Annotated in this window: 54 protein-coding genes and 2 tRNA genes (1 of these 56 running past the window's edge); 22 read left to right on the forward strand and 34 right to left on the reverse strand. The window is 34.1% G+C overall.

Annotated elements, in window-relative coordinates; all coding sequences use genetic code 11:
* Positions 1-663: 663 nt before the first annotated feature.
* Complete coding sequence (locus C8P67_RS18395) at positions 664-1,914, forward strand: cation:dicarboxylate symporter family transporter (protein ID WP_115814653.1); 1,251 nt, start codon at positions 664-666, stop codon at positions 1,912-1,914.
* Between the two features lie 93 nt (positions 1,915-2,007).
* On the opposite strand, the gene C8P67_RS18400 is transcribed toward C8P67_RS18395, so the two are convergent.
* The 8 genes from C8P67_RS18400 to C8P67_RS18435 all read right to left on the reverse strand — a co-directional run bounded on the left by C8P67_RS18400 (position 2,008) and on the right by C8P67_RS18435 (position 7,311).
* Positions 2,008-2,081, reverse strand: a tRNA-Asp gene (locus C8P67_RS18400).
* 261 nt (positions 2,082-2,342) lie between these two features.
* Positions 2,343-2,416 (reverse strand) — tRNA-Asp (locus tag C8P67_RS18405).
* Positions 2,417-2,502: 86 nt separating this feature from the next.
* Positions 2,503-3,429, reverse strand: coding sequence for a DUF58 domain-containing protein (locus C8P67_RS18410; RefSeq protein ID WP_115814654.1), 927 nt, complete (start codon positions 3,427-3,429; stop codon positions 2,503-2,505).
* A 343-nt stretch (positions 3,430-3,772) separates the two neighbouring features.
* Positions 3,773-4,564, reverse strand: coding sequence for a hypothetical protein (locus C8P67_RS18415; protein ID WP_115814655.1), 792 nt, complete (start codon positions 4,562-4,564; stop codon positions 3,773-3,775).
* A gap of 9 nt (positions 4,565-4,573) precedes the next feature.
* The gene (locus C8P67_RS18420; protein ID WP_115814656.1) at positions 4,574-5,134 is read right to left on the reverse strand and encodes a hypothetical protein; all 561 of its coding nucleotides are present in this window, start codon (positions 5,132-5,134) and stop codon (positions 4,574-4,576) included.
* Between the two features lie 12 nt (positions 5,135-5,146).
* Positions 5,147-5,923, reverse strand: a complete 777-nt coding sequence (locus C8P67_RS18425; RefSeq protein WP_115814657.1) for a hypothetical protein — start codon at positions 5,921-5,923, stop codon at positions 5,147-5,149.
* Positions 5,924-5,941: 18 nt separating this feature from the next.
* Complete coding sequence (locus C8P67_RS18430; RefSeq protein WP_147298255.1) at positions 5,942-6,535, reverse strand: hypothetical protein; 594 nt, start codon at positions 6,533-6,535, stop codon at positions 5,942-5,944.
* Between the two features lie 35 nt (positions 6,536-6,570).
* Positions 6,571-7,311 carry an RHS repeat protein gene (locus tag C8P67_RS18435; RefSeq protein ID WP_147298256.1) on the reverse strand — a complete coding sequence of 247 codons (741 nt, stop codon included), beginning with the start codon at positions 7,309-7,311 and terminating at the stop codon, positions 6,571-6,573.
* A gap of 152 nt (positions 7,312-7,463) precedes the next feature.
* On the opposite strand from C8P67_RS18435, the gene C8P67_RS18440 reads away from it, so the two are divergent.
* On the forward strand, positions 7,464-8,168 hold the full coding sequence (locus C8P67_RS18440; RefSeq protein ID WP_115814660.1) for a LytR/AlgR family response regulator transcription factor: 705 nt from the start codon (positions 7,464-7,466) through the stop codon (positions 8,166-8,168).
* Positions 8,165-10,117, forward strand: a complete 1,953-nt coding sequence (locus C8P67_RS18445) for an ATP-binding protein (protein WP_115814661.1) — start codon at positions 8,165-8,167, stop codon at positions 10,115-10,117. Before C8P67_RS18440 ends, C8P67_RS18445 begins: the two co-directional genes overlap by 4 nt.
* Positions 10,118-10,171: 54 nt before the next feature.
* On the opposite strand, the gene trxA is transcribed toward C8P67_RS18445, so the two are convergent.
* The 6 genes from trxA to dnaE form a co-directional block, all read right to left on the reverse strand.
* Positions 10,172-10,489 (reverse strand): thioredoxin, encoded by a 318-nt coding sequence (gene trxA, locus C8P67_RS18450; RefSeq protein ID WP_007805142.1) that lies wholly within the window; start codon positions 10,487-10,489, stop codon positions 10,172-10,174.
* 297 nt (positions 10,490-10,786) lie between these two features.
* Complete coding sequence (locus tag C8P67_RS18460; RefSeq protein ID WP_115814663.1) at positions 10,787-11,752, reverse strand: outer membrane beta-barrel protein; 966 nt, start codon at positions 11,750-11,752, stop codon at positions 10,787-10,789.
* Between the two features lie 392 nt (positions 11,753-12,144).
* A complete protein-coding gene (locus tag C8P67_RS18465) occupies positions 12,145-13,077 on the reverse strand; it encodes a peptidylprolyl isomerase (protein ID WP_115814664.1) in 933 nt (310 codons plus the stop codon).
* A 59-nt stretch (positions 13,078-13,136) separates the two neighbouring features.
* Positions 13,137-14,303 (reverse strand): MFS transporter, encoded by a 1,167-nt coding sequence (locus C8P67_RS18470; RefSeq protein WP_115814665.1) that lies wholly within the window; start codon positions 14,301-14,303, stop codon positions 13,137-13,139.
* A gap of 39 nt (positions 14,304-14,342) precedes the next feature.
* Positions 14,343-14,690: a cupin domain-containing protein gene (locus C8P67_RS18475; RefSeq protein WP_115814666.1), complete on the reverse strand. Its 348-nt coding sequence runs from the start codon at positions 14,688-14,690 to the stop codon at positions 14,343-14,345.
* A 419-nt stretch (positions 14,691-15,109) separates the two neighbouring features.
* On the reverse strand, positions 15,110-19,633 hold the full coding sequence (gene dnaE / locus C8P67_RS18480) for a DNA polymerase III subunit alpha (protein ID WP_115814667.1): 4,524 nt from the start codon (positions 19,631-19,633) through the stop codon (positions 15,110-15,112).
* A gap of 269 nt (positions 19,634-19,902) precedes the next feature.
* Between dnaE and C8P67_RS18485 the strand changes: the two genes are divergently transcribed.
* The 8 genes from C8P67_RS18485 to leuB all read left to right on the forward strand — a co-directional run bounded on the left by C8P67_RS18485 (position 19,903) and on the right by leuB (position 29,241).
* A complete protein-coding gene (locus tag C8P67_RS18485) occupies positions 19,903-21,216 on the forward strand; it encodes a PKD domain-containing protein (RefSeq protein ID WP_147298257.1) in 1,314 nt (437 codons plus the stop codon).
* 568 nt (positions 21,217-21,784) lie between these two features.
* Positions 21,785-23,179, forward strand: coding sequence for a 3-isopropylmalate dehydratase large subunit (gene leuC, locus C8P67_RS18490; RefSeq protein ID WP_115814669.1), 1,395 nt, complete (start codon positions 21,785-21,787; stop codon positions 23,177-23,179).
* 176 nt (positions 23,180-23,355) lie between these two features.
* Positions 23,356-23,952: a 3-isopropylmalate dehydratase small subunit gene (leuD, locus tag C8P67_RS18495; protein ID WP_115814670.1), complete on the forward strand. Its 597-nt coding sequence runs from the start codon at positions 23,356-23,358 to the stop codon at positions 23,950-23,952.
* A 271-nt stretch (positions 23,953-24,223) separates the two neighbouring features.
* Positions 24,224-25,258 carry a hypothetical protein gene (locus tag C8P67_RS18500; protein WP_115814671.1) on the forward strand — a complete coding sequence of 345 codons (1,035 nt, stop codon included), beginning with the start codon at positions 24,224-24,226 and terminating at the stop codon, positions 25,256-25,258.
* 59 nt (positions 25,259-25,317) lie between these two features.
* Positions 25,318-25,626 (forward strand): antibiotic biosynthesis monooxygenase family protein, encoded by a 309-nt coding sequence (locus C8P67_RS18505; protein WP_115814672.1) that lies wholly within the window; start codon positions 25,318-25,320, stop codon positions 25,624-25,626.
* A 9-nt stretch (positions 25,627-25,635) separates the two neighbouring features.
* Positions 25,636-26,424 carry a methyltransferase domain-containing protein gene (locus C8P67_RS18510; protein WP_115814673.1) on the forward strand — a complete coding sequence of 263 codons (789 nt, stop codon included), beginning with the start codon at positions 25,636-25,638 and terminating at the stop codon, positions 26,422-26,424.
* A gap of 75 nt (positions 26,425-26,499) precedes the next feature.
* Complete coding sequence (locus C8P67_RS18515; protein ID WP_115814674.1) at positions 26,500-28,020, forward strand: alpha-isopropylmalate synthase regulatory domain-containing protein; 1,521 nt, start codon at positions 26,500-26,502, stop codon at positions 28,018-28,020.
* Between the two features lie 159 nt (positions 28,021-28,179).
* A complete protein-coding gene (leuB, locus tag C8P67_RS18520; RefSeq protein ID WP_115814675.1) occupies positions 28,180-29,241 on the forward strand; it encodes a 3-isopropylmalate dehydrogenase in 1,062 nt (353 codons plus the stop codon).
* A 121-nt stretch (positions 29,242-29,362) separates the two neighbouring features.
* On the opposite strand, the gene C8P67_RS18525 is transcribed toward leuB, so the two are convergent.
* Together C8P67_RS18525 and C8P67_RS18530 are read right to left on the reverse strand one after the other, a co-directional pair.
* Positions 29,363-29,716 (reverse strand): RNA recognition motif domain-containing protein, encoded by a 354-nt coding sequence (locus tag C8P67_RS18525; protein WP_115814676.1) that lies wholly within the window; start codon positions 29,714-29,716, stop codon positions 29,363-29,365.
* A gap of 283 nt (positions 29,717-29,999) precedes the next feature.
* Positions 30,000-30,476, reverse strand: a complete 477-nt coding sequence (locus tag C8P67_RS18530; protein WP_147298258.1) for a DUF6252 family protein — start codon at positions 30,474-30,476, stop codon at positions 30,000-30,002.
* A 195-nt stretch (positions 30,477-30,671) separates the two neighbouring features.
* Here C8P67_RS18530 and C8P67_RS18535 point away from each other — a divergent pair, with 195 nt between their 5' ends.
* The 4 genes from C8P67_RS18535 to C8P67_RS18550 all read left to right on the forward strand — a co-directional run bounded on the left by C8P67_RS18535 (position 30,672) and on the right by C8P67_RS18550 (position 34,214).
* Positions 30,672-31,229, forward strand: coding sequence for a 30S ribosomal protein S16 (locus tag C8P67_RS18535; protein WP_115814678.1), 558 nt, complete (start codon positions 30,672-30,674; stop codon positions 31,227-31,229).
* 15 nt (positions 31,230-31,244) lie between these two features.
* The gene (gene rimM, locus C8P67_RS18540) at positions 31,245-31,769 is read left to right on the forward strand and encodes a ribosome maturation factor RimM (RefSeq protein ID WP_115814679.1); all 525 of its coding nucleotides are present in this window, start codon (positions 31,245-31,247) and stop codon (positions 31,767-31,769) included.
* A 53-nt stretch (positions 31,770-31,822) separates the two neighbouring features.
* On the forward strand, positions 31,823-32,536 hold the full coding sequence (locus C8P67_RS18545) for a tRNA1(Val) (adenine(37)-N6)-methyltransferase (protein WP_115814680.1): 714 nt from the start codon (positions 31,823-31,825) through the stop codon (positions 32,534-32,536).
* A 271-nt stretch (positions 32,537-32,807) separates the two neighbouring features.
* The gene (locus tag C8P67_RS18550; RefSeq protein ID WP_211319934.1) at positions 32,808-34,214 is read left to right on the forward strand and encodes a carbohydrate porin; all 1,407 of its coding nucleotides are present in this window, start codon (positions 32,808-32,810) and stop codon (positions 34,212-34,214) included.
* 77 nt (positions 34,215-34,291) lie between these two features.
* On the opposite strand, the gene C8P67_RS18555 is transcribed toward C8P67_RS18550, so the two are convergent.
* A complete protein-coding gene (locus tag C8P67_RS18555) occupies positions 34,292-34,678 on the reverse strand; it encodes a hypothetical protein (RefSeq protein ID WP_115814682.1) in 387 nt (128 codons plus the stop codon).
* A gap of 255 nt (positions 34,679-34,933) precedes the next feature.
* On the opposite strand from C8P67_RS18555, the gene C8P67_RS18560 reads away from it, so the two are divergent.
* Positions 34,934-36,112: an acyl-CoA dehydrogenase family protein gene (locus C8P67_RS18560; RefSeq protein WP_115814683.1), complete on the forward strand. Its 1,179-nt coding sequence runs from the start codon at positions 34,934-34,936 to the stop codon at positions 36,110-36,112.
* 132 nt (positions 36,113-36,244) lie between these two features.
* Here C8P67_RS18560 and C8P67_RS18565 read toward each other — a convergent pair whose 3' ends face one another.
* The 4 genes from C8P67_RS18565 to C8P67_RS18580 form a co-directional block, all read right to left on the reverse strand.
* A complete protein-coding gene (locus C8P67_RS18565; protein WP_115814684.1) occupies positions 36,245-36,562 on the reverse strand; it encodes a 2Fe-2S iron-sulfur cluster-binding family protein in 318 nt (105 codons plus the stop codon).
* Positions 36,563-36,612: 50 nt separating this feature from the next.
* Positions 36,613-37,086 carry a hypothetical protein gene (locus tag C8P67_RS18570; protein WP_115814685.1) on the reverse strand — a complete coding sequence of 158 codons (474 nt, stop codon included), beginning with the start codon at positions 37,084-37,086 and terminating at the stop codon, positions 36,613-36,615.
* Between the two features lie 290 nt (positions 37,087-37,376).
* A complete protein-coding gene (locus C8P67_RS18575) occupies positions 37,377-37,616 on the reverse strand; it encodes a NifU family protein (RefSeq protein ID WP_115814686.1) in 240 nt (79 codons plus the stop codon).
* A gap of 106 nt (positions 37,617-37,722) precedes the next feature.
* Positions 37,723-38,850 (reverse strand): Mrp/NBP35 family ATP-binding protein, encoded by a 1,128-nt coding sequence (locus C8P67_RS18580; RefSeq protein ID WP_115814687.1) that lies wholly within the window; start codon positions 38,848-38,850, stop codon positions 37,723-37,725.
* 418 nt (positions 38,851-39,268) lie between these two features.
* On the opposite strand from C8P67_RS18580, the gene C8P67_RS18585 reads away from it, so the two are divergent.
* Positions 39,269-40,570 (forward strand): L,D-transpeptidase family protein, encoded by a 1,302-nt coding sequence (locus C8P67_RS18585; protein WP_115814688.1) that lies wholly within the window; start codon positions 39,269-39,271, stop codon positions 40,568-40,570.
* 36 nt (positions 40,571-40,606) lie between these two features.
* Here the strand turns inward: C8P67_RS18585 and C8P67_RS18590 are convergent, their stop codons facing one another.
* From C8P67_RS18590 to C8P67_RS18610, 5 genes are all read right to left on the reverse strand, one after another.
* A complete protein-coding gene (locus C8P67_RS18590; protein WP_115814689.1) occupies positions 40,607-40,927 on the reverse strand; it encodes an MGMT family protein in 321 nt (106 codons plus the stop codon).
* 15 nt (positions 40,928-40,942) lie between these two features.
* Positions 40,943-41,569: a LysE family transporter gene (locus C8P67_RS18595; protein WP_115814690.1), complete on the reverse strand. Its 627-nt coding sequence runs from the start codon at positions 41,567-41,569 to the stop codon at positions 40,943-40,945.
* Between the two features lie 103 nt (positions 41,570-41,672).
* Positions 41,673-42,347: a tRNA (guanosine(46)-N7)-methyltransferase TrmB gene (trmB, locus tag C8P67_RS18600; RefSeq protein ID WP_115814691.1), complete on the reverse strand. Its 675-nt coding sequence runs from the start codon at positions 42,345-42,347 to the stop codon at positions 41,673-41,675.
* A gap of 73 nt (positions 42,348-42,420) precedes the next feature.
* On the reverse strand, positions 42,421-42,945 hold the full coding sequence (locus C8P67_RS18605; protein ID WP_115814692.1) for a nuclear transport factor 2 family protein: 525 nt from the start codon (positions 42,943-42,945) through the stop codon (positions 42,421-42,423).
* On the reverse strand, positions 42,942-45,419 hold the full coding sequence (locus C8P67_RS18610; RefSeq protein ID WP_115814693.1) for an AsmA family protein: 2,478 nt from the start codon (positions 45,417-45,419) through the stop codon (positions 42,942-42,944). The genes C8P67_RS18605 and C8P67_RS18610 overlap by 4 nt, the downstream gene beginning before the upstream one ends.
* A gap of 301 nt (positions 45,420-45,720) precedes the next feature.
* Between C8P67_RS18610 and C8P67_RS18615 the strand changes: the two genes are divergently transcribed.
* The 4 genes from C8P67_RS18615 to C8P67_RS18630 all read left to right on the forward strand — a co-directional run bounded on the left by C8P67_RS18615 (position 45,721) and on the right by C8P67_RS18630 (position 49,672).
* On the forward strand, positions 45,721-46,254 hold the full coding sequence (locus C8P67_RS18615) for a porin family protein (RefSeq protein WP_115814694.1): 534 nt from the start codon (positions 45,721-45,723) through the stop codon (positions 46,252-46,254).
* Between the two features lie 727 nt (positions 46,255-46,981).
* Complete coding sequence (locus tag C8P67_RS18620) at positions 46,982-48,373, forward strand: RtcB family protein (RefSeq protein ID WP_115814780.1); 1,392 nt, start codon at positions 46,982-46,984, stop codon at positions 48,371-48,373.
* 11 nt (positions 48,374-48,384) lie between these two features.
* Complete coding sequence (gene prfH, locus C8P67_RS18625) at positions 48,385-49,074, forward strand: peptide chain release factor H (protein WP_115814695.1); 690 nt, start codon at positions 48,385-48,387, stop codon at positions 49,072-49,074.
* 31 nt (positions 49,075-49,105) lie between these two features.
* The gene (locus tag C8P67_RS18630) at positions 49,106-49,672 is read left to right on the forward strand and encodes a tetratricopeptide repeat protein (protein ID WP_115814696.1); all 567 of its coding nucleotides are present in this window, start codon (positions 49,106-49,108) and stop codon (positions 49,670-49,672) included.
* Between the two features lie 54 nt (positions 49,673-49,726).
* Here C8P67_RS18630 and C8P67_RS18635 read toward each other — a convergent pair whose 3' ends face one another.
* From C8P67_RS18635 to C8P67_RS18670, 8 genes are all read right to left on the reverse strand, one after another.
* Complete coding sequence (locus C8P67_RS18635) at positions 49,727-50,041, reverse strand: HPF/RaiA family ribosome-associated protein (protein WP_115814697.1); 315 nt, start codon at positions 50,039-50,041, stop codon at positions 49,727-49,729.
* Between the two features lie 104 nt (positions 50,042-50,145).
* Entirely contained in the window at positions 50,146-50,592 is a 447-nt protein-coding gene (locus C8P67_RS18640; RefSeq protein ID WP_115814698.1) for a very short patch repair endonuclease, read from the reverse strand.
* 65 nt (positions 50,593-50,657) lie between these two features.
* A complete protein-coding gene (locus tag C8P67_RS18645; protein WP_115814699.1) occupies positions 50,658-52,067 on the reverse strand; it encodes a hypothetical protein in 1,410 nt (469 codons plus the stop codon).
* A gap of 1 nt (position 52,068) precedes the next feature.
* Positions 52,069-54,243: an ATP-binding protein gene (locus C8P67_RS18650; protein WP_115814700.1), complete on the reverse strand. Its 2,175-nt coding sequence runs from the start codon at positions 54,241-54,243 to the stop codon at positions 52,069-52,071.
* Entirely contained in the window at positions 54,234-55,463 is a 1,230-nt protein-coding gene (locus tag C8P67_RS18655; protein ID WP_115814701.1) for a DNA cytosine methyltransferase, read from the reverse strand. The genes C8P67_RS18650 and C8P67_RS18655 overlap by 10 nt, the downstream gene beginning before the upstream one ends.
* Positions 55,453-55,674 (reverse strand): helix-turn-helix domain-containing protein, encoded by a 222-nt coding sequence (locus C8P67_RS18660; RefSeq protein ID WP_115814702.1) that lies wholly within the window; start codon positions 55,672-55,674, stop codon positions 55,453-55,455. The genes C8P67_RS18655 and C8P67_RS18660 overlap by 11 nt, the downstream gene beginning before the upstream one ends.
* A 169-nt stretch (positions 55,675-55,843) precedes the next feature.
* A complete protein-coding gene (locus C8P67_RS18665) occupies positions 55,844-56,365 on the reverse strand; it encodes a threonine/serine exporter family protein (protein WP_115814703.1) in 522 nt (173 codons plus the stop codon).
* Between the two features lies 1 nt (position 56,366).
* A complete protein-coding gene (locus C8P67_RS18670; RefSeq protein WP_115814704.1) occupies positions 56,367-57,137 on the reverse strand; it encodes a threonine/serine exporter family protein in 771 nt (256 codons plus the stop codon).
* 489 nt (positions 57,138-57,626) lie between these two features.
* On the opposite strand from C8P67_RS18670, the gene C8P67_RS18675 reads away from it, so the two are divergent.
* Positions 57,627-57,671, forward strand: the beginning of a protein-coding gene (locus tag C8P67_RS18675) for a hypothetical protein (protein ID WP_147298259.1). The gene runs 138 nt beyond the window's last position; only the first 45 of its 183 coding nucleotides appear in the window; its start codon is at positions 57,627-57,629; the stop codon falls past the right edge of the window.

A 57,671-nucleotide genomic window follows, 5' to 3' on the forward strand; every position in this document is an offset into this window, starting at 1 on the left:
ATTTATACTTTTTATATAAATTATTTATACGTTTTATATAAATTAATTGTATTTTTTATATAAATAAATTATACATTTTATATAAATTAATTATACGTTTTATATAAATTAATTGTATTTTTTATATAAAACAATTATACTTTTTATATAAATAATTTATACTTTTTATATAAATCATTTATACGTTTCATATAAATTAATCATAGAAATACCGACTTTAGATGGAGAATTTAAATTCTAAGACTGATGGAATAATGCTGAAGTCCGATAGGGAGTACTATATTATTATATCAAAACCTCACCCCCAACCCCTCTCCAAAGGAGAGAGGAGCTATGATTTAGACGTGTATTTGATATTATATAAAAGGACAATTCTTGTTATGAATCGCAAATGCCCTAGCCCTGTGCTTCGCCAGTTCGCTTCGCTCGTGTGCAGTGGAAATCCTCCCTGGCCGGGATTCGGCCGGGGAGATTGTAACGGATAGCAGGTTTTGGCTCTTAAAAATATAATTGCAAAAAAAGATCTATCAAAATCAGAACAACAAACAAGCACCTGACACTTCACTACTATATCTACTCCTTAATATGTCTGCAGCAGAACGAACCGCCTATCGATTTTGTTTTTAATATTTTATTCTATTTTTGTTAACTAATACACCTTTCATGGATAATTCTACTTTGAATACTTCTTTAAAAAATAAAAACATACTACAGCGTATTTTTTTAAATTTTACTTTTTGGGTACTTGCAGCGATAATCGCTGGTGTTTTATTGGGTCATTTTTTTCCTGAAAAAGGAATCGAAATGGAAATTTTCGGGAAAATATTCGTTGATATAATTAAACTTTTTATTACCCCAATTATTTTTCTAACTATTGTTTTAGGAATTTCCGGGATAGGGGATTTAAAAAAAGTTGGACGCATTGGCTTAAAAGCCTTATTCTATTTTGAAGTAGTTTCTACATTGGCATTAGTCATAGGAGTTACAGTAGCCTACATCTTGCAGCCTGGCATAATAGACAAATCTGGATTAGTACTGCAGGACGCCAGTAAATACACAAAAGGTGCTGCTGAAAATTTTTCGTGGCTGCAATTCTTTTTATCCAATCTTACTTTGCAGGTTTTAGCTGTGGCAATTATTGCTGGAATTGCCCTTAATCACTATAAGCACCGCGAGCGGGCTATTATTATCTTGGAACGGTTGTCTAAAATAGTTTTTACGGGTTTAAAATACGTGATGTATCTCGCTCCGCTGGGTGCTTTTGGAGGCATGGCTTATACTATTGGGAAATTTGGATTAGCCACACTTATTCCTCTAGGAAAATTAATGCTTTCTGTTTATTTGACAATGTTTTTGTTTGTTTTTATAGTTCTTGGAGGGATTTTGCGCTACTATAAAATTAAAATATTGGATTTATTGAAATATATTAGAGAAGAAATATTACTGGTTCTTGGAACATCTTCTTCAGAATCAGCTCTGCCTTCTATTATGCTAAAACTAGAAAAATTGGGATGCAGTAAATCTGTAGTGGGATTGGTGATTCCAACGGGCTATTCTTTTAATTTGGACGGCACTTCAATTTATTTATCGATGTCTGTAATTTTTTTAGCCCAATTGTATAATGTCGATTTAAGTTTTTGGGAAATTATAGGAATCATCAGCATTCTAATAATCACATCAAAAGGAGCCGCAGGAGTGACAGGAAGCGGATTTATTGTTATGGCATCGACCTTGACAGCAATTCATAAAATCCCTGTGGAAGGGCTGGCTTTTTTATTAGGCATAGATAAATTTATGAGCGAAGCCAGGGCTATCACAAACCTCATAGGGAACAGTGTTTCGACAATTGTTATTGCTAAAAGCGAAAATGATTTTACAGAACCCAATTTAGAAAATACTGAAGAAGGATTTTAACTATTTCTAACGTTTAGAAATTTATCGGTTTATATAAGTAATGCATAAAAAAAAGAGGCCTTCTAAATCTAGAAAGCCTCTTGAACAATGTTGCGGTCTGGACGGGACTCGAACCCGCGACCCCATGCGTGACAGGCATGTATTCTAACCAACTGAACTACCAAACCCTGCTTTATTGCGAGTGCAAAGATACAATAGATTTTCGTTTACGCAACTATTTTATAACACAAGAACAAAAAAAAATGTAACTACTTAAAAATCAAAAAAGCCATCCGTAGATTCCGAAAAAATTCAGAAACATTGGAAAGCTTTTCATTGGTCTAACTACAAACCGATCTCGTTCTAAACGAGAAAACAACACAACTAGCTTTAGATACCGTATTTGGACAAAAAAGCCTTTCTGTTACGAAAGGCTTTCCCCAATATTGCGGTCTGGACGGGACTCGAACCCGCGACCCCATGCGTGACAGGCATGTATTCTAACCAACTGAACTACCAAACCTCTGCTTTATTGCGGTGGCAAAGATACAATAGATTTCCGTTTACGCAAGTCTTTTATTGGAGAATTTTAATTTTTTTTTAGTTCGATTATCCAAAGTTTTGTTTTTCAACTAAATATGCGGTCAAAATTTTATCAAAACTTTCGCCAACCCCCACCGGAATGTACTTTATTTTGTTTTGAGCACAGGTCAACGCCAGCTTTTTGAAGTAATCGCCCACCTGTTTTTCATATTCCTGCTTCACATTATCTGCAAAAATTACTACTTCGTCTCCTGTTTCAACATCGATAAACTTTCTCGGAGCATTGTCAAAATCAAATTTTCGCTCTGTTTCATTGTCAACAACATGAAATAAAACCACTTTGTGCTTATCGTGTTTGAGATGCTGTAGAGCATTAAAAAGTGCTTCCTCATTTTCGGACTGAAACATATCTGTAAACAATATAATCATCGAGCGACGGTGAATCTTCTCGGCAATTTGATGTAAATAGGTAATAGTGTCGGTGCTTTTTTTCTCTTTTGGACTTTCTAAAAGCCCTTCAAGAGTATTCAAGATCATTCTGTGATGACGATCGCTTCCTTTTTCGGGTGCATAATATTCATAACTGTCCGAAAACACACTCAAACCTACGGCATCACGCTGTTTCTTCAACAAATTCATTAAAACCGCCGACGCCAATACTGAAAAACCGATTTTGCTTTCGTAAAACTTCTGGTTCTCTTTCAATTTGGGATAATGCATCGACGAGGAATTGTCTATAATAATATGACACCTTAAATTAGTCTCTTCTTCAAAACACTTCGTGTACAAACGATCGGTTTTGGCAAATAATTTCCAATCAATATGCTTGGTGCTTTCTCCTGTATTATAAACCTTATGCTCGGCAAACTCGGCCGAAAACCCATGAAACGGACTTTTATGCATACCCGAAATAAAACCTTCCACCACTTGATTAGCCAGCAATTCCAAATGCTGAAAACTGGATATTTTTTCTATCTGTGATTCTATCTTCATCTTTCAAAAGTATTAAAAGATTGAATGATTAAAAAATTAAATGACTATCCATTATCAATACCAAACTATAAAATTAGCCACAGATCAAAAAGATTAGCACAGATTTTTTAAAATTTTACGAATCAAATCTGTCTGAATCTTTTTAATCTGTGGCAAAAAAACAGAATCGATATACTTTTCGAATGATTATTAAAAAATTAAAAAAGGCCTGACATAAGCCAAACCTTTCTAACTAACCCAAACTTATTTAAATAGAAAATCACATTTTTTGCTGAAATTTAAAACTTTGTACTTACTGATTATGGGCATTGAAGACTCGCACCGAAACTTTTTATATTCATTTTTATATTTTTTTCCACTCTAAAGTAATAGAACTTTTACCAACAGTTTGTTTTATCGGATAGCCATCTTGGTTATATTCATAAATAATATCGATTATTGTTGTATCACCAGACGAATTGGTCTGTGTCATTTTTATTATGTTATTTTTATTGAAGAAAGGAAACGCACGTTCTGCCGACAAAGAAGTTTCTGCATTAATTTTATCGTCATACACATATACAACCGAAGTATCCATCAATCCATTCGGATTATTTGCATCAATCTGACTGTATATAGTATATTTTGATACATTACCATCTGTATTAAATTCAAAAACTGCCCTTCTACCTGGTAATGAATTCCCGCTGTTTATTGTTTTTTGAATGACGGAATTACCGTTATATTCAAAAAAATCACTCTTTTCATAATTAAATACCGATGGGAAATCATACGAGTTTTCAAAAAACTTTCTCTCAATAAGCCTGTTCTGAGCATCATAAACATGAGTTGTCTTGGTTTTACTATAGGAAGGGAAAGGACCTCCTGACGAAGAATCAAATATTTCTTCAAGTCTGCCATTTGAATTATAAAAGAATGCTGTTTTATAATTTGTAGAAGCAGGATTCATCTGTTCCAGCACAATTAATTTATTATCAGCATCATAAGTGTAATTAGTATTCGAACTTCCAAAAATAGTTTTAGTTAACAAATAAGTGGGCTTAGCCGGTTCTGGTGTTGATTCATCATCTTTACTGCATGAAATGACGAAAAGAGATGATATAATTATGACGATAATTGTTTTTAGTGTTTTCATAATTTTCTTTTAGTTTTTATATAGTTTTAATTCTCCCGAAACTGTTCCTTCTCCTTGTAAATCGTCTGCATTATACATTTTGCTGGCTTCCAGTTTTATGTCATTCAGCCTGCATTTAATTTCATTGCCATTAACTGTAAAAACTAATTCTCCAGACGTTGGCTTTGCATCCCAAACATTCATTTTATTATTAGGCAATCCTTCGATAAAACTTACTCCGATCTCATTTTCTGGATTTTTATCTAAAGTGTAATCTTTAGGGAATATCAAATATTCTTTCCCGCTTTCTGGAAAATCCGGAGTATTAAAATTAATGGTAAAAACTTTCGCTGGATTGGTTTTATCTTTTACCGCAATAGTCATAGTTCCCATTGTTATTACGCCACCACAGACACCCTCTGCAATGATTTGTTTACCATTACAGGTTAGGACAATTTTCCCAGAGCCTTCTTTGGCAATAAGCTCGGTATTTTCTTTGATGTTTTCAACAGCTTCGTTTATAGTTGCTGTTTCTTCTTTTTTGCAGGAAGCCAGAAGTATTATTATAACTAAAAGCAATAAATTTTTCATCTTGATTAAATTTTAGATACGTTCATATTCATAGATTATTGACTTGTTGTCAAAAGAACTTGTTTTTTTGACGGGATAACCATCAGCATTATATTCATAAGTATAGGTGATTGTAGTACCCGAAGATTCATATTTTCCTGAATTATTTGCCGACGAATAAGGATAATTATATATCAATGGCAAAGATTCATAAGGGGATTTTTTTGTATCGTAATTAGAATATAGACTAGTATAGTTCAACACACCATTTGGATTATTGTTGGTAATATTGGTATAAACAGAATTTGTTGTGATGTTTCCGTTGACTACATCCAGCACACTTATACTAGTGTTGCCATCCATTCTCCAGTCTTTCAGCTTAATAACATTAGGGGTAGTATAATCAAACACTATGTCTGTAAAATCATTATAATTCTCTGATCCAACACGTTTTTGCACATACATTGAATATACTCTTCCTTCAGAATCGTATCCATACATGTATCTAAATGTAAATGAAGTTGATCCGGTATAGTCTTCCTGAGACTGGACAACTTTTCCATTTTCATAAGTATAATTTTTTACAGATTGGGTTACTCCAAAAGCATCGATTTTTCCTATTTCGATAATTTTTACAAGTTGATTCTGATCGTTATAAGCAAACGTTTTGGTTGTGTTTTCACTAATTTCTTTCACAATTCTGTTTGCTTTCATTTCATGGGGTGTTTCTGAATCAGAATCATTATTACTACAAGAGATAGTAAATACTGCCATAAGTAAAAGGACTATTTTATTTATTTGTGTTTTCATGAATTTAAGTCTATAAAATTATTGTCTGTAAAATGTCAATGTCCCAGTCAAAACACCATTATTGGCAAAATTTCCTGTATTACCATTTGTAAAAAAACCACTGTCGGTTTGGGGATATAGAGTAATGCCAGCAAGATCTGCGGTTATTTTATTTCCATCGACCACAAGTGTTAGGTTTCCTGAAGTATTTTTGGAACTCCATTCTATAAGAGTTGTACCAGATATTTCAGTAATATTCATTGTAATGTGAGCAGGGTCGGTATCAGAACTGTCTTCTACCAAAGTATAAGTGGTGGTTTTTTCGGGAAGCTGAGTGATATTAAAATAGGAAGAAAACGTTCGCAGATTATTGTCGGACTGATTGGCTCCAATATAATTTGCACCTGCTGCATTTGCCCAGCCGCATGGCCCTGCTATTTTAAATTCCTGCCCGCCGGCTGTCAGAATTATAGCTGCGGTTCCGGCACTCGGTGTCTGCCCAGAATTATTATTATCATTATCATCGCTATCACCTTTATCACATGAAATTGATAGAATGCTCAGCATAATAATCAAGAAATAAGACAAGATGTTTTTTACGTTAATTGAGAAATGTTTTTCTTTGTTTTTCATGACCATAGATATTTAGTAGATTATTAATTGAAGTTTTACAAACGTTTGTATTCATAGACTCGGGTAAAACTATCCGTTCTTTTTGTTGGATAACCATCGAGATTGTATTCATATTGGCTTGAGCCAATTCCTCCTCCATTGTATTGAGCAGTTTTAATGTTATTTGCAGAACTTGGAAAAAGGAATCCCTGCGGGAATGAAGAAGCAGCATTTTTTTTATCATCATAAGTATAATTTATAACCGCAGAAAAAGTTCCCTCTGGATTAGCATCGGTAGCATCATTGTAAGACTTTAATTCTATGATATTCCCATTCTCATCATAAGTATATGTTTGTCTCCATCCGACATCAGTAGTTGCAGATCGGTAATCTTCGGTAATAACATTGCCACTATAAGAATATTTGAAAGTGTCGAAACCACTTCTTCCAATTTTTTTTATGATTTTTTTATTGGCATCATAAAAGAATTCAGTAACTATGGCTCCATTATCGGCTTGCACTAATTTTTGCAGTGTGCCATCTGCATTGTAGACTAAATTTTGATTCAAATCAGGATTAAAATCATTTCCATTTCGTTTATAATTATCAAGACGATTATTACTGTCATAGCTATAAGTACTTGTAAGACCATCACTGTCTGTTATTTTCAATAGCAAATTTTGATGGGCTTCCGGCTGGGTTTCCGGCTGTATTTCGGATGTTTCATCTTTGCTGCAGGAAGAAAATACCATCAGGCAAATTATAATCACTTTATAAAATGTATTACTGTTTTTCATGATTTCTATGGTCTATTATTAGTTGTGTTACATAACTTCATTACAAAGGTGTACAACCGTTTACTCTAAAAAAATCACTAATAGATAAATGACTCTTTAAATAGACGAATGAAGATCAAATACTTATATTTGTAAAAATTCAACTTATATAAATGAAACCCTACAACTGTATTATCATTGATGATGACGAAATTGACAGACTGACTGTTCTTTCTTTTGTAAAAAAATTTCCCAGCCTGAACATTCTAGGTGTTTTTGAATCGGCGGAAGAAGCAATCCCTTTTATTGAAAAAGAAAAAACAGACATCCTGTTTCTTGACATTGATATGCCAAAATTGAGCGGAATTGATTTTCGAAAATCCGCACTTGAGGTTCCTGTCTGCATTTTCATAACAGCACATCCGGAACATGCCGTTGAAAGTTTTCAAATCGACACACTGGATTTTATCGTCAAACCATTAAAACTGGATCGCTTCACACAAACCATAAAACGAATTGAAGAATTTATGGAAATTAAACTCAAAGCTTCACTTTTTGAAGCCAGTATTGGCGGTGATACCATTTATATAAAAGAAGGCCACGAACAGACGAAGGTCAAACTTCATGAAATTTTATACCTCGAAGCATTAAAAGATTATACGCTTGTAATTACCGATAAAAAAAGACATTGCGTTTTATCAAGTATCGGAAATCTTTTGAAAGAAAACCATTTTCAATCTTTTATCCGGATTCACAGAAGTTTTGCGGTTCAAAAGCAATTCATTCAGAAAATAAATACTTCAGAAATTATTTTAAACAATAACATTGCAATTCCTGTTGGAAGAAGTTACAAAGAAAACCTAAACCTGTTTTCATGAAAAAATATATTCTTACTCTCCTTTTTATTGCCGGATCTTTATTTGCCCAAGTTCCAAAATCGATGGATTCTGTGGTCGTTTTTCTGCAAACAAAACCTCAGGATACCACGTATGTTCTGGCTCTCAATCAGTATGCTTTTTTATTGGTTCAGGAAGGAAAAATAGATGAGGCCAAAAAGATCATCGCCCAGATGGAAAAATTGTCGAAAAAATACAATTTCGGTAATGGTTTTTATAAGGTAGTGAATATGAAAGGTATCATTGAATACACCAATCAAAAGCCTCAAAAAGCGATGGATTACTTTTTGGAATGCAATAAAATAATTTTAAAATATAAGCTTCCAAAAAAGATTTATCAAAATTCATTAAACAATATTGGCGTTGTTTATGAGCAGATGGGAGATAGAGAAAAGGCTACCGAATATTCGATAAAACTGATTAATTATCAGGAGAAAAATAAATTAAAACCTTTAAAACCGAGTCCTTACAGCCAGCTTGGAAATAATCTTAAGTTTTATAAAAAATACGATGAAGCCTTAGTGTACTTTAATAAAGCGCTTAAGATTGAAACAGATTTAAAGAATTTCTCCGGAATGGCCATTTGTGAAAACAATATTGGTAATTTATATGATGATTTAAAGAAAAATAAAGAGGCAATCCTTCATTATGAGAAAGGTTTGGGTTATGCTGAAAAAGATAATTACAAACTTCTTCAAACCGATTTACTGACAAATGCCGGCAGATTATATCAAAAGGAAAAGGATTATGCCAAAGCAGAAAAATATTTAAAAAAGTCTGAAGGAATTTCCAGAGAATTGGAAGCTACTCAATCGCTGAAAACGGTTTGTGGAAACTTGGGCGATTTGTATTTTATTCAAAAGAAATACGATCTATCCGAGAAATATTATCAGGAAGCGTTGGCTCTTGCCAAAGAAATCGAGGATCCGGAGTATTTATATATTGCACATGAAAATCTGGCTGATTTGTACGATGCCAAGGGAGATTACAAGAAGGCTTTTTATCACAAAAAGAATGCCGATGTGTCCAAAGATTCAATTAATAAAATAGACATCGCAAAAAACACCGAAGACTTGCTTCGTAAATATGAAACGGGCAAAAAAGAACAGCAAATTGCGATTAAAAACATTCAGATAAACAATGCCAATAAGCAAAAATGGTTTTTATTACTTGGAATATTTTTAGTGAGTATCATTGGAATCCTGATATTTTATCAGAGTCGAAACCGTAAAAAATTGAATGACAAACTGCAGATTTTAAATGAAGAACTAGATAAAGCGAACAAAATAAAAACCCGTTTTTTCAGTATTTTAAATCATGATTTGCGAAGTCCGGTGGCTAATTTGATTCATTTTCTGCATCTGCAAAAAGACAGCCCCGAATTACTGGACGAAGAAACCAAGAAACGTATGCAGAACAAAACCATTTCAGGAGCCGAAAATCTGCTTTGTTCCATGGAAGATATTTTATTGTGGAGTAAAGGCCAGATGGAAAATTTTAAGCCTCAGCCCAAAAATATTTCCGTAAACCAATTATTTGAAGATACCAAAAAAGTCTTTTCAGGATATCAAAATATCCAGTTTGAATATCATAATCCGGATAATATTGAAATTTTTACAGATGAAAACTACCTGAAAACGATTGTTCGAAATCTAACCAGCAATGCGATAAACGTTTTTACAACTACGCAAAACCCAACGATTGTCTGGAAAGCCTGGCAGGAAAACGGAAAATCATATTTATCCATTACAGATAATGGTCCAGGTGCAAGTCAGGAGCAATTTAAGGCACTGTATGATGAAACCGAGGTGGTCGGAATTAAATCTGGTTTAGGACTGCATCTCATTCGTGATTTGGCCAAAGCTATTTTCTGCGAAATTACAGTCGATTCAAAAATCAATGAAAAGACTACGTTCACATTACAATTATAGCACAAAAAAAAGGCCTGACTTTCGCCAGACCTTTTTTGTTTACTTCAGTTTAGATTACAATAAAGCATCTAAACTATCTGCATACGTTTGTTTTGGAGCTACTCCAACTTGTTTTCCAACTACTTCTCCATTATGGAAAACTAATACTGTTGGAATATTTCTAACACCATATTTTGCAGCAAATTCCTGGTTTGCATCTACATCAACTTTCCCTACAACAACTTTCCCTTCGTACTCGCTGCTTAGTTCGTCAATGATTGGTCCAACCATTCTACAAGGCCCGCACCATGCTGCCCAAAAATCTACCATTACCGGTTTATCTGATTTCAAAACTACTTCATCAAAAGTAGCATCTGTTATTGCTAATGCCATACTATTTTTTATTAAATGTTTAAATGCTTATTCTTAAAACTAGAGTACAAATTTAGAAATTAAAAACCAACCAAACGTCATTCCCAAATTAGTTTTCGCTATAAATGTATTGCTAATTACTATTTTCAAAAAAGTTCAGGAGCTTATTCCTGCTGTCCGCTGTATCTTTCCTGCGGAACCCCCGCAGGAAAGGATGCCGCTTCCATCAGGGCTAGGGCATTTGTGCTCTCAACAAATTTATTCCAAAAAAAAGACCCTCTTTTCAGAAGGTCTTCAATATACTTCAGCCAAATTCGATTAAAGACTGTATTTCAATCCGAAAGTGAAACCTAAACCACTGATTCCAACATAAGAACTGATATCGTTCATTGCATCATTAGGTCTTGTTGTATCGGTAGAAATATTAGCAGTAGTTGTATTAGGGTTAAACAAATAGTGATTTGAACCGCTGTTTAGCTGCTCTACATAATCTACGTGACTTGCTGAATAAGACGCATCCGGACGAAATGATGTAGGAACATTCAATTTATCAACACCATTCTCTGTATATTCTTTTGTTTCTTTTGATTTTCCGTGTACAGTAAAATTACGGTATTCAATCTCAGCAAAAAGAGAAATGTTTTTACCTACTTTGTATGAAGTTCCCAGAGCAGCCATAAAACCCACAGTTGGATTTGGCAATACTACATCTTTTGCATAAGCATTTACAGCTCCGGCAGGTGTTGTGTAAGTTCTTTTTGTTTCAATAGTCAAATCTCCTACAACAGGAACAATAACCCCTACTTTAGTGTAAGGCTCAAATCCTTTAGTTTCACCAAGAAATAAAACAACGGCAGGAGCTAAATCAAAAGCAGTGATTTTGCCTTCAGCAGTACCAGTTGCAAAAATTGGACCTGGAGCAACCAATCTATTTACAGTCTCAACCATAGTTTTGCTTTTGCTGGTAAAATAATTAAATCCCATCTCAACACCTAAGCGTGGTGAAAAACGGTATCCTACATTTAAACCTGTACGAAACCCTTCTCCAAAAGAACCATGATTTGTCTCTCTGCTAATTAAAGTAGTCCCATTTGCAGCATATACATCTGTGTTTGGCAATGCACCCGAAACAATTGGAAATTCAGTAGCCGCAGTCTGCATAAAATATGAACCTCCCAATTTAAAATACCAAGTTTCTGGCTTGTTGTCTGCAGTGGTGGTTGTTTGTCCTGCCACAGTCATAGCAGAAACTAATAATCCTAATAAAAATAATTTTGTTTTCATCTTCGAAAATTTAAATTTCGACAAAATTATATTTTATACCTTTTCCTAAAACGACACCTCATCGAATAACATATAATACCCAATTTACCTTAAATACATTGTGTAACATCATGTTATCTTGTTAAAAAGGTAATAATTATTAACAAATATTACAAAAATTACTTAACAATAAATTGAATACAATTACAGTTTAATCTTTCAAATTATTAAAAAACACGTCTTTAATCGTAGATTTTTCTCAATTAACTGATAATTGCATAGTTATTTACAATTTCTTCAGATTTTATGTTTTCAGAACAAAATTTCATCGATTAATAATTATCTTTATTCCATAAAAAAATCCCAATATCAAAAAGATAATTGGGATTTAGTATTTCTAATAATATAGCTTATTACTTAACGTCCATTAATTCTACGTCAAAAATCAAGATAGCATTTGGAGGAATAACCCCGCCTGCTCCTGCTGGTCCGTATCCTAAATCAGATGGGATTACAAAGCGGGCTTTATCTCCCACTTGCAGCAAAGCTATACCTTCGTCCCATCCTTCAATAACATTTCCTCTTCCTAATGGAAATTCGATTGGTTTTTTTCTTGGATAAGAAGAATCAAAAACTTTTCCATCAGGTAATTGTCCTGTGTAATGTACTGAAACTGTTTTACCGTTTTCAGCTTTTTTACCAGAACCTCTTTGGATAAACTGGTAACGCAGACCGCTTTCCGTTTTTTCAAATCCAGCAGCTAATTCTTCCATTTTTGCTTCAGATTCTGCTTTTGCAGCGGCTTCTCTTTTCATGCGGGCTCCTTTTAAACCAATAAAAGCCTCAATTGCATTCCATTTTTCAGCTTCTTCACCTACTCTGACAATTTCTACTGAATCTAGCGAATCACCTTGCGCAACTGCATCAACTACATCTTGTCCTTCTACTACATGGCCAAAAACAGTATGCTTGTTGTCTAACCAAGAAGTTGGAACGTGAGTGATGTAAAATTGAGAACCATTAGAACCCGGACCAGAATTAGCCATTGCTAAAACTCCTGGTTTATCATGTTTCAAAGATGGGTGAAACTCATCATCAAATTTATAACCTGGATCTCCAGTACCAGTTCCTTTTGGACATCCTCCCTGAATCATAAAATCAGGAATCACTCTATGAAAATTCAATCCGTCATAGAATTTTTGTCCTTGAGGTTTTACTTTGTTTTCCATATTTCCTTCTGCAAGAGCAACAAAGTTACCTACAGTACCAGGAGTCAAATCGTGTGTTAATTTTACTAAAATCGATCCTTTTGCGGTGTTGAATTTAGCGTATATTCCGTTTTCCATTGTGTTTATTTTTTGTTGAGGCGCAAATTTACAAATTAATTCAATAGTAATCTGCCTTTCTATTTTTTAGAATTGGGTTTATAAGTAAGTCTGTAAACTAATAATGATAATAATGCCAAAACAGCACAGCCGATTGTGACGGCATGCCACCCTCCCAATTTCCACAATAATAACCCGTAAGCAGAGCCCGCAGCCGTTCCTAGAAAACTAAACGACATAAACACGGTATTTAATCTGTTTCTGGCTTCTGGCAAAAGTGAATACACACGGGTTTGATTTGAAATATGGACACCTTGAATTCCGATATCCATGACAATTATTCCGATGATTATTCCAATTACATTTTCTCCAGAAAAGTAGTAGACGATAAAACTGATTAAAAGCAATAGACAGCCGTAGCCTACGGCGATTCGAGAGTTCTCTTTATCTCCTAGCCTTCCTACTATTGGTGCTGCTAAAGCTCCTGAAGCACCAACGATTCCAAAAAGTCCAATAGTAGCACTATTAAAATGAAACGGTTTATCCGAAAGCAGCAAAACCATCGTTGTCCAAAAAGCACCAAACTGCGCAAAAGAAAACACATTAATTAAAGTCGCTTCCCGCAAAATAGGCTGTGTTTTTATCAGCGTAAAAAGCGATTGAATTAATTGTCCATATGAACCCTGAAATTGCGGTTTATTTACAGGAAATTTATTTTTAATAACAAAAAATATCACTAGACAAATTCCGGCAGCAATCCAAAACATCGATCTCCAACCAAAAAGCTGACCTATAAAGCCACTTAAAGTTCTGGAAAGTAAAATACCTATCAGCAGTCCGCTCATAATAGTTCCCACTACTTTCCCGCGTTGTTCCGGTGCGCTTAAAGAAGCTGCCAAAGGCAAAATAAGCTGTGGCACAATTGACGTGATTCCAATAAGCAGGGACGCAATCTGCAGAATAAAGAAACTTTTTGCTAAAGCTGCAATAATTAAAGCAACCACTGATGCAAAAGTAGTTATCATAATTTGCTTTTTACGTTCGATTTTATCGCCAAGAGGCACCATAAAAAACAACCCTATAGCATATCCAGCCTGAGTTAAATATGTAATCGTTCCAGCATTAGCTTCAGGAATTTTAAATTCGCTCGCAATTAAAATAATTAAAGGCTGACAGTAATACAGATTGGCAACTATAAGGCCAGTACAGGCCGCCATAAATAAGACATTTGTTTTAGATAAATTCATGTTGCAAAAATAGTATTCTAATTTCGACCCAATCTTTAATTATTTCATAAAATCCTCTCGAATCGGGCTAAAAACATCAATCAGTAAACCATCTTCCAGACAAAGCACACCGTGAATGGCGTGAGGCGGAATATAAAAGCAATCGCCTTCTTTCATCACTTTGGTTACGCCATTGATAGTCACTTCAAATACTCCCTTGGCAACATTCGTCACTTGCGAATGATAATGTTCATGCAGTGTTCCGATAGCTTCTTTTTCGAAAAGTACATTTACCATCATAATGGTATCGTCATAACCCATTATTTTTCGTTTTATGCCGTTGCCAACAACTTCCCACTCGAATTCATCATCTTTTATAAATTCCCTGCTTGCTCCAAAACTCTGCATATTACCTTTGATTTTATAGTTAGTTTTGATTTAAAATCATATTCTTAATCTTTTTATGCAAAAATAACTCATTGATTTCAATTCAAACAACAGCAAATTATTTAATTGAAATCAATGAGTTATCCCGTAATAGCTAAAAACTTTTAACTGCTAAAAACTACAAAGTTAATTGCTCATCAATAAGACGCGTTAAATCCTGCTCTGAAGAGCCAAATGCGATTACGTTTCCATTTTTATCAATTAAAATTTTAGTTGGAATTCCTTCTATTTTATATTTTGTAGTAACTGCATCATCAAAATCGAAAACTACGATAAAGGTATATTCCTCTCACCATTGTTTTTTGTGCATTACTATTTAAAAACATAGTGTTAGAATGAGAAAGCTTTCTTGAAATTCTTAAAATTTCAGTTACTAAAAATTAATTCAGCTTGAAATTAATCTGCATTTTCTCCAATTCGAATAACAGCTCATTCGAAATCTGAATTTTCAGTTTTCGGCTTGGCATAGCCACTTTGGTGACTACTTTTATTTCTTCTACTTCGGTGACTTGCTTCACTTCTGCTACTTCAACAGCTTCTTCATTTTCATCCACGAATGCTTCTTCGTCTGCTTCAAATTCGGGAGTTGTTTCGACAATCCGTTTTATTTTTTCGAGTTCCATAATTTCAAAAGAAACCATATTATCTCCTTTATACTCTTGAAAAAGACGATTTAGTTTATGAATAAATTCAGCTTCAATGTCTCTTATATTCAAAAGAAGAATGAGCTTTTTGGCAAAAGTGCTCAACACATCCTGTAGATATTGCACTAGAACAAACTGCATTCTAGGTTCTGTTTTTTTACCAGTTTCCTGATTTACCCAGCCTTCCTTGATTAAAACTTTCATGAAGGTGAAATTATTTTGAATAAAGAAATGCCTGAATTTCAAATAATCTTCTCCAAAAATTTTGAACTCGTAACTTTCATCATAACCTTCCAAAACGAAAGTTCCCCAGCCTTTTCCGTTCTTCGCGACACGGTGCTGGACATTGGTAATAATGCCGCCAAAAGTCAGGTTCTTACCTACATATTGTTCCATATTTTTCAAAGCTTCGAGCTTGGCATTGCAGAAATATTTCATTTCGAATTTGTAATCATCCAACGGATGTCCAGAAATATAAATCCCTACTACATCTTTTTCTTTGGCTAGCTTTTCCATCGTGCTCCAATCTTCGCACGGAGGCACGACAGGTTCGGCTATCTGTACATCACTGCTTTCTCCAAACAAACTCACTTGCGAGGAATTTTCGTTTTCCTGATATTTAGAACCATAACGAATGGCTTTTTCGTAAAAAGTAATTCCGTCACCATCATCGTGGAAATATTGTGCTCTGTGTGTGTCTGTAAAACAATCGAAACCTCCTGCCAAGGCTAGATTTTCAATCGCTTTTTTATTGGCAGCACGCAAATCAATACGTTTTGCCAAATCAAAAATCGACTTGTATTCTCCGTCTTTTCTGCTTTCGACAATTGTCGCAACCGCTCCAGAACCTACTCCTTTAATCGCTCCCATCCCGAAACGAACCGCATAATCATCATTTACTGTAAATTTATAATACGACTCGTTCACACAAGGTCCTAAAACCTGAAGCCCCATACGCTTACATTCTTCCATGAAAAACGACACTTGCTTGATATCGTTCATGTTATTCGAAAGTACCGCTGCCATATATTCAGCAGGATAATGCGCTTTTAGATAAGCTGTTTGGTACGCAATCCAAGCATAACAGGTAGAGTGCGATTTATTAAAGGCGTAACTCGCAAAGGCTTCCCAGTCTTTCCAGATTTTCTCCAGAACTTTGGCATCATGCCCTTTTGCCGAAGCCTGCTCGACAAATTTTGGTTTCATTTTATCTAGAACGTCCTTTTGTTTTTTACCCATCGCTTTACGCAAAACGTCGGCTTCACCTTTTGTAAATCCTGCCAGCGACTGGGACAAAAGCATTACCTGCTCTTGGTAAACGGTAATTCCATAGGTTTCTCCTAAATATTCTTCACAGGCATCAAGATCGTATTTGATTTCTTCCTCGCCATTTTTTCTGCGAACAAAAGAAGGAATATATTCCAAAGGTCCTGGACGATACAAAGCATTCATCGCAATTAAATCTCCGAAAACAGTGGGTTTCAATTCCTTCATGTATTTCTGCATTCCGGGTGACTCGTATTGGAAAATTCCAACAGTTTCACCTCTTTGGAACAGCTCATACGTTTTTATATCATCAATTGGAAAAGTATCTGGGTCGAGGTCAATGTTACTGCGGTATTTGACTAACTTAACAGTGTCCTTTATCAAAGTAAGGGTCTTCAGACCCAAGAAATCCATTTTTAGCAGTCCTGCACTTTCGGCAACCGAGTTATCAAACTGCGTTACATATAAATCGGAATCTTTGGCGGTGGTAACAGGTACATAATTGGTGATATCCGAAGGCGTGATAATCACCCCGCAGGCATGAATACCTGTATTTCGCATCGAACCTTCCAGAATTTTTGCCTGTTGAATAGTTTCTCCAGCCAAATCATCTTCATTGGCAATGGAAATTAATTCTTTTACAAGTTCAAATTCATCAGCTCCTTTTAGTGCTTTTTTAACCTCATCTTCTGATTCCGAAAGGAAACGCGCCAGATTCCATTTACCTGGCATCATAGCAGGAATCAACTTGGCTATTCTATCCGCTTCAAACAACGGCAGATCCAGTACACGTGCTGTATCACGAATAGCCGATTTCGTTGCCATTTTACCATAAGTGATAATCTGCGCCACCTGGTTGGCTCCGTATTTATTGATTACATAATCCATTACACGACCACGACCCTCGTCATCAAAATCGATATCAATATCGGGCATGGACACACGATCCGGATTCAAGAAACGCTCAAAAAGCAGATCGTACATAATGGGGTCAATATTGGTAATGCCCAAACAATACGCCACTGCTGAACCCGCAGCCGATCCACGTCCAGGCCCTACCGAAACATCCATTTTTCGGGCTTCGGCGATGAAATCCTGAACAATCAAAAAGTAACCTGGATATCCAGAATTTGAAATCGTCAACAACTCAAAATCCAGACGTTCCTGAATCGATTCTGTAATTTCTCCGTATCTTTTTCTGGCACCTACCATCGTCAATTCCCTCAAATAGGCATTTTCACCGCGAACACCATTGTCCTTTTCATCTTCGGGATCAATAAATTCTTCGGGAATATCATATTTTGGAAGCAATACATCACGATAGAGCGAGTAAATTTCGACCTTATCTACAATTTCCTGAATGTTTATAATCGCTTCAGGCAAATCGGCAAAGAGTTTTTTCATCTCCTCTTCCGACTTGTAATAGTACTCCTGATTTGGCAGTCCGTAACGGTACCCTCGACCACGGCCAATTGGTGTGGCTTGTTTTTCGCCGTCTTTTACACACAATAAAATATCGTGTGCATTGGCATCTTCTTTATTTAAATAGAAAGTATTATTGGTCGCAATTAGTTTGACATTGTGCTTTTGCGAAAATTCAATTAAAGTTTTATTGACACGGTTTTCGTCTTCCTGATTGTGACGCATTACTTCGAGATAAAAATCATCTCCGAATTGCTCTTTCCACCAAATCAAAGCTTCTTCGGCTTGATTTTCACCGATGTTCAGAATTTTACTCGGAATCTCTCCGTATAAATTTCCGGACAAAACCATGATGTCTTCTTTGTATTTTTCGACTATTATTTTATCGATTCTGGGAACATAATAAAAACCATTCACGTAGGCTATCGAAGCCATTTTGGCTAAATTATGATATCCATTTTTATTTTTTGCCAATAAAACTACTTGGTAACCATTGTCCTTTTTGGATTTATCCAAATGATTATCACAAATATTGAATTCACAGCCTACAATCGGTTTGATTTCGGTTTCGGTTGGTTCTTCACCAGCATCAACCAAAGATTTATTTTTAGCAGAAGCTCCTTTGTTGTGGTTCATCACTGCACTCACAAAATGGAAAGCACCCATCATATTTCCGGTGTCGGTCATCGAAACGGCAGGAAAACCATTTTTGGCGGTAGCCGAAACTAAATTTCCAATTCCGATAGTCGATTGCAAAACCGAAAATTGTGTATGATTGTGTAAATGCGCAAACTTTGCTTCTTTTAATCCCTGCTTGTCCGAATCGGAAACTACGGTTTGTTTATCATCCGAAACTAATGCTTTCAGTTGCTCTCTAACAGCATCCGAAGCCTTTTTTAGATTGATGTGTTTTAACCCAATTAATGGAATTTCCCTCGGGTTTTTATTTTGAAAGGCTTCGAAATAATCCTTTGGAACATCTAACTCTTCCTTGGTAAAAACTTCACGACGGATTAACTCCAAGAAACAACGCGTGGTTGCTTCAACGTCGGCAGTTGCGTTGTGCGCTTCCGCAAAAGGAACGCTGAATAAATATTCGTGTAATTCTGTTAATGTTGGCAGTTTGAATTTTCCTCCACGACCTCCAGGTAATTTCAATAACGAAGCTGTAACTTCGGTACAGGTGTCCAAAACCGGCATCGAACTCATAGGGGAATCCACTCCCATTCGGTGCAATTCGGCTCCCATAATATTCACGTCGAAACCTAAATTCTGACCTACGATAAATTTGGATTTGCTCAGCGCAATATTGAATTTCTCTAAAACTTCGGCCAAAGAAATTCCTTCAGCTTGCGCCAATTCTGTAGAAATACCGTGAATACGTTCTGCATCATACGGAATATTAAAACCCTCAGGTTTTACCAAATAATCTTGATGTTCGATAAGCGTTCCCATCTCGTCATGCAACTGCCATGCGATTTGAATACAGCGAGGCCAGTTATCAGAATCGGTAATGGGCGCATCCCAACGCTTAGGTAATCCAGTAGTTTCGGTATCGAATATTAAGTACATATTTGCAAATGAAGTGATTGTAATTTTCTAAAATTACAAAAAATGAATTTCAAAATTAGGCTTTTTTTACACTACGATATAAAGAAATTACAAACAACTTGTTTATAAAAATTATTGTAGTATTTTTTGTGTAAAAAAACATATATTTGTTTTTTATCGAACAAGTTATTCTTATCTCTTTAATATTATGAAAAAATACTCATCATTAGCATTATTGTTTTTTAGCTCTTTTGATTGCCTGCACAAATGACTCTGAAGAAGAACAAAAAATGGTTGCTAATTTTACATTAAACACGACTCAATATAATGTTGGTGAAGACATTAAAATCACTAACACCTCAACATCTAATTCAGAAATAGTTTCATATTTATATGATTTTGGGAACGGAACATCCTCCACTGAAAAAGAACCTACCTTTTATTATTCTAACCCAGGAGAATACATCATCAAATTAACTATAAAAAACAGTGATGGGGTTACCGAAAGCATCTCAACCAAAGTAACTGTTACTATGGACGACTCTTTTTTTCAAGATACGCTAAGATCGGTTGACGAAGAAACAATACCACTTGAGATTGGTCTTAAAGATGATGAAATATTTATCACAGTCTCTCAGAGTGTTACTACTAACCCTGCTGAGACTAAATATTATTTTATGCATATTACATATGCCGAAAAGAACCCTACCCTTTCGTATTATCAATATTTCGAAAAAGAATACTATTCAGGGCACGCAAGCACAACATTTTTAAATAATGGAAAAAAAATTATAAATATAGCTCAAACCTCAGACGTTAATTTATGGGGTTATAACGAAGTAAATGTTGATGAAAACGGTTATACTTTTACTGAACAGATGTACGGTTCGAAAGTAGTTTATGGCTCGATGCCAAACAACGATCAATACTATTTTTATGGAGCAGCAAATAACATTCCTTCAATTGAAATCAGGAATGCTTCAGGTGAGTTCAATAGTATAAATCAATATTCTGCTATCGAAAATGGATTTATTGGGGATTTAATTAAAAATGGTAATGGCTATATTGCATTTGGAGGGAAATTTGACATTTCTTCTGACTTAAATGCTTCTGATTTTTCTAACTATAAACCTATGATTGCTTTTTTTGATGAAAATCTTGTATTAACTAACCAAAAAACATTCGAAGTTTCTTTATCCGAAAAGCCAAAAAAATGGAATGATATAAATGGTTCTTTTACAATACGAAAATTAAGTAATGGCAATTTTGCATTATATAGTCATGATAATTTAATAGTAGTCTCGCCTTCAGGAGAAATGATAAAAACAGTTAAAATTTCCAATCACAATATAAATATTAATGCACTGATAGCCGTTGAAGACGGATTTATCATTTCTACTTTTAAACAGCTTGAAAAATACGATAACAGTGGCAACTTACAAAAAGCTATTGCATCTAAAGGTTTTATGACGCCTGGATTTGTCAAGAAAGGGAATTTAATTTATTTTGCTTCAGCATATAATTCCACATATAAAGAATACACGACTGTTAGAACTTTTTTTGGCGCCGTTGATTCTAATTTAAATTATAAAAAGCAAAATTAACTGCCTCCTTCTAATTTTTAAGGGTAAGATTTTTTTCAAAAAAGATTCTTACCCTTTTTTAATTTAGAATAATTACTTCTTTTTTACACTTAAATTTTCAGCACATATCAAAATATCCAGTTTTTGGATGTCGTAGTATTTTTTGAAAAAAAATTGCACTTGGAGAACATCATTTTCTTTAAAAAAAACAAAATTATATTTCAAAAAAGAAACGAAATTCTAAATCTGAACCTGCCTTTTTGTTACTATTTTATTTTAAAATGTTACATTTTTTAAACCAAAAACTGTTATTTTATAGCACAATAGCGATAAATTTGCCAATTATTAAAAACAACAGCAAACGGAGTAAAAGCAGTTCTGGTTTAAAAAAAGTTTTGACATTTGGAAACAGTGCTCTTTCTAAAACAAAGACGTAACAGTTTACTATCCAAAAGACAGAATTGTTTGGGTATCGTATAAAACGAAATATCACAATTGACGACAATATAACTTTTTTTTACTTTTGAACTTCTATTATAATTACACCAAGTTTCTGTGGTTATACCAATTACAATTAAAAAAAAACAAAATGAGTAAGACATTATTTGACAAAGTATGGGATTCACATGTAGTGCGTAAAATTGAAGATGGACCAGATGTGTTTTTTATTGACCGCCATTTCATTCACGAAGTTACGAGCCCAGTTGCTTTTTTAGGATTAAAATCTAGAAACGTAAAGGTTTTATACCCAGAACGTACTTTTGCCACTGCCGATCACAACACACCAACTATAAACCAGCATTTACCGGTTGCTGATGCTTTATCTGCAAATCAGTTACAGGCTTTAGAAGATAACTCAGCTGAATACGGAATTTCTCACTGGGGATTAGGTCACCAAAAAAATGGAATTGTACACGTAGTAGGCCCTGAAAACGGAATTACTTTGCCAGGTGCTACTATTGTTTGTGGAGATTCACATACTTCTACTCACGGTGCTTTTGGAGCGATTGCTTTTGGTATTGGAACTTCTGAGGTTGAAATGGTACTTTCTACTCAATGTATTATGCAGCCTAAGCCAAAGAAAATGCGTATCAACGTAAATGGTAAATTAAGTAAAGGTGTTGGGCCAAAAGACGTTGCTCTTTATATTATTGCTCAATTAACTACTTCTGGAGGTACAGGATATTTTGCTGAATATGCAGGAAATGTATTCGAAGAAATGACTATGGAAGGTCGTATGACTGTATGTAACCTAAGTATTGAAATGGGTGCTCGTGGAGGTATGATTGCTCCTGACCAGACTACTTTTGATTTCCTTGAAGGAAGATTATACGCTCCAAAAGGTGAAGCTTGGACTAAAGCAGTTGAATACTGGAAAACTTTAAAAACCGATGCTGATGCTGTTTTTGATGCTGAATTAAACATCAAAGCGGAAGATATCGAACCAATGATTACTTATGGTACAAACCCTGGAATGGGAATAGGTATCACTAAACATATTCCGAACGCTAACCAAGTTGAAGGTGGTGAGGAAACGTATAAAAAATCGTTAGCTTATATGGGCTTTCAAGAAGATGATGTGATGATTGGAAAAACAATCGATTATGTTTTCTTGGGAAGCTGTACAAACGGACGTATTGAAGATTTTAGAGCTTTCGCAGAAATTGTAAAAGGCCGTAAAAAAGCGGATAACGTTACAGCTTGGTTAGTTCCGGGTTCACACGTAGTTGAAGCTCAGATTAAAGAAGAAGGTATTTTGGATATTTTAACTGATGCAGGTTTTGTACTTCGTCAGCCAGGATGTTCTGCTTGTTTGGCAATGAACGATGATAAAGTTCCTGCTGGAAAATATGCAGTGAGTACTTCAAACAGAAACTTTGAAGGTCGTCAAGGTCCAGGTTCAAGAACTTTATTAGCTTCTCCAATTATGGCAGCAGCAGCAGCAGTTACTGGAAAATTGACAGATCCGAGGGAGCTTTTTTAAAAGATTTTTAATTGAGGATTAACGATTTTTGATTTCAGATTGATTTCGTTACTCTAAAAAATCATTTAAAAACTTAATATTTTAAAATTTTACAAAATTAGTAACATCTACGATTTTTAACTCTCTACCAAGAAAATCTAAAATCTAAAATCGTTACTCAAAAATCTAAAATCACAATGGCATACGATAAATTTAATATACTTACCAGTAGTGCAGTGCCACTACCGATAGAAAACGTAGATACAGATCAAATCATCCCAGCTCGTTTCCTGAAAGCTACAAAACGTGAAGGTTTTGGAGACAATCTTTTCAGAGACTGGAGATACAACGGAGACGATACTCCAAAAACAGATTTCGTTTTAAACGATGCAACTTACTCTGGAAAAATCCTTGTTGGAGGAAAAAACTTTGGTTCAGGTTCCTCTCGTGAGCACGCTGCTTGGGCAGTTTACGATTACGGATTCCGCGCTGTGGTTTCTTCTTTCTTTGCAGATATCTTCAAAGGAAACTGTTTGAATATTGGTGTTTTACCAGTACAAATCAGCCCTGAATTTGCTGAAACTATTTTCAAAGCAATCGAAGCTGATCCAAAAACAGAATTGGAAATCAATTTGCCAGCGCAGACTATTACTTTATTAAGTACGGGTGAAAAAGAATCTTTTGATATCAACGGATACAAAAAGAACAATATGATCAACGGATTTGATGATATTGATTACTTGCAGAATATTAAAGAAGATATTGTAGCTTTTGCAGACAAACTTCCTTACTAAAAAGCATCCTGTATTTCAATTAAAATTAAAGGTTAATTTAATAACACCCGACAGGTTTATAAAATCTGTCGGGTTTATAAATAAAATACGGATGGTTTTAGAAATGGCTGTTCTGTAGATAATAAAAGGAGAAGAACAAAATTTTGAAAGAGATTTTGCAATTGCCAGCCAGTTTATCCAATCCATTCGAGATTATGAAGGTCATGGTTTGAAAGAATGTTTGGAGTAGCAAACATCATTTACACATAATACGTTTATTTTATAAAAAAACATGAAAAAGTCCTTTATCTTAGTTTTTATTTCATTAACCTCTTTTTTAACGTCTTGCTCCAAAGATGAAGCTGATATGCCTATTTCTTCAAATTTAAAAGATATTTACATTTGTGGAAGGGAATATAATGGCTCTCATAGTATTGCTAAACTTTGGAAAAATGGAATAGCGACAAACCTATCAAATGGATACACTGATTGTGAGGCTATTGACGTAACTGCGGCAGGAGAAGATGTATATGTAGTTGGTAATGAATACCTTGCAGGATCCGGAAACAACATTGCAAAGTTTTGGAAAAATGGAATTTCTACAAATTTAACAACCGGAGCTAATCATGCATTAGCAAATGCAATTACAGTTGTAAACAATGATGTTTATATAGCTGGACTTGAGTATAAGGGGTCAATGGGAGTTGCTAAATATTGGAAAAATGGAATTGCCACAAGTCTAACAAATGGTAATTTTGATGCAAATGCTTTTGACATTACAGTTGTTGGTTCTGATGTATATGTCGTCGGATATGAAACAAATGGTAATAACTATATTGCAAAACTTTGGAAAAATGGAATTTCTACAAGTCTAACAGACGGAACTAATCATGCCCAAGCACATGCAATTGTAGTTACTGGCAATGACGTTTATGTTGCTGGTCATGAATATTATAATCATCAATCTATAGCTAAAGTGTGGAAAAATGGAGTAGCACTAAATTTTACAAATGGGATTAATTCAGCTTTTGCAAGGTCTATCGAAGTAATTGGTTCTGATGTATATATTACAGGAAATGAATATATTGGAAATGAATACGTCGCAAAACTTTGGAAAAATGGTGTTACCACAAATTTAACAGATGGAACCAAATACTCATCAGCAATAGGCATAAGCGTAATAGGAGCTGATACTTATATTGTTGGATATGAAAATTCTGATTCCAATACTTTACCCAAATTTTGGAAAAACGGAAAAGTAATTTCAATTAATTCAGATCCAAACTATAACACAATGGCAACATCTATTTTTATTACAACAAATTAAATAGCAAAATTTAAAAACTTTATAAAATTAATTAATTTATACAACACGAAAAATTAGAAATGGTTTTAGAAATGGCTATTTTGCAGGTGATAAAAGGAGAAGAGCAAAATTTTGAAAGAGATTTTGCCATTGCAGGCCAGTTCATTCAATCGATTCCAGGTTATGCAGGTCATAGTTTGAGAAAATGTTTAGAGGAAGAAAATAAATACCTGCTTCTAGTCGATTGGGAGAAATTAGAAGATCATACTGTAGGTTTTAGAGAATCTGAAGTGTATTTGGAGTGGAAAAAACTGCTTCATCATTATTATAATCCGTTTCCGATTGTAGAGCATTATGAAACGGTTTTGGAAAATAAAAAACATTTTTAAGGCAAATAAATGAAAGCAAACAAACACATTCAAAGAGACGAAACAGCCAATAAAATATTCGACAACAGAAGTTTGACAAATGATTACAAGAATCTAATATCCATATTAAAACCTAGAATGAAAGTTCTGGATGTGGGTTGTGGAACCGGATCTATTTCAAAAGACATTGCAAAGATTGTTGGAGAAAATGGTAAAGTAGTTGGAATTGACAATACAGAAAATTTCATTACAAGCGGAAAAGAATCATATAAAAACGCAACGAACTTAGAATTGATTCATGTTGATTTATTTGATTTTAATCCGGAAGAAAAATTTGATTTAATCGTTTCGGCAAGAACGTTGCAATGGCTGAGTAACCCAAAAGAAGCTTTGGTGAAAATGAAATCACTGCTAAAACCAAACGGTCAAATTTCGATTTTGGATTATGACCACACTAATTTAGACTGGAATCCGTCGCCTCCAGAAAGCATGCAGGAATTTTACAATGTATTCTTAAAATGGAGACAGGATGCCGGAATGAATAACAGAATTGCAGAAGATTTGCCGAATTTATTAGAAGAAGCAGGTTTTCACTCGATTGAAAAAATCAATTCGGATGAATTTTATTCTAAAGAAAGAGAAGGTTATAAATCGAAAATAGGCATTTGGTCTAAAGTTGCCGGTTCATCTCAAATGGTTGAAGAAGGTTATTTAGACAATGATTTACGATTGAAAGCTATAGAAGAATACGACCATTGGGTGGAAACAAAAGCGGTTTCTATGACAATGAAATTAAACGAAGTAAGAGGAAGAGTATAAAATTTGCTGAAGGCAAAAAACAACATAACAAAATACACAATACCATTTTTATTAAGGTTTTATAGAATAGCAATAATGGAAAAAAGAAAAATTGAAATAATGGATACGACGCTTCGAGATGGTGAACAGACCTCGGGAGTATCCTTTTCGGCTGCAGAAAAATTAACCATTGCGCAATTATTGCTTGAAGAATTACATATTGACCGTATTGAAATTGCATCGGCTCGTGTGAGTGAAGGTGAATTTCAAGGAGTAAAAGGGATTATGTCATGGGCCTCGGAAAAAGGCTATACTGACCGTATTGAAGTATTGGCTTTTGTAGATGGAGGCGTTTCTATCGAATGGATGAAAAAAGCGGGTGCTAAAGTTCAAAATTTATTGACTAAAGGTTCATTAAACCATTTGACGCATCAACTAAAAAAAACACCAGAACAACATTTTGCCGAAATTGCACAATCTATTGCTTTGGCAAATGAAAACGGAATCGCTACCAATGTATATCTTGAAGATTGGAGTAATGGTATGCGTAATTCTCCTGAATATGTTTTTCAATACTTGGATTTTTTAGCTACTCAACCTATTAAAAGAATATTGTTACCCGATACATTAGGAGTTTTGATTCCATCGGATACCTTTGAATTTATATCAAAAATAACAGCAAAATACCCAACTATACACTTTGATTTCCATGCACACAACGATTACGATTTGAGCGTTGCCAATGTGATGGAGGCCGTAAGAGCAGGTATTAACGGATTACACGTTACGGTAAACGGAATGGGAGAACGCGCTGGAAATGCCCCTCTCGAAAGTACAGTTGCCGTGATTAATGATTTTATGCCTCAGGTAAAAATTAATATCAAGGAATCTTCTTTATATTCGGTAAGTAAACTTGTTGAGACTTTTACAGGTTACAGAATTCCTGCCAACAAACCAATCGTTGGTGATAACGTTTTTACACAAACTGCTGGAATTCATGCGGATGGTGATAACAAAAACAATTTGTATTTTAATGATCTGCTTCCAGAGCGTTTTGGAAGAAAACGTAAATATGCTTTAGGTAAAACATCTGGCAAAGCGAATATTGAAAAAAATCTGCAGGAATTAGGATTGAAACTAAACCCTGAAGATTTAAAGCTAGTTACCCAAAGAATAATCGAATTGGGTGACAAAAAAGAAACGGTTACGAAAGAAGATTTACCATATATCATTTCTGATGTTTTGGACAGCCAAACGTATGAAGAAAAAATTGTAGTGGAATCCTATTTATTATCTCATGCCAAAGGATTGCGCCCTTCAACAACACTCTGCCTAAAAATTGACGGTGAAGTTTTTGAAGAAAGTGCACAAGGTGATGGTCAGTTTGATGCTTTTATGAATGCTCTTTCGAAAATATATAAAGGCAGAAAAATGACTCTGCCAAAACTGATCGATTATGTAGTTCGCATACCTCCAGGAAGCAGCTCGGACGCTTTGTGCGAAACGATTATCACTTGGACAGACAACGAAAAGAAATTCAAGACAAGAGGATTGGATTCAGACCAGACAGTCGCTGCAATCATTGCAACACAAAAAATGCTGAATGTAATTCATTAAAAAAAGTTACTACGATTCTAAGTTGCTAAGTCACTAAGTTTTTTTTAACAACAATGAATCTTAAAAACTCGGAAACATAAAAATAATTTAAAAAGAGTCTAAGTCGAAATCTTAGAAACTTAGATTCTTAGAAACTCATAAACTTAAAAATAAAAATCAATGAAATTCAACATTGCCCTTTTAGCCGGAGACGGAATCGGACCAGAAGTAGTTAACGAAGCAGTTAAAGTATCTGATGCTATTGCTAAAAAATTCAACCATGAAATCACTTGGACTCCTGCGCTTACTGGAGCTTGTGCAATTGATGCAGTTGGAGTGCCTTACCCAGACGAAACTCATGAGGTTTGTATGGCTGCCGATGCTGTTCTTTTTGGAGCTATCGGACACCCAAAATATGATAACGATCCAAGCGCGCCAGTTAGACCTGAACAAGGTTTATTGTTAATGCGTAAAAAATTAGGTTTGTTTGCAAATGTGCGTCCAACTTTTACTTTCCCTTCTCTGATTGACAATTCTCCATTGAAAAGAGAAAGAATCGAAGGAACTGATTTGGTTTTCTTAAGAGAATTAACTGGAGGAATCTACTTTGGTGAAAAAGGAAGAAAAGATGGTGGAGAAACTGCATTTGACAACTGTGTATACACTAGAGCCGAAGTACAGCGTTTAGCTAAAAAAGGTTTTGAATTAGCTATGACACGTTCTAAAAAATTGTGTTGTGTAGACAAAGCAAACGTTTTGGAAACTTCACGTTTGTGGAGAGAAACAGTACAGGCAATGGAAAAAGATTATCCAGAAGTTACTGTTTCTTACGAATTCGTTGATGCTGTTGCTATGCGTTTGGTTCAATGGCCAAACTCTTATGATGTATTGATTACTGAAAATTTATTTGGAGATATCTTAACAGATGAAGCTTCTGTAATTTCAGGTTCTATGGGATTAATGCCGTCTGCATCTGTTGGAGAACATACTTCACTTTATGAGCCAATTCACGGTTCTTACCCACAAGCAACTGGATTGAATATTGCAAATCCATTGGCAACTGTTTTATCTGCTGCTATGATGTTTGAAGATGCTTTTGGATTAAAAGACGAAGCAGAAGCTATCAGAGCTGTTGTAAACAAATCATTAGAGCAGGGAATTGTTACTGAAGATTTAGCTGGAAAAGGTGCAAAAGCTTATTCTACAAGCGAAGTTGGTGACTGGTTAGTTGCTAATTTGTAAAAATATAATTTGCGTAGAGACGTTGCAATGTAACGTCTCTATCGTATCAATCCAAAATGAATTATAACAAAAAAGGTGTCAATTTACATTGACACCTTTTTTTATATGATTGAAAAAAATATTAATATCTTCCTCTGTCTCCACCGCCACGGTTATCTCCACCACGGTTGTTTCCGTAACCTCCGCGAGAATCACCGCCACGGTTGTTGTTAAAACTTCTTCTTTCGCCTTCTGGTTTTGGCTCAGATTTATTTACAACAATTGCACGTCCTTGAACAGTAGCTCCGTTCAACTCGTCAATTGCTTTTTGAGCTTCCGCATCATTTGGCATTTCAACAAAACCAAAACCTTTACTTCTTCCTGTAAATTTATCAGTAATGATTTTAACTGAATCAACTGCTCCGTATGCCTCGAAAGACTCTCTTAAATCTGCTTCCTCAATACTGAATGGAAGGCTTCCAACAAAAATATTCATATGTACTTATTTATAATAATTGAAACAAATGTACTGTATTTTTTTTCTAATCCACTATAAATTAGCTTATTTATCAGATATTTTAAGAAAACGCTTTATTTTGTTGTGTTGTTCAAATAATCTCAAATCTCCCCTTCATGTTGTTTATTAATTTCAGAATTACCAGAAACACAATCTCCTAAACATAATGAAGTAACCTTATAAACTAAGTTTTAGATTTTTATATCTCTATTTATTTAACATTACAATCGAGAAAAACATCAGCTAAAATGTTTTTGAAGAACTATTTTTCAATTGTAATAGGCACTTTATAAAAAATACCTTTTTTAAAATTTACATTAGGTTTGGCCAAAGGATCCTCTGATTCATTTTTAGCATTAAACATAAATTCTCCTGTGATGGTATGATTTACTGCGTCCAATTCTGTAATCACAATTTGACCATCACCAATATTTTCGCCAGTAGAAAAATCAGTAACAATATCCCCTTCTTTTTCTGCTAAAGTGGCCCTATTTACATCATCATCTCCTAACAGATATGTTTTAACTGCTGTACTTTGAGTTTTTAAAGTTAAAATATCGTTTTTTTGAAAAGCCTCTATCACTAAAGAACCATCAGGAGCCTGAACTGCTGTGAATAAAGTGGCTTTCCAAAGCACATTCTCTTTTAATCCTTGAACAGCGGGATTATTAAACTTCACTTCATCTTCACAAGATGTCATAACTAATAAGAGTACTATAACCGAAAAAATTCTATTCATATATTTTAATTTTGAATTACAAATATAATTGATTATGCATACATAAGGATATTTTCTTATGCAAATTGATGTCAGATGGAGCTAATAAACTATTACTCATTAAAATAATAAACTTTTAGATTGTTTCAATAAAAGATGTATCTTTGCACCCTTAATTAATCGAGGTCGAGTACCTCAAAATTTAATCATACGATTATGTCAGTAAAAATTAGATTACAAAGACACGGTAAAAAACAAAAACCGTTTTACTGGGTTGTAGCAGCTGATGCTCGCTCAAAAAGAGATGGTAAATACCTAGAAAAAATTGGTACTTACAATCCAAACACAAACCCTGCAACTATCGAATTAAACTTGGATAGCGCAGTAAAATGGTTGCACAATGGTGCACAGCCAACTGATACAGCAAAAGCGATTCTTTCTTACAAAGGAGCTTTATTGAAACACCACCTTGATGGAGGTATTCGTAAAGGTGCTTTAACTCAAGAACAAGCTGATGCAAAATTAGCTGCTTGGTTAGAGGCTAAAGCTGGTAAAGTTGATGCTAAAAAAGAAGGTTTAACTAAAGCACAAGCTGATGTTAAAGCTAAAGCTTTGAAAGCGGAACAAGCTGTAAATGCAAAACGTTTAGCTGATGCTGCTCAAGCTGAAGCTGATGCTATTGCTGCTGCAACTCCTGCTGTTGAAGAAGAAGTTGTTGCTGAAGCTGAAGAAGCTCCTGCTGCAGAAGAAAATAACGAAGCAACTGAAGCATAATTTTAGCAGGCAACGATGCGTAAAGAAGATTGTTTCTATTTAGGCAAAATTGCCAAAAAATTTAGTTTCAAAGGGGAAGTCTTAGCCTATTTAGACACAGACGAACCTGAGTTATACGAAAACTTGGAATCAGTGTTTGTTGAATGCAACAAACACTTGGTTCCTTTTTTTATTGAAAATAGTTCTCTTCACAAAAACGATTTTCTTCGCATTCGTTTTGAAGATGTAAATACAGAAGAAGAAGCCGATGCTTTATTAGGCAGCGACTTATATCTTCCATTAAAAATGCTGCCTAAACTTACAGGCAACAAATTCTACTTTCACGAAGTAATCGGCTTTGAAGTAGAAGACAAACGTCTAGGATATGTTGGAGAAATCCAGTCAATCAATGACACCACTGCTCAGCCTCTTTTTGAAGTTCTTAAAGGAGATGCCGAAATCCTGATCCCAATGATTGATCATTTCCTAGTTAAAATTGACCGAGAAAATAAAAAAGTCATCATGGATTTACCAGAAGGTCTAATTGAAATGTATCTTTAGAAAATTTAATCGATAATTTGTTTAATCGGTTAATCAATAAATCTAAACTCTTTATGTCCAAATTCCAATTCAAACAATTTTCTGTCGAACAAGACCGATGTGCAATGAAAATTGGAACTGACGGTGTTTTATTAGGCGCCTGGACCCCCATTGATAATAATCCTTTCAGTATTCTGGACATTGGAACCGGAACTGGAATTATAGCTTTGATACTTGCGCAGAGAAGTGATGCCCAGCAAATTGATGCTCTGGAAATTGATGAAGAAGCTTATGAACAAGCTACTGATAATTTTGAAAATTCACCTTGGAATGACCGTCTGTTTTGTTTCCACGCTGGTTTAGATGAATTCGTTGAAGAACCAGAAGATGAATACGATTTAATTATTTCCAATCCTCCTTTTTACAGTGAAGATTACAAATCAAATGATGATCAACGAGATTTAGCCCGTTTTCAAGACGCTATGCCTTTTGAAGAATTAATTGAAGCCGCAGACTTATTACTTTCTGAAAACGGAATTTTCTCTGTTATAATTCCCTTTAAAGAAGAAGAAAAATTCTTGGCTCTTGCCAAAGAAAACGAATTATATCCTATAAAAATTACCCGAGTTAAAGGTACTGCTGCTACTGAAATCAAACGCAGCCTATTGGCCTTTAGCCGTAATGAAATTGACCATTTTCCAGTTGAGGAATTAATTATCGAAACAGCAAGACATATTTATACTTCAGAATATATAAAACTTACTAAGGAGTTTTATATAAAAATGTAATGTTGAATTCAATTTTCAAATAAAAAATCAATTTTACTGCTTAACAATTAAAAAAAGCAGGTGATTTATAGAATAAATCTTCTTAAAAAAAGACATTCCTTCCTTTTTTTTTCGCATTAAAACTTAAAATTATCATAAATAAATATTAAATTTGATTTGAATCAGAAATAAATATGATTCTAAACAATTGAAAGCCAATCCTTATTTAATTAATACTAAGCGGCTACATTGCAAATATTGATATTAGAAGATCTTTTTTAAGTTAAAAATTATGAAAAACCAATTAACCCTCATTTTCTTATTTTTATTTTCATTAAATACATTAGGTCAAAGCCCGACTATTTCCAACAAAAACTTTTCTCTTGGAAGTTATGGCCGAGCAGGAATAGCAAAATCACTCGGAGCGGCAAACACTGATTTTCCACAATCACTAAATTTAAATGGAATGGGCTCTATTGGAGGACGTTTCGAAGAGAACGATTATTTTGAATTAGTCACGGCATTACATTTTGATCCAGCGATTGCAGGACAGGAAAAGACTAAGATCAATGTACAAGCCCGTTTTTCCTTCTACACTACTCAAGGTCAATTAATAGGCAATGTTTCCAATAAAGCAATTGGAGGAATTACAACTGCTTTACCCGAAGTATATGCAGAAGCCAATAATATAATGGGGAGTGATTGGAGCGTGTGGATAGGAGCAAGACTAAACCGTGGTGATGACATTCATATTATTGATCATTACTATTTTGATGACCATTCTGGACAAGGAGTTGGAATAAAATATAAAAACACACAATTTTCACAGATTTTCACAGGATCAATAGACACCACATCTACTTTACCTCCCAACTTTTACCTAAATATTGTAAACGGCACTCCTACCTTAGGATTACGAAATAGATATGTTTCTATATTAGAGCACAAAATAATAATCAAGGAAGGATACATTAAATTACTTGCTGAATATCAGCGTCTTCCATCAGGAACAGCGCAAGATGCTGATACTTTTTATAATTATCCCGCCGACAACGGTTATGTAGTTGGAGCAAAATATTTAAAGAACTTCAACTCTAAAATACCTGGCTCTTTTAATGCAATAAGCGCACGTTATGGAACTGGTATCGCAAATGGCGGTGATGGAGGAAGCAGCCGAACCTATGTCACATATGGAGCTCCCAACATCGAGACTAATAGTTTCAAGAAAGCTTACTCCATGGCTCTAACTGAAACTTTTTTACTCAATATCAATAAAAATTATTCACTAAACGGTTATGCAATTTATACAAAAAGCCGAGGAGCCAGCGATAGTTTAAATAAAGCTCCAGATTATTTGGGTAAACAATTACTGTTTAATCGCAAACAGGATATAGCTGTCGGAGCGAGAGGAACCTGGTTCATTAAAGACTGGCTGCATTTGCTTCATGAATTTGATCTGGCATGGAGAAAAGATGGAACGCAGGAATTTGGCCAGATGACCAAATTTACTATTGCCCCAACTTTTGTTCCTACTGCTATTAGAGATGTTTGGGCAAGACCACACTTTAGAATAGTGTACAGCGTGGCTCATTATAATAAATTTGCAGCAGACAATCTTTACTCTCCCTACCTCGCTCAAAGCGGAACCAAGGATTGGGGGCAATATTTGGGTGCAAAAGTAGAATGGTGGCTTTGGTAATAAAAAAAGTTCCAGTAATTTGTGATTTAAAATCACTTGTTACTGGAACTTTTATTTAAACTAATTTGTAAAGGGTTTTATTTTGATATGCAATAGGTATTTTCCGGATCTACATCTCCATCTGGAAAATTTTTAGCATGAAAAGTTCTTTTTACAGTAATGCAGTCACCGTCAATACTAATAATTGTCATTACAATTTTATCTCCGACCTCCATCTGTGACTCTACAAGTTTTTTAGTACAGGTAACTTCATATTCACAGTCGCTTAGCCATTTTAAGCTCCAAACCAGCTGAAGAACTCCATTGTCGTAACTTTCTTGAGTTGCGCCTTTAATCACAAAAGTTTTTTTAGGGTAATCTGGATTATACGCTTTGATATTTTTAAGCTTGCTGCAATCCAATATTTGAGAGTATCCTATTGATCCTGCAAATAATAATAAAATAAGGGTAATTTTTTTTTTCATAATTTTAGGTTATCTGATTTGGGGTAAAACAGTCATTTAGTAATTTAGCAATATTACAAAATTGTATTTCGCTATCCAATATTTATGAACCTCTTTTGATATAGATTTGTAAAATATTATTTGATAGGCTCAAAATCGTTTTCTTTACTTTATGAACATTAGCTCAGGTCAAATAAAAAATTATTTTTACAACATTTTGAATTAGTTTTGTTATATTTCTTTATGTAGATTTGTATCAATAAAAAACACTTTATTATGAGACCCGACTTATTTCAAGCCCCAGATTATTACAATCTAGATGATTTATTAAGTGAAGAACACAAACTTGTTCGCGATTCAGCAAGAGCGTGGGTTAAGCGCGAAGTTTCTCCCATCATAGAAGAATATGCTCAAAAAGCAGAATTTCCAAAACAAATAATAAAAGGACTTGGGGAAATTGGCGGTTTCGGTCCATACATACCTGTGGAATATGGCGGGGCAGGTTTAGACCAAATCTCATATGGGCTTATTATGCAGGAAATTGAACGTGGTGATTCGGGTGTTCGTTCTACCTCATCAGTGCAGTCTTCATTAGTAATGTACCCAATTTGGAAATACGGAAATGAAGAACAAAGAATAAAATATTTACCAAAACTAGCTACAGGAGAATTCATGGGCTGTTTTGGACTAACAGAACCCAATCACGGATCTGATCCTGGAAGTATGATTACCAATTTTAAGGACATGGGCGACCATTTTCTCTTGAATGGTGCTAAAATGTGGATATCCAATGCTCCTTTTGCAGATATTGCAATAGTGTGGGCAAAAAATGAAGAAGGAAGAATACATGGATTGATTGTAGAACGAGGCATGGAAGGTTTTACGACTCCAGAAACTCATAATAAATGGTCACTTCGCGCTTCTTCAACTGGCGAACTGATTTTTGACAATGTTAAAATTCCTAAAGAAAACCTGCTTCCCAATAAATCTGGTTTAGGTGCACCTCTTGGATGTTTAGATTCCGCACGTTACGGAATTGCTTGGGGGGCAATTGGAGCAGCAATGGACTGTTATGACACAGCTTTGCGATATGCAAAGGAAAGAATTCAGTTTGAAAAGCCAATAGCAGGAACACAGCTGCAGCAAAAGAAATTAGCCGAAATGATTACTGAAATCACAAAAGCCCAATTATTAACATGGAGACTTGGTGTTTTGAGAAATGAGGGCAGAGCTACAACTGCACAGATCTCTATGGCCAAAAGAAACAATGTAGATATGGCTCTTCATATTGCACGTGAAGCCAGACAAATATTAGGTGGAATGGGAATTACTGGAGAATATTCCATCATGCGCCACATGATGAATTTAGAATCCGTAGTAACTTATGAAGGCACTCATGATATTCACTTGTTAATTACCGGAATGGATATTACTGGAATTCCAGCTTTTAAATAGCTGGATAATAATAAGTATAAAAACTGAAAAAGCTTCTTTTACAAAGAAGCTTTTTCAGTTTTTATATAATAGAATGAATTATTGACTAATTTAAATAACCCTTCTAAGACATACGCAAAAGAAGATCAAAATTTAATTCTCTGGAGCGAGTTCTAGTTCTAGCCCATCAAGACTTTCAGTGATAGGGATTTGACAGCCTAAACGGCTATTTGATTTTACATAAAATGCTTCAGAAAGCATAGCTTCTTCATCATCACCCATTTCTGGCAATATTACATCATTAAGAACATAACATTGGCAAGAAGCACACATTGCCATACCGCCACAAGTTCCTTCAACAGGTAATTCATAAGCTTTGCATAATTCCATTATATTCATCGCCATATCTGTAGGCGCTTGTAAATCATGAATTACTCCCTCTCTATCTTTAATCTTAATTAAAACGTCCATTAATTTTTATACTATTTTTATTTTTTGAAATTGAAGTTAAATATACAGTATTAACTTTTAACTTCAAGGTCGACTGCCATTTCTTTTCTATTTTCTTTATTCAGTATTTTTAAACCAATAACATCAGCCTGATTTATAATAAAAACAATCACAGCGGTAGGTGCATAAGTTCCATCATGAGTTTTAAACACAAGTTTTCCTTCATATGTTAAATTCAACAGCCCGTTTTTATCAGTTTTTGTTTTTGTTTGTACTTGAGAAGTGAATTCAGCAGTGATATACGCACTATTTTCTAACATATTAGCTTTACCATTGCTGAGTTCTTTCAAAAACTCAGCATTTGAAATCTTTAGCTGTCCAGTCCTATTAGAATAAATATCAATCATCCTACTGAAATTTATTTCACTCCACGCATCATCAACATTTACATAAGTTCTAGTAACAAATGCTTCTTGAATTGGCTCTTGTCCATATGTTTTACAAAGACATAATAATAAAACGATCAATAAATAATGTTTTTTCATAATTCAAATTTGTAGGTTAGTGGTACAAATGTAAATTTTTATTTGAAAAATCAGATGAAATAACTTTGAATTATTCATACTGTTTTTTACACATAATGAAAAAAACCTTTGTTATATTGGCAATTCCTTAATAATAATCTTTTAAAAAACCTTATTTTATTACGTTTTAACAAGTATAAGTTTCGTATTCCCGTAGCGCACACATCGCGCTTTTACAATAATAAGGAGAATTTTCTATTAAAATTCAAACACCATTTTAATCAAAAAAATCCGCTGATTGTAAATATTATTTAAATAACGTTAACAACTGTTTCAATTTGGGGGGCATATTTTTTAATTGTTGTCTCCACCCCTGCTCTCAAAGTCATTTGATTTACACTGCAGCTTGTGCAAGCTCCTTCAAGACGCACTTTTACATGTTTTCCTTCATCAATTGAAATGAGCTTAATGTCGCCACCATCTGAATTCAAGAAAGGCCTGATTTCATCTAGTGCTTTCAAAACATTATTTGTTAATTCCTCTGTTTTCATAAGTTTGGTATATATTTTTCACCATCTCTTACTTTAATTAAGATCACAATTAGTGATCACTTATATTGCAAGAATGGCATTTGAATTAATATTCAAAGTTTAAGAATTATTTTTTAACGGCTGAACAACCCGCCATTGTTGTAATTTTGATAGCTTCAGTTGGTTCTAGATTTTCATTTCTATTAATAACTTCACTTACAACATTACGCGTGATTTCTTCAAAAACATTTTCAATAATCGAGCCAGCCTGTAATGCAGCAGGCCGCCCATAATCTCCAGCTTCACGAATAGATTGAACAATTGGAACTTCTCCTAAAAATGTCACTCCTAAATCTTCAGCTAAATCTTTTGCTCCTTCTTTGCCAAAAATATAATACTTATTATCAGGCAGTTCTTCAGGTGTAAAATAAGCCATATTCTCTATAATACCAAGGACAGGCACATTTATCGCTTCAGACAGAAACATCGAGATACCCTTTTTTGCATCGGCTAAAGCTACCGCTTGAGGCGTACTTACAACAACAGCTCCTGTAACAGGTAAGGATTGCATAATTGAAAGATGTATATCTCCAGTTCCGGGAGGCAAATCGATTAACATAAAGTCTAGCTCTCCCCAATTAGCATCAAAAATCATTTGATTTAATGCTTTGGAAGCCATAGGTCCTCTCCAAATAACAGCTTGGCTTGGAGATGTGAAAAATCCAATAGAAAGCATTTTAACTCCATAACTTTCTACAGGCTTCATTTTTGATTTCCCATCAACTTCAACCGAAATAGGTTTTTCGCTTTCTACATCAAACATAATTGGCATAGACGGTCCATAAATATCTGCATCTAAAACACCAACTGCAAAACCCATTTTTGACAAAGTAACAGCCAAATTTGCTGTAACTGTAGATTTTCCTACACCGCCTTTTCCAGAAGCGACAGCAATAATATTTTTTATCCCTGGAATTGCTTTCCCTTTAATTTCATTTTTCTCAGGAACTTCAACTTTTATATTTACTTTAATTTTAGCGTCTGCAGATACTAAATCGTGTATTGTCTTTTTAATATCATCTTCTGCTCTTTTCTTGATATGCATTGCAGGTGTATTTAATACTAAATCTACCATGACCTCATCTCCAAAAGTGACAACATTTGCAACAGCACCGCTCTCAACCATATTTTTACCTTCTCCAGCAATAGTAATAGTCTCTAAGGCTTTGAGAATGTCTTTTTTATCTAATTTCATTTTTTACTCTTCTTTCTGTTTACGTTATATAAAAAAACGTGTTTTTATTAAAACTAAATTTAGATTGCAAAGATAACTGATTAAGTTCTTATTCTAAAGGATTTGGATTGGATTTGTTGATACTGAAATTACCCCGAATGATACTATTGTTCCAAAATTATTTGTATTCGAATAAAAACAATCTTTTGAAGCCTTAAAATTATAGATGTAATCCTTCTCTACGTGAAAATTTTGATAAAACTATACGATATTCTATAAATAAAATCCAGTATAGATTTCATAACTTTGACTATTATAAATTTTTGATTTTCAATGTATTACAAAAATAATATAGCGTTAAATTTTATAAATTTTTTAACAAATTTTTACTCTCTTTTAATGCAGATGTTATTCTTAAAACTATTTAAATTACAAAGTCATGCGAAATTTTAATCTCCTATTAGGTCTTACAGTAACAAGTCTTTTATTGTCATCTTTTAGTTATGATAATAAAAAAACAGCTAATACTATCTTTTGTTCTCAAGAAAATATGCAGTATTTTGAAAATAATACTTCTCAAATATTTTTTGACCGCATATATACTTCTCAGTCCTTAATTAATGCTGGAATTTTAAAACCTCATCAGAACGACACTTTAAAATCAAATAAAGTAAAATCCGATGGTACGGCAGAAAATCAATATGCTTTATCAAATCAGTACGCTAAACTTCAAAAAGTGCTGGAAAAATATCAAATTATTGAAAAAAATAATCAATGGAAAAAGATTGATATAGATCCTGCAAACTACAAAGAGTTAAAACCTACCGACAGTGGAGCAGTCGTACGGCAAATTAGAGAACGTCTATTTATTGTCGGCGATTTAAAAAAAGATTCTAAAAGTGAAATCTATGACGAAGAATTGATGGCAGGCGTATTAAACTATAAAAAAAGATACGGGCTGGCTCTAAATTACCAGCTGACATTAGAGCATATAAATCAAATGAATGAACCTATAAGCAATCGAATTAAAACTATAAAACTCAATATGGAGCGCTGCCGCGAAATGCCGGCAAACTTAACAGATGCAACAGAGTATATTATCGTTAATATACCTTCTTACCGATTGTTTTATATCAAGGATGGAAAAAGCGAATTTGAATCGGATGTGTTTGTTGGTGCCAAATGGTCAGAAACTGAAGTCCTTTCGAGTATGGTGGATAAAATCGTATTTAGTCCTTACTGGAATATTCCGCAAAGCATTATAGACAATGAATTAAAGCTGAAAATGTATGCTGATAAAAATTATCTAGAGGAAAATAATATGGAATGGAACGGAGGCCGTGTGAGACAAAAACCAGGTCCTACAAATTCATTAGGTTTAGTTAAGTTTATGTTCCCAAATCAGTACGACATTTATATGCACGATACACCTGCTAAAAGTTTATTTTTATTAGAGAAACGTACTTTTAGTCATGGCTGCGTGAATATAAAAGATGCCAAGGGGCTTGCACAGGCAATTTTAAAAAACGATCCTGATTGGACGGTCGAAAAAATAGATACAGCGATGAACGGCGAAAAAGAAACTCCTTATGAATTGAAAAATAAAATCCCAATATATATGAGTTATTTTACAGCTTGGGTAAGCTATGATACCGGAGAAATCAACTTTTTTGACGATATTTATGATAAAGACCGCAATGCTGTTCAATTGCAAAATTCTAATAGTGTGGTAATGGATTAAAAAGTTCTAGCTTTTCAAATGCAATAACACTTGTGGCTAAGGCTGCCAAAAGTACTTCTCTAAGTCTACAATTTGGTTATTCTCAATTCTGATACCTTCGCTTTCTAATAATTGCTGCATGAGATTAGTTCCATCAAAATGATGCTTTCCAGTAAGCAGTCCTTTTCTATTGACAACTCTATGTGCAGGAACATCTTCTAAGTTATGAGCTGCATTCATTGCCCAGCCTACCATCCTAGCCGAACGTGCAGCTCCTAAAACTTTGGCAATCGCACCATAAGAAGTGACTTTGCCGTATGGAATTTGTCTAACGATATGATAGACTCTCTCAAAAAAATTATCATTTGCTTCTTCCATTGGCTTTATCTAAAATTATCCTTTAATAAGTTTAAAGAGTGTAATTATGGACACGAGACCTGTAATGGTTCCAATTATATAATTGCCATTATTCATAAGAAAAGAAGACTTTGCCTCACGTTTTTTGAAAAATACGATATAAAGATAAAAAACTAAAAAAGAACCAGCTACCACTCCAACTACGAAAGCATAAATAAAAGCTTCCTGAAAATAAAAATATCCGTAATTTGCCAGCGTGATTGATACAAATACATAATACGGAATTGGGAATAAATTCAACGCCGACAGCAGCATTCCTAAAAAAAAGCGATTAGTTTTGCTGCGAATTTTTGTTTCTGCTTTAGGTAATTTTGGTCTTTTTGCTTTCCAAAAAAAATAAATGGTCAGCGCTATAAAAATAAACAGCCCAAGTTCTTGCAGTCTATTGATAACGTCAGGGTGGCTATTGATAAAATTAGCAAATAACAGCGCTAAAAGTGTTTGAAAAAAAACCATTATAGTCGCGCCAATTACAAAAGAAATAGCCTCATTTCTACCATCTTTCAAACTTACCTTTGCTGCTGTCATATTAATCAGCCCTGGAGGCGTAATACCAATAGCAGCAACAATAAATCCAAGAATAAAAGGTACTATTAATGTCATCTTTTGTTTTTAATCACTTTCCAATAATAATCTGGTTTATTCTAAGCCTTTAGATGACAATTTATATTCTTTCAATTAATATGAAAAATATGTAATCCAAATACTATTTTATCTTGAAGCGAATATACGTAATTGCCTTATTAACTTCCAAATATTGTTTTTCATAAAACGTCTGAAAAGCAGTAACTTCCTCAGGACTTCCTTCATTTACATACACATTGTGATTAGCATACAAAACTTCATGCCCTTCACCATGCAGTAATCCAAGAGTGTATCCATGCATGAATTCACTATCGGTTTTCAGATTTACAACACCGTCTTTTTTGAGGATTTTTTTATATAACTTCAAAAACTCCGAATTGGTCATTCTGTGTTTGGTTCTCTTGTATTTTATCTGAGGATCTGGAAAAGTAATCCAGATTTCATCCACTTCATTTTCGGCAAAAATATGATTGATTAATTCGATTTGCGTGCGGATAAAAGCCACGTTATGCAGTCCAGTTTCAACGGCGGTTTTTGCACCACGCCAAAAACGGGCACCTTTAATATCGATTCCTACGAAGTTTTTATTTGGATATCTCTCGGCCAAACCAACAGAATATTCACCTTTACCGCAGCCCAATTCAAGTACCAATGGATTTTCATTTTTAAAAAAATCTGAATTCCATTTTCCTCTCAGTGGGAATAAATCCCCTACTACTTCTTCTCTTGTTGGCTGAAAAACGTTATTGAATGTTTCGTTTTCTTTGAACCTTTTTAATTTATTTTTGCTTCCCACGGTATAATTACTATTTCGGCAAAATTAAGGAATTATATAAGAATGAAAGCTGAAGTACCGAAAAAATCAAAAATTATCGTTTTGGAATTATTTTTTGCAGCAATTCATCTTCAATAGGAGCAATGATTTTTACCACTTCGTCAGTATTATCATTTGGAATTGTCATCGACAGAACATAATGTTTAATTTTCCATTCCGTACCAATTTTTACAAGAACGCCCGAACCTCTGCAGATTTTCATTTGGGTATTTAAAAGTTCATCAAACCATGCTAGTTTGCCTGACTTGTCAAAATAAATATGACGTTCGATTGCTTTAAAATCCCAAGCTTTGCCTTTGTCAAAATAAGGCTTTGCATACGCTTGAAACGATTTCTTATCCCAATTTTCGGTTGGATCTGTACCAATAAAAATGGCATCATCTGTCATCATTCCAAAATAACTATTGAAATTAGCTTCGGCCGCAGCTTTGTGCCACGCGTCTAATGCCCTATTTACTTGCTCTTTTTCATCGGATTGGTGATGCTGTAAAACATTAAAACCAACTAATGCAAATACTGCCAGACTCAAAAGTAATGTTCTCAAAAGTAATGCTCTCATGCTTTATTTTTTTTCTCATCCGAAAGGCTTCCCAATTTTATTTTCATTTCGCCGTTTTTGCCGTCTACTACTAACAAACGTACAACTATGCCCTTATATCGTTTGGCCTCTCTCTCTTTTTTGTCTTTTATTTTTAAATCATCTTCTGGATTTCTAAGCGGAATTACCAGTCCTAATTTTGTTCCTTTTTTGAACGAATAAATCCCTTCAACATCAAAATTCAGTACATTAGAACTTACTTTAAAATAATCAACATTAACCAGACTTCCATCCATCTTTAACTGTCCTGACAAATCATTAAATACAATATGTTTCACATCTCTGTTAGGAAAAGCAAACTTTCCTACTTTCATTATTGGTTTAAAATCTGTCAGAGATCCGTTTTTGATTTCGTAATATAAATTTCCTTTTCCTGAATCCTCAACCAAATCTCCATTTTCTGTCATCTTCATCGATATATCAGCTTTCGCAGAAAGATTTCCTTTTATGTTTTGAGGCTGAAAAGATTTAACTCCGAAGTTTTTAAAAGAAGTCAAAAATTGCGGAATATCAACTGTTGCAATATTTACATTTGTTTTCACATCAAATATGTTCCCTTGAGGAATCAACTGTGAACTAAATGTGATTTTACCTCCACAGGTTTCAATTGCTCCCTGTTTGATAAAAAATTGCCGATTCTTAGCAACAATAACAATTTTAGCATTTTTTGCAGTTAAATTGGAATAGACCATTTTGTCAAGATTCAGATTTAAAACCACTTGACATTTCTGCACTAGGGCAATTCTTTTTTTGGTATCAGCTTTATTTGCAGCTTTTTTAGGTTCTTTGGGTGGTGCAGCTTTATCTTTATAAGCAAGAGTGCCCATCATTTTTTTTACATCCATAAACGGACTTTTAATGTTGAGTACCGCTACCATATTTTCTGGATTATTATAATAGAGATTTAGAAAATTATCTATTCTGCCATCCAGGAAAGCAATATTTTTATCTCTTTGGTATTTAATATTTCTGATGAATAAGGCTTCATCCGTAAAATCAAGAAGAATGTTAGTCTGAAAAGTCAGGTTTTTTGGCTTATAAAGCATATCAGCGTTTTTTATATCCACTTTACCTGTAAATTTAGGTTTTGAAATACGCAGTGCTACAATATCAACATTGAATTTGAAATCTACTTTGGCTGTTCCTCCCGTAAATTTGAAAACATCTTCGCCAAAAATATTTCCTAATTTATCAACATCAAATTGAGTGTGAATATCTCCCGTTGCTAATGGTTTTTCTAGATTATGAATTGCAGCATTTGGAATAGATATCGGGATGCCTTCGTAATTTCCTGTAAAGTTTTTTACAATAACCGCAGAGTTGATGTCATTGTTTCCTAATCCGTTTTTAAAGTTATTGATATATCGGGCTGTAAAATTACAGTCGCTTACTGTGGCATCTGGCGAAACCAGTACGTTATCTTTTATCTGGGCATCAACAATAATTTCGGGATCGCCTTCGGAATTCATATCACCTATGATACTGCACTGTGCATCAAGCGGCTTGGTTATATTAAAATGATTTAGAATTTTGAACAAATGCGGGTCTAACAAATGAGCGGCATTCAGCCATAAAATATTGGTTTTTATATTGATGTTCATTATCGGATGCTCCTTTTGGAGACCAAAACTCGCTTTAATATCAAAATCATCCTCGCCAATTCCCAAATCCTCAGTAAGTACATCAATTCTGTTTTTTGTTTTTGAGAACTGTACAGCTAGTTTTCCTTTTACTCTTTTATCTTTTATAAAACTTCCGTGTTTGGTATTAAAAGCCATGCTTTTTGCAAAAACATCCAGATACAAATCAGTCTGAAAACCATCATCAGTATAGTTAATCTTGGTTTTTAAAGAAGCCACTTCAAAGTGAAACATTTTATTACGCTGCACATTTTGGGAAATAAAAACTACGTTCTTAAAATCTACTTCACCGATTTCTGTTTCAGTTTCACTTTTGCTTTTCGGTTCATTTGTTTTTGGCTTTGGCTTTAAAATATTGGAATTAGAAATTCCATTTTTGTCTTTATATAAATCGATTTTAGTATCAATCAATACCACTTTCTCGATATTAACCTTTTTATGCAGCAAACTCAGCACATTCAGCCGGACCTCAATTTCACCTGCCTTTAGAACACTTCTTTTATGAATAGCATAAAGACTGTCCTGCAGTTCGACTTTATTTAAAACCACCGTGAAATTTGGGAAACCTATCAAAAACTTGTAGCCAACACCGCCAATACTGGCATGACCGGAAATGTTTTCATTAATTTTTTTATTTATATCAGCCAAAATACCGGTCTTGTTCTGTTCAAAATAAAGCCGTAACCCAATAAAAAGTGCCAGCAGCAACGCGAAAAAAGAAATGAGGAATATCTTTATTATTCTAAAAGTTTTTGTCTTTAAAAATGCTTTCCCTTTTTGTATAAATTTATTCATAGCGTCTGATTATTAATTTAATGAAAAAATAGCGTCTGAAATATTACTTCGTATCTGAATCGGGAAATACTCCTTTTCATTTCAAAGTTAGTATAATATATTTACAAAAATTGCCGTTATATCTGAAATGTTTTGATTCTTTCATCTAAGATAACATGGCAATTAAATAATATTTTTCCTTTAAATTGAAATCATTTAAATTGTTGCTTTTGTAATTTTACCAATGTTAAAATTAAAATTTGTAGTACTTTTGAACTAATCAAACCCTATTAACTGGGTTTTAATCTAAAAAACGAAAAATATGAAATCTTTAAAAATCTTACTGCTCGGCGCATTCATTATGTTAGTTTCAAATTCTGTTTCAGCACAGAAATGGGGAGTTAGAGCGGGTGTCAACATCTCAGATATCAACGCAGACGGCTGGGACTCGGATGCCAAAACAGGGCTTTATGTGGGTGTTTACAAAGAAATTCCATTAGTAAAAAGCCTGTTGTTTATTCAGCCAGAGGTGCAATATTCTCAAGAAGGATTCTCAACAGATTATGAAAATGTGGGTGATGTTAAGGTAGATTACCTTACAGTGCCTGTTTTAGCTAAAGTTTATGTTGCCAAACTATTGAGCTTTGAAACGGGACCTCAATTTGGATTCCTTGTTAACGATAGTGATTTCACAGATGCAAACAGCTTCATACCTTCATGGGCTTTTGGAACCTCTTTGAATCTTCCTCTTGGATTGTCTATAAATGCCCGATATATTTCTGGTTTGGATGATACCTACGATGGTCTTTCAGGAAAGAATCAAGTTTTTCAAGTAGGTGCTGCTTTTCAATTCTAAGAAAACTAACTGACTCAATTTTACTGAAAAATGCCTTAAAGTGTATTGCTTTAAGGCATTTTTTTATACTTTTTTATTTTTATCAAAACACAACAACTCGTTTAAAATCAGCATTTTAAAAGCTAAAAATGATTTTACTTCAAAAATATTTTAACAAAAAATTAGGATATTGTGAAATTATATTCGAATCTTTGCACACGAAAAAATAATTAACCCTTTAAAAACGAAGAACAATGTTTGTATTCAAATCATCATTACAAGGCTTCACACCAGTTGGAATTGGTGCAGCGCATCTTCGTGGTTTATTTCATTCTTAGAAATTCAGTTTTATACTATATGAAAAAGCCCGAAGCAATTTAGATTCGGGCTTTTTTGATTTTATTCTAGACTCTTCTCAAAAAATTCCCGAACACAGCTCCTTACTTTATCCCAAACGGGATTAAGATACTTTGCCCTTACATTTCCTTTTCTGTATTTCAGATTGGCGATTTGCAGCGCTACAAACAAAACGAACAATAAAACGAAATTCGATTTAATTTTTCTCTTTCGGGAATGATGGCAAAAAAACAAAATGTCTGCTTTTAGCCCCGATTGTAGTGAAAATCCTTGTGGACTGGGGTTCAGTCCACAAGATTGTAACGGAAAGCGGGACTAATGCTGGCTGAAAATGCCTAATGTTTCCGCTCCAAAAAACAATAATCGAACTCAAGTCAACAATAAAAAATTTATGGGAAATAAATTATCGGGAAGAGACCTAATAAAATTAGGCTTCCCAAAAAATAACAGTATCAATATCGCTTTAGGGCAGATAAGCAGATACCGAAAAAAAGAAAAAAAAGAGCGTATCATCAATGAAGCCAAAGATGTTTTGCTCCATCCGGAGAATTATAAAAATGACGGCACTTGGGGAAAAGTAGCCGAAGGCCTTATTAATCCTGTCGTGGTTAGAATGCATCAGCTCCAGACTACACGTGCGCCGTTCTCTATTTTTGGAGAAAATGAAATCGATGAACAGGCGAAGTTTCAATTGTATGATTCTTTAAAACTGCCAATTTCTGTCGCAGGCGCTTTAATGCCCGATGCACATTCTGGTTATGGATTGCCAATTGGCGGTGTTTTGGCAACTGACAATGCGGTTATTCCGTATGGCGTTGGTGTCGATATTGGATGCCGAATGAGTTTATCCATATTTGACCTGCCAGCTTCTTTTATCAAAGGAAAAGACCATCAGCTGCAGGCGATTTTAAAAGAGCATACCAAATTTGGAATGAACGAAACACACGCTAACAAGGCCGATCATGAAGTTTTCAGCCGATCGGAGTTTCAGGATATTCCATTGCTTAAAGGATTGCTTTCTAAGGCTTACAAACAATTAGGAACCTCGGGTGGCGGCAACCATTTTGTGGAATTTGGAACTGTTCAGCTGGACACCGTTCTGCCGGAATGGAAACTGGAATCTGGCAATTATTTTTGTGTTTTATCACATAGCGGTTCCCGCGGGATGGGTGCCAATATTGCAAAACATTACACCTATCTGGCTGGTAAGCAATGTCCGCTGCCAAAGAATGTACAGCATCTAGCCTGGCTTGATCTAAACACACATGACGGTCAGGAATATTGGCTGGCGATGAATTTGGCCGGAGATTATGCCAAAGCCTGTCACGACGATATTCACCGAAGAGTGGCAAAAGCCATTGGCAAAAGAGTGGTCGTTACTATCGAAAATCATCACAATTTTGCCTGGAAAGAAATGGTAAACGGAAAAGAATGCATTGTTCACAGAAAAGGTGCTACCCCTGCACACGAAGGTCAGCTGGGTATTATTCCGGGATCTATGACCGCACCGGGATTTGTAGTTATGGGAAAAGGAAATCCTGAATCATTAAATTCGGCTTCACACGGAGCGGGAAGATTGTTTTCGAGAGCCAAATGCAAAAGCACTTTTACGCCAAGCGAAATTAAAAAAACATTGAAAAACCATGATGTTTCACTGATTGGAGGCAATGTTGACGAAGCTCCGATGGCATACAAAGACATTCACAAAGTGATGGCGCTGCAGACAGAACTAGTTACTGTATTAGGCACGTTTACGCCAAAAATTGTCCGTATGGACCGATAAAAAATTAAAGCATGGAAAAAATAATTCAAATAACGGCAGGACGAGGTCCTGCGGAATGCACTTGGGTGGTTGCCCAAGTGCTTAAAAAAATATTGGACGAAGCACAGCACAGCCAGATTGAAGCTACTGTTTTACAGCGGGAAGCTGGAACTGAAAACGGAACGGTTTTAACTGCTTTGATTCTGTTGAAAGGAAAAACAGTAATCGAGTTTGTGAACTCCTGGAAAGGAACTATCCAATGGATTGGGCAAAGCAGTTTCAGGAAAATGCACAAAAGGAAAAATTGGTTTATCGGCATTTTCGAAATGGATGCTTTGGCCATAAAGTCTATTTCTGAAAAAGATATACAATATCAGGCGATGCGGAGTTCTGGTGCGGGCGGACAGCATGTCAACAAGGTAAGCTCGGCCATTCGCGCTACACATGTGTCCACAGGATTGAGCACTGTCGCTATGGATTCGCGTTCGCAGCACCAAAACAAAAAACTGGCGACCGAAAGACTGCTCGAAAAATTCAAGGTTTTTGAATTGGAAATGATTAAAAAACAGGTCAATAATCAATGGGAAAATCAACTGAATGTGGCCAGAGGAAATCCAACGAGAACATTTACCGGATCTGATTTTAAAAATGAAAAAGTAGTCAAAAGCTACAAATCCGAAAGACAAAAATTAAAACAGCAACTAAATCACGACACCGAATAAATCCGGCCGTGATGCTAAATTTTAAAACAAAATGAAAACAGCAGATAAATATATTTTTCAGGCATTGGACAATTATCCGTACTGGCTCGAAGGAACTATAGAATCATTGGATTATGCCTTGTCTTATAACGAAAAAGACACTACGGCACTCTGTTTATACGGCAGAGTACAATCGGAGCAGTTACAGGATTATGAGGAAGCCAAACGCTACTTTCAGGAAGCACTGGCCATCAATATTCATGCGGTTGCAGTGTATCCTTATTATTTGGATGCCTTGCTTTGGAATGAAGATTATGAAGAAGCATCGAAGTTAATTGATTTTGCCTTGACCCTAAAAGGAACAGACAAAACTGCGATACAGCTCAAAAAAGTGACGCTGTTAGAAAAACAGCAGGAAGTCATTTTGGCATTGAAACTGCTAAAGGAAATCAAACTTTTGATAACTGCCAACGACAATTTACAGGAAATAGAAGAAACCGAAAAACGCCTTAAAACCAAAAAGAAATTGTTAGCTCCCAAGAAGAAAACAAAATCTGAGAAAGAGACTCCTGAAAAAGAGAAGAAAAAGAAAAGCAGAAAAAAGTGGTTTTTTCTATAATCAAAAAAGGCTGTCCCAAAAGACAGCCTAATTTTTATATGTTTATGAATTTGCTTAATGCGCTTTCTGCTTATCGAATGTAGTGTTAAGTACTTTTTTGATTTTATCCAAAGCTCCGTTGAAGGCTTTCTCTATAGAATCGGCGTGCTCTGTAACGGCTATCGGCTGCATATTGGCAGGACGTGCTTCAATAACGCAGCGTTTATCGCCAAAACCTGATTTAGCACTGTTTTCATCACCAAAATGCACTTCGATACGTGTCACTTTATCATCAAAACGAGATAATACTCTTGATACTTCACTAGAGAAATAAGATTCCAATCTTTCGCTTCCTTCTATATTCTTGTCGGTGTTAATTTGTACTTTCATTATATTGAATTTATTAATTTTTAATGCTTTTCTCAAAGTTAAAAATTATTCCCTAAAACAGCTCCGTTTTAGTAAAAGATTATGAAAGAAAAAAGTTCTTTTTTTTATCCCCATGAAGGAGGAATCTTCATTAATTGCTGCGTCCTGTAATTAATAGTATTCAGAATTTCCGAAACACAAGCACCTAGATTCTTTTTAATCTCATTGCTCCAAAAACGTAAGACTTTCCAATTGTGAGATTCTAAATAATGATTGACTTCAAGATCACGCTGTATATTTCGTTCAATCTTTTTGATCCAATATTCTGAATTGGTTTTTGGTTTTTTTCTGGTTTCCCAATCTTTACCGTGAAAGAATTCGCCATCAACAAAAATGGCAATTTTTAGATTTCTAAAAGTCAAATCTGGACAGCCAAAAACTTTTTTATTGTTTTTTCGGTAACGTAATCCTATATGCCATAACGCTTTGGCCAAACGTACTTCGGCTTTAGTATTTGTGCTGCGAATGACACTCATGTTTTTGGAACGCTGTAATGAAGTTAGATTGTCCATGGCGTAACAACTTATTGAATTGACCCAAATTAAAAATTTTAAAACCTAATATGGTCAATGTTTTTTTAAAGATATAAAACTCCAGCTCTATTTATATGACTTCCAAGTTTAACTTGAAGGTCAGCCAATAATTGTTGTCTTAATTTATATTTTGAAGTTCTTTTTTTGGCTACATGATTTGGAATTGAGTATAAAAATTTAAAATCAAAAACAAATAAATAATCTACTTCATTTAGACTAATTGTAGCATCAGAAATATAATTAAAAGAGTTGCCTTTTTCGATTTCGTATTCTTTTTTTATTAAAAGGCCTGGTAAAATTCGACAGCAAGGCATTTTTTGTTGAGCATAATCACAAATTGGCGAAATATTTAATTCAATTTTTATAGAATTTTGAATTATGTCAGCATGAAATTTTCTGGTTTCAGCTCTTAGTATTGAATTTACTATATTGTTATAATTTGTTTTTAAAGCCAAAACTTTAAAATTCAATTTTTCATTTTTTTCATTTGCTTTTTTTTCAGCATTAGCTATTGCAGCATCTCTTTTTTCGGCAGGAATTTTTTCGTTCTGTGTAGTTTTTTCAAGTTCTAACTGTACCGATTCTTTTTCTATTTTGATGTCATCATCAACAAAAATTATTGAACCTGGTATGTCTCCTGAAAAAATGTCTTCAGATATTAATAGTTTTTTGTTGATGAGAGTAGTAAATGTATCATCTCCTACATCTGAAATTACACCTGTAAATTCTTCCTCTTTATCATCCAAAGATTTAATAATTGAGCTTTCGAGAGTATCAATAAAAGTGTGGTTTAGGGTATAAAAAGAATTCTTTATTTTCTCCATTTCATTGAGAGCAATTACTTCTTTCCCTCCATGTGCAATTGCTAATTTGTAAAGTAAAAATTTAGCGATATCATCCCATTTTTCATCTTTATTTATAAAATTGACAAAATTATTAATTAAGTTACCTGAAGAATTATTAACTAAATTTTCCCAAAAAGAAAAAACTTTTAAAACTTTAAAATCCTCAGCATTCTCTTTAATATTATCAATAATAAATTGAATAGGGTCTTCGGAATTCTTAGTTGCTATTTTATCTAAACTAATACTAAGAATTGGCTTAAATTCTTTTAAGCCATCATTAAAAGCAGCTTCTACTGCTTCTCCATATTTCTCTTGTTTTGTACTCCAATATACTAAGATATAATTACTATTTGGTTCTATGACTCTAGAAAGCCTAGCATAAATTGCTGATATTATATTTTGATCAGTAGCTTTACTGTCTACAACTAGTTCTAAATCTAAAAAAATTAATCTAATATTCTCAACTGGATTGTCAGGCAAATCATCTCCATCTTCCGATTGATAATACAAATAAGGTATTTTTTGCTTACTAAGAGCTTTAAGCAAGCTCTTTACTTCATCATATTTATCATCAAAAATCACCACTTTCCCATTTGTTGGTAGAATCATGCTATAATTTCTTTTTGTTCAACCTAAGAACTACTACAGCTCCATTTTCAAACTCTTCGTCTAAATCATATTCACCAATTTCTGGAAATAAAATTTGTCCTTTTTGTACTTTCATTACCTCACTAACTATATGTAATCCTAAACCCATTCCTGAAGTCTTATCGCTAACAAATGGTTTTGTAAGTTGATGTATTGGTAGTCCAAATCCAAATCCATTATCAGCAATTAAAATATCAACATAACTTTCATTATTATAAAGTTCTATTAAAATCTTTTTCTCAAATTTTGAGTTACTAACATCATTTTTTTTTGTTTTTCTTTCTAACCAATATATTGAATTATCGATTATATTTACAATTGCACCGAGCATCAATCTTTTACTACAATCAATTTTACTACTTGCTCTATTTTGATAATCCTTTATTAATTGGATATTATGGGCTTTTAATCTGTACTCTACATTAAAAACAGCTCCATTGATTAACTTGATGGCATCTTCTTCCTGATTTTTTGCTTGTCTGAATAAATCACTGTAATTTTCTATTAGCTCGTCAAGATGCTTTACTAAATTTAATATATTGGCAGGAACTGATTCTTCTGTAACTAAATAATTTAATTCAGCAATAACTTTTTGAACTTCATGGATTCCAACTCCCATAGTCAAACCAACACCCGCACTAGTTAATAGTACTTCATTAATATGATTATAATCTTCTTCTATTTTTACAAGATGCTTAGTTATTTCAATTTTTAAAGATTCATTTTCAATTTTAGAATCTACTAAATCTTTTAATTTTCCTAAACTATTAATTACAGGTTCTTGTTTTTCTGTCGGATTGAATTTTCTTCTAATAGTATCTTTATCATCTTTTCTTAAAGTTTCAATAATATTTAATGTATAAAGGATTGAAGTACAAAAATCATTGAAAGCTTCATTTTCTATGAACCCTTCTCGATTTGTTTTTTCAATTAATGCAGAACTATTTTCTTCATCTAAATCAATCACACTAAGAATAATATTGTTACTCACTCTTTTTGCGGGTATATTAACCCTTCTTAAATCTAAACTGAGCCAATCATTGCCTTTTTCACCATATTCATTGATTCGGATATTATTCCTATAAACTCTTATTCCTCCTTGCTCATCGAGGTATTCTTTAAGTAGTGCGATTCCTTGCTGATTACTTAAATCTAATGTTAATTTGTCTCTGTCAAAAATATATCCTTCGAAAGTTATTGAACCAATACTTTTAGGATTCTCCCTATCTCCATAATTTTTAGAAAGATTCAAAATAGTTTCTTTCTTTTTACCATTTATTTTCTCCTCATATACTAAAGTAGACCTATCCTTAATATAATCATCTTTTTCAGTTATTTCTCTACCTTTAATTCCAATTAAACTATTCCATGGAGTAAATTCATATAAAAATTCTTTTATTTCATAACCTTCTATTTTACACTTAAAGTGCCAAAGAGAAAATTTTTGAACATCATCCCAAACAGGCATTTTATCCAATAATTTTGTATTATCAATGTCAATTTCGACACTAAATTTTCCAGTTTTATGAAAAGGAGAATTTAGGGTAAAAACAGATTTGTATAAATCTCTGACCATCTTTTTATCCCAAGCACTTCTTAAATTGGAAATTATGATTTTTGTGCCTGTTTTGTTCCCTTTAAAATATTCTGGATTAGTTCTTTCAAATACATCAAATTTAGCATCTTTCAAGTATTTGTTTTTTGCAAATTCATTCCAATCAATTCTTACTACAACTTCATTTTTATCCTTTCTTTTAGAAATCAATTCAATTTTACTTCCTAATTTATGTACGCCAAATCTTCCAATACCTTTCTCCCCTATGGGTAATCTTAAATATTTAGGGGTTCTAACTCTTTTCCTAAATAAATCTTCTTTATAATCACTTCCTGGTTCCAACCATACATCTTCAATAATTTTGATATCCATTCCTTCTCCTTCATCTAGAATCTCAATATACCCATTATTTTTATCTTCAACATTTCTTAATTTCACTTTAGCCCACCTAGAATCAGCATCATAAGAATTTTTTATTAATTCTAACAAAGCAATGTTTTCATTTTTAATCAACTTATCACCTAACTGTAGTAATAATCTAGCTCTTGGCTGAAAAAAGTTTTTTTGTGATTTTAAATCCATTGTAATAATTCTTTTATTTTTTTAGCAATAGCATTTGCCATTAATGGTGGAACAGCATTTCCAATTTGTTTAAATGCTGCTGAGCGTGAACCTTCAAAATAAAAATCATCAGGAAATGACTGCAGTCTTGCAGCCTCTCGGACAGAAATTGAGCGACATTGTTTCACATCTGGATGAATATAATAATGACCATCTTTAGCGATATGTGCGACCACTGTATGGGAAACTCCTAAACCGTCAACTACTTTGTATCTATCTGTAAAAGAACTTTCGTTTTTATGTGTTTTTAATTCTTCTGGCAGATCTGGATATTTTAATCGTTCTTTTCCTTTATTCCATTTTTGAATAGCTGTTTTATAAATAGCTAAATCTCTTGTATTATGAGGTCTTGAAATGTGTTGTGTTACAAAATCGACACCATTACGCAATTCAAATTTCTCAAGGTATTCATTCTTACTTTCTGTGTATTTTGCTGTTATAAAACTTTGTCCTGGCTTTAATTTAGGCAAATCCTGAAAAGCATCATTCACTTTATATGTTTGGATTATTTTCTCGAACTCAGGAAATCCAAAATCTTTTTCTTTTTTCCAGCCAACAATTATAATTCTTTTACGAGCCTGTAAAACTCCAAAATCTGATGCGATTAGAGTGTCATGATGAACTTCGTAACCGAGTCTTCTAAAATATGCTTTTAGATTTTTAAAATGTTCGCCTTTATTAGCAGTTAATAATCCTGGAACATTTTCAAAAACGAATGCTTTTGGCTTGAATTCTTTTAAAAATCTTCCGTATTGGATGTATAGCTTATTTCTTGGGTCTTTTTCAATATCTTCCTGATGCCTTCTTAATAGCGAATAGGCCTGACATGGAGGTCCGCCAATGATTAAGTCAATTTGCTTTTTTGACTGCTTTATTTTATCAAAAAGACCTGCAATTGTTTCGTCGTTGATTTCAATATTTATAACAGAATCGAGGACTTCGTTTGGAATTTCTTTATAAAAAGTTTCTTGTGTGATTTCGTTTTTTATGTATTTGTAATATAAATCTAAATTGTTTTTTGATTTTAAATAATGATATGCAGCTCTGGTTTTAATTGTCAAACATGCTTCCGGATTCATTTCAATATGAGAGACTGGATTGAAGCCTGCCTTAATAAAACCTTCGGACATACCCGATGCCCCAGCAAACAAATCAATAAAATTTAATTTTTTATTTTCCATTCTCAAAAAAGTATTCAATAGGTTTTTTGTAATAATTTGCCAAAACAAAAAGTTTGGCTGCGGCGATGTTTTTTACACCATTTTCAATTTTAGATAAGTTGCTTTGATTGATAATCTTATCTTGCTGCACTTTCATCTGTGTATAGCCAAGATCTTCCCTTGCTTTCACTAATTGGTGAGAAATAAATTGATTAATTTTCTTTTCATTCATAGAATTTTTTTTGAATATTCCATATTACAATATTCTTACTTTAATGTTGTTATTCCATATTGGAATAACTGCTCTTTTTCTTATAAAAAAATATTGTTTAAAATTCAGTCCCGACCAAAAAAAACGCCAATCTTTCGACTGGCGTTTTGTATTTATAGAAAGGTTTATTCTAATTTTCTTCTTCTAAGTTTTCGAGCTGCATTTCTAAAACTTTATCGGTTTTAATCCTCTTCACGGTTTCTTTACGGGCGATGAGCAATGGGATGGCAACTCCTGCGGACAAGGCCAAGATGATAAAACAAGCCGAAAGTCCGTTTTTTGCGGTTTCAAAGAAAAGCGTAGAGTACACTTCCGGATCTTTTTCGGCGGTTAATTTCATAACGCCTACCATCGCTTTATAGGCAAAAAATCCAGGAATCATAGGTATTAAAGCTGGAAGCGAAAATGTCATTGGCGGTGCTTTGCGATAATGTGCTGCCAAAACACTTAAAAAACCGATAAGACTTGATCCGCAGAAAGCAGCGAAAACCAATCCGAATTCGAGCGAAATCATATAAAATTTCAACAATCCTCCAAGAGCCGACATGATATAAATTGCTGCTAACGTACGGCGGGGAACATTGAACAATGCTCCAAAACCAATTCCTGCAAATCCTAACCAAATTCCTTTTTCTAATAATGCGAAATCCATTTTAGTGTAAATTAAAAATTAATAATGAAACCATCAATCCCAATGCAATGGCAAAAGCGATGACCAAGACATTTACGCCGCGTGTGGTTCCGTTTAATATGTTTCCGTCAATAAAATCGGAGAACGAATTGATCATTGGCACTCCCGGAATCAAAAACAGGACTGAGGTGGACAATGCATGTATAAAATCTTGATCGGGATTAAAATGCCAATAAGCTCCAACCAAGAAAGAAGATGTTAAAGCCGCAAAAAAGATGCAGAGATAAAAATTGAATTTGAGCTTTACCGTTTCCTGTCTTACAAACAAGCCTAGAAAAGTCCCCAAAAAGCAAAGAATCATTTCGGCCATACCTCCTCCAAAAAGTCTGCAGAATGAGGCTCCTGCCAAAGCAACCAGAAATAAAACCAAAGCTCTTGGGTATAATGGTCTTCGGTCCAGTAATTTCATTTCGTTGTTAATGCGCTCCACAGACCATTTTTCTTCGACTATTTTCCAGCTCATGGTGCTGATATCGGAAATGAGATTGAAATTAAGATGCATATTGGGCACCCATTTTACTCTGGTAAAGGTTTTGATATTGTCTTTATAAGTTAAAGTGAGCATGAGAGCATGATTGGTAATCATTAAATCCGAATTGCAGCAGAAAGCACCAGCAATCCTGCTGATGGTTACTTTGACACGTTCGGTATTGGCTCCTGCAACGATGAGTAAGGAACCTATTTCCAGGAGCATTTCTCCCAGTTCATATTTGTTTGGTTTTGCAATTTCCATATAAATGCGGTTGTTAATTTTACTCTCAAATTTAACAAATTAGCCTCTCAAAAAGGCTGATTTTTGTCTGAAATCAATAATTTATTTAGAGAATAAATAACAAGAGCTTTCTATCGATTTCGCTTGCCATAAAATGTAAAAATCGGGCTTGAATCGGCTGTTTTTGGAGTCGATTTTTCGATTTTGAACTTCATTTTAGGTTTTTGACGGGTCGAAAAACGTCAGCGAAACGACTTTCGTTTGCTGAAAATTCATTTTTAAGCATAACTTTTTAATGAATTATTCTTTTTTTGAAGTTAAAAAGAGGATAATTTAATCTTTTATGATTTGGAATATGCGATTGAAGGAACGCGGATGACACGGATTAAACGGATTTGCGCAGACAACTTATAATAATCTGAATCGATTATTATAAGTTGTATTTCGCACCTATGGAGCTTATAATCACTTAATTTTATAATTTCTACAAACATTCCGCCACGCTGTGGCTTGATGTATATAAAAGGAATATCTTCTGATGAAAACTGCTCCCCT

Source organism: Flavobacterium aquicola, assembly GCF_003385115.1.
Classification (GTDB): domain Bacteria; phylum Bacteroidota; class Bacteroidia; order Flavobacteriales; family Flavobacteriaceae; genus Flavobacterium; species Flavobacterium aquicola.

Bases quoted from the DNA above. Each gene is read 5' to 3' on its own strand.
- C8P67_RS18395 (WP_115814653.1), top strand. From the start codon at position 664: ATGGATAATTCTACTTTGAATACTTCTTTAAAAAATAAAAACATACTA.
- C8P67_RS18410 (WP_115814654.1), bottom strand. From the start codon at position 3,429: ATGAAGATAGAATCACAGATAGAAAAAATATCCAGTTTTCAGCATTTG.
- C8P67_RS18415 (WP_115814655.1), bottom strand. From the start codon at position 4,564: ATGAAAACACTAAAAACAATTATCGTCATAATTATATCATCTCTTTTC.
- C8P67_RS18420 (WP_115814656.1), bottom strand. From the start codon at position 5,134: ATGAAAAATTTATTGCTTTTAGTTATAATAATACTTCTGGCTTCCTGC.
- C8P67_RS18425 (WP_115814657.1), bottom strand. From the start codon at position 5,923: ATGAAAACACAAATAAATAAAATAGTCCTTTTACTTATGGCAGTATTT.
- C8P67_RS18430 (WP_147298255.1), bottom strand. From the start codon at position 6,535: ATGAAAAACAAAGAAAAACATTTCTCAATTAACGTAAAAAACATCTTG.
- C8P67_RS18435 (WP_147298256.1), bottom strand. From the start codon at position 7,311: ATGAAAAACAGTAATACATTTTATAAAGTGATTATAATTTGCCTGATG.
- C8P67_RS18440 (WP_115814660.1), top strand. From the start codon at position 7,464: ATGAAACCCTACAACTGTATTATCATTGATGATGACGAAATTGACAGA.
- C8P67_RS18445 (WP_115814661.1), top strand. From the start codon at position 8,165: ATGAAAAAATATATTCTTACTCTCCTTTTTATTGCCGGATCTTTATTT.
- trxA (WP_007805142.1), bottom strand. From the start codon at position 10,489: ATGGCATTAGCAATAACAGATGCTACTTTTGATGAAGTAGTTTTGAAA.
- C8P67_RS18460 (WP_115814663.1), bottom strand. From the start codon at position 11,752: ATGAAAACAAAATTATTTTTATTAGGATTATTAGTTTCTGCTATGACT.
- C8P67_RS18465 (WP_115814664.1), bottom strand. From the start codon at position 13,077: ATGGAAAACGGAATATACGCTAAATTCAACACCGCAAAAGGATCGATT.
- C8P67_RS18470 (WP_115814665.1), bottom strand. From the start codon at position 14,303: ATGAATTTATCTAAAACAAATGTCTTATTTATGGCGGCCTGTACTGGC.
- C8P67_RS18475 (WP_115814666.1), bottom strand. From the start codon at position 14,690: ATGCAGAGTTTTGGAGCAAGCAGGGAATTTATAAAAGATGATGAATTC.
- dnaE (WP_115814667.1), bottom strand. From the start codon at position 19,633: ATGTACTTAATATTCGATACCGAAACTACTGGATTACCTAAGCGTTGG.
- C8P67_RS18485 (WP_147298257.1), top strand. From the start codon at position 19,903: ATGGTTGCTAATTTTACATTAAACACGACTCAATATAATGTTGGTGAA.
- leuC (WP_115814669.1), top strand. From the start codon at position 21,785: ATGAGTAAGACATTATTTGACAAAGTATGGGATTCACATGTAGTGCGT.
- leuD (WP_115814670.1), top strand. From the start codon at position 23,356: ATGGCATACGATAAATTTAATATACTTACCAGTAGTGCAGTGCCACTA.
- C8P67_RS18500 (WP_115814671.1), top strand. From the start codon at position 24,224: ATGAAAAAGTCCTTTATCTTAGTTTTTATTTCATTAACCTCTTTTTTA.
- C8P67_RS18505 (WP_115814672.1), top strand. From the start codon at position 25,318: ATGGTTTTAGAAATGGCTATTTTGCAGGTGATAAAAGGAGAAGAGCAA.
- C8P67_RS18510 (WP_115814673.1), top strand. From the start codon at position 25,636: ATGAAAGCAAACAAACACATTCAAAGAGACGAAACAGCCAATAAAATA.
- C8P67_RS18515 (WP_115814674.1), top strand. From the start codon at position 26,500: ATGGAAAAAAGAAAAATTGAAATAATGGATACGACGCTTCGAGATGGT.
- leuB (WP_115814675.1), top strand. From the start codon at position 28,180: ATGAAATTCAACATTGCCCTTTTAGCCGGAGACGGAATCGGACCAGAA.
- C8P67_RS18525 (WP_115814676.1), bottom strand. From the start codon at position 29,716: ATGAATATTTTTGTTGGAAGCCTTCCATTCAGTATTGAGGAAGCAGAT.
- C8P67_RS18530 (WP_147298258.1), bottom strand. From the start codon at position 30,476: ATGAATAGAATTTTTTCGGTTATAGTACTCTTATTAGTTATGACATCT.
- C8P67_RS18535 (WP_115814678.1), top strand. From the start codon at position 30,672: ATGTCAGTAAAAATTAGATTACAAAGACACGGTAAAAAACAAAAACCG.
- rimM (WP_115814679.1), top strand. From the start codon at position 31,245: ATGCGTAAAGAAGATTGTTTCTATTTAGGCAAAATTGCCAAAAAATTT.
- C8P67_RS18545 (WP_115814680.1), top strand. From the start codon at position 31,823: ATGTCCAAATTCCAATTCAAACAATTTTCTGTCGAACAAGACCGATGT.
- C8P67_RS18550 (WP_211319934.1), top strand. From the start codon at position 32,808: ATGAAAAACCAATTAACCCTCATTTTCTTATTTTTATTTTCATTAAAT.
- C8P67_RS18555 (WP_115814682.1), bottom strand. From the start codon at position 34,678: ATGAAAAAAAAAATTACCCTTATTTTATTATTATTTGCAGGATCAATA.
- C8P67_RS18560 (WP_115814683.1), top strand. From the start codon at position 34,934: ATGAGACCCGACTTATTTCAAGCCCCAGATTATTACAATCTAGATGAT.
- C8P67_RS18565 (WP_115814684.1), bottom strand. From the start codon at position 36,562: ATGGACGTTTTAATTAAGATTAAAGATAGAGAGGGAGTAATTCATGAT.
- C8P67_RS18570 (WP_115814685.1), bottom strand. From the start codon at position 37,086: ATGAAAAAACATTATTTATTGATCGTTTTATTATTATGTCTTTGTAAA.
- C8P67_RS18575 (WP_115814686.1), bottom strand. From the start codon at position 37,616: ATGAAAACAGAGGAATTAACAAATAATGTTTTGAAAGCACTAGATGAA.
- C8P67_RS18580 (WP_115814687.1), bottom strand. From the start codon at position 38,850: ATGAAATTAGATAAAAAAGACATTCTCAAAGCCTTAGAGACTATTACT.
- C8P67_RS18585 (WP_115814688.1), top strand. From the start codon at position 39,269: ATGCGAAATTTTAATCTCCTATTAGGTCTTACAGTAACAAGTCTTTTA.
- C8P67_RS18590 (WP_115814689.1), bottom strand. From the start codon at position 40,927: ATGGAAGAAGCAAATGATAATTTTTTTGAGAGAGTCTATCATATCGTT.
- C8P67_RS18595 (WP_115814690.1), bottom strand. From the start codon at position 41,569: ATGACATTAATAGTACCTTTTATTCTTGGATTTATTGTTGCTGCTATT.
- C8P67_RS18605 (WP_115814692.1), bottom strand. From the start codon at position 42,945: ATGAGAGCATTACTTTTGAGAACATTACTTTTGAGTCTGGCAGTATTT.
- C8P67_RS18610 (WP_115814693.1), bottom strand. From the start codon at position 45,419: ATGAATAAATTTATACAAAAAGGGAAAGCATTTTTAAAGACAAAAACT.
- C8P67_RS18615 (WP_115814694.1), top strand. From the start codon at position 45,721: ATGAAATCTTTAAAAATCTTACTGCTCGGCGCATTCATTATGTTAGTT.
- C8P67_RS18620 (WP_115814780.1), top strand. From the start codon at position 46,982: ATGGGAAATAAATTATCGGGAAGAGACCTAATAAAATTAGGCTTCCCA.
- prfH (WP_115814695.1), top strand. From the start codon at position 48,385: ATGGAAAAAATAATTCAAATAACGGCAGGACGAGGTCCTGCGGAATGC.
- C8P67_RS18630 (WP_115814696.1), top strand. From the start codon at position 49,106: ATGAAAACAGCAGATAAATATATTTTTCAGGCATTGGACAATTATCCG.
- C8P67_RS18635 (WP_115814697.1), bottom strand. From the start codon at position 50,041: ATGAAAGTACAAATTAACACCGACAAGAATATAGAAGGAAGCGAAAGA.
- C8P67_RS18640 (WP_115814698.1), bottom strand. From the start codon at position 50,592: ATGGACAATCTAACTTCATTACAGCGTTCCAAAAACATGAGTGTCATT.
- C8P67_RS18645 (WP_115814699.1), bottom strand. From the start codon at position 52,067: ATGATTCTACCAACAAATGGGAAAGTGGTGATTTTTGATGATAAATAT.
- C8P67_RS18650 (WP_115814700.1), bottom strand. From the start codon at position 54,243: ATGGATTTAAAATCACAAAAAAACTTTTTTCAGCCAAGAGCTAGATTA.
- C8P67_RS18655 (WP_115814701.1), bottom strand. From the start codon at position 55,463: ATGGAAAATAAAAAATTAAATTTTATTGATTTGTTTGCTGGGGCATCG.
- C8P67_RS18660 (WP_115814702.1), bottom strand. From the start codon at position 55,674: ATGAATGAAAAGAAAATTAATCAATTTATTTCTCACCAATTAGTGAAA.
- C8P67_RS18665 (WP_115814703.1), bottom strand. From the start codon at position 56,365: ATGGATTTCGCATTATTAGAAAAAGGAATTTGGTTAGGATTTGCAGGA.
- C8P67_RS18670 (WP_115814704.1), bottom strand. From the start codon at position 57,137: ATGGAAATTGCAAAACCAAACAAATATGAACTGGGAGAAATGCTCCTG.